The organism is Catenulispora pinistramenti, from assembly GCF_018274385.1.
Taxonomy (GTDB): Bacteria; Actinomycetota; Actinomycetes; order Streptomycetales; family Catenulisporaceae; genus Catenulispora; species Catenulispora pinistramenti.
In genome coordinates this window covers 1-56,675 of the sequence record NZ_JAAFYZ010000027.1, presented here as the reverse complement: position 1 = coordinate 56,675, position 56,675 = coordinate 1, and the positions used below count along the sequence as shown (strand labels likewise).

Annotated in this window: 50 protein-coding genes; 29 read left to right on the top strand and 21 right to left on the bottom strand. The window is 69.1% G+C overall.

Annotation, left to right across the window (positions count from 1 at the left end; translation table 11 throughout):
• Positions 1-183 precede the first annotated feature (183 nt).
• Positions 184-3,018 carry an ATP-binding cassette domain-containing protein gene (locus KGQ19_RS11000; protein WP_212009002.1) on the top strand — a complete coding sequence of 945 codons (2,835 nt, stop codon included), beginning with the start codon at positions 184-186 and terminating at the stop codon, positions 3,016-3,018.
• Positions 3,019-3,156: 138 nt separating this feature from the next.
• On the opposite strand, the gene KGQ19_RS10995 is transcribed toward KGQ19_RS11000, so the two are convergent.
• Positions 3,157-3,645, bottom strand: a complete 489-nt coding sequence (locus KGQ19_RS10995; RefSeq protein ID WP_212009001.1) for an ATP-binding protein — start codon at positions 3,643-3,645, stop codon at positions 3,157-3,159.
• 122 nt (positions 3,646-3,767) lie between these two features.
• Between KGQ19_RS10995 and KGQ19_RS10990 the strand changes: the two genes are divergently transcribed.
• Positions 3,768-4,265 (top strand): nuclear transport factor 2 family protein, encoded by a 498-nt coding sequence (locus tag KGQ19_RS10990; protein ID WP_212009000.1) that lies wholly within the window; start codon positions 3,768-3,770, stop codon positions 4,263-4,265.
• Positions 4,266-4,336: 71 nt separating this feature from the next.
• Here KGQ19_RS10990 and KGQ19_RS10985 read toward each other — a convergent pair whose 3' ends face one another.
• Positions 4,337-5,407 (bottom strand): DUF475 domain-containing protein, encoded by a 1,071-nt coding sequence (locus tag KGQ19_RS10985; RefSeq protein WP_212008999.1) that lies wholly within the window; start codon positions 5,405-5,407, stop codon positions 4,337-4,339.
• Between the two features lie 530 nt (positions 5,408-5,937).
• On the opposite strand from KGQ19_RS10985, the gene KGQ19_RS10980 reads away from it, so the two are divergent.
• The 5 genes from KGQ19_RS10980 (at position 5,938) to KGQ19_RS10960 (ending at position 11,474) form a co-directional block, all read left to right on the top strand.
• Positions 5,938-6,798, top strand: coding sequence for a carbohydrate ABC transporter permease (locus tag KGQ19_RS10980; RefSeq protein WP_212008998.1), 861 nt, complete (start codon positions 5,938-5,940; stop codon positions 6,796-6,798).
• On the top strand, positions 6,795-7,625 hold the full coding sequence (locus tag KGQ19_RS49480; RefSeq protein ID WP_212008997.1) for a carbohydrate ABC transporter permease: 831 nt from the start codon (positions 6,795-6,797) through the stop codon (positions 7,623-7,625). Before KGQ19_RS10980 ends, KGQ19_RS49480 begins: the two co-directional genes overlap by 4 nt.
• 58 nt (positions 7,626-7,683) lie before the next feature.
• Positions 7,684-9,102 (top strand): ABC transporter substrate-binding protein, encoded by a 1,419-nt coding sequence (locus KGQ19_RS10970; protein WP_212008996.1) that lies wholly within the window; start codon positions 7,684-7,686, stop codon positions 9,100-9,102.
• 126 nt (positions 9,103-9,228) lie between these two features.
• Positions 9,229-10,368 (top strand): cytochrome c oxidase assembly protein, encoded by a 1,140-nt coding sequence (locus KGQ19_RS10965; protein WP_212008995.1) that lies wholly within the window; start codon positions 9,229-9,231, stop codon positions 10,366-10,368.
• Positions 10,369-10,526: 158 nt separating this feature from the next.
• Positions 10,527-11,474 carry an Ig-like domain repeat protein gene (locus tag KGQ19_RS10960; protein ID WP_212008994.1) on the top strand — a complete coding sequence of 316 codons (948 nt, stop codon included), beginning with the start codon at positions 10,527-10,529 and terminating at the stop codon, positions 11,472-11,474.
• 25 nt (positions 11,475-11,499) lie between these two features.
• Here the strand turns inward: KGQ19_RS10960 and KGQ19_RS10955 are convergent, their stop codons facing one another.
• Both KGQ19_RS10955 and KGQ19_RS10950 read right to left on the bottom strand, forming a co-directional pair.
• Positions 11,500-12,240 carry an MBL fold metallo-hydrolase gene (locus KGQ19_RS10955; protein WP_212008993.1) on the bottom strand — a complete coding sequence of 247 codons (741 nt, stop codon included), beginning with the start codon at positions 12,238-12,240 and terminating at the stop codon, positions 11,500-11,502.
• 15 nt (positions 12,241-12,255) lie between these two features.
• Positions 12,256-12,588 (bottom strand): YnfA family protein, encoded by a 333-nt coding sequence (locus KGQ19_RS10950; protein ID WP_212008992.1) that lies wholly within the window; start codon positions 12,586-12,588, stop codon positions 12,256-12,258.
• 293 nt (positions 12,589-12,881) lie between these two features.
• On the opposite strand from KGQ19_RS10950, the gene KGQ19_RS10945 reads away from it, so the two are divergent.
• Positions 12,882-14,606: a YibE/F family protein gene (locus tag KGQ19_RS10945; RefSeq protein ID WP_212008991.1), complete on the top strand. Its 1,725-nt coding sequence runs from the start codon at positions 12,882-12,884 to the stop codon at positions 14,604-14,606.
• A gap of 164 nt (positions 14,607-14,770) precedes the next feature.
• Here KGQ19_RS10945 and KGQ19_RS10940 read toward each other — a convergent pair whose 3' ends face one another.
• Positions 14,771-16,207, bottom strand: coding sequence for a GuaB1 family IMP dehydrogenase-related protein (locus tag KGQ19_RS10940; protein ID WP_368862087.1), 1,437 nt, complete (start codon positions 16,205-16,207; stop codon positions 14,771-14,773).
• 88 nt (positions 16,208-16,295) lie between these two features.
• Positions 16,296-16,619: a L,D-transpeptidase gene (locus tag KGQ19_RS10935; protein ID WP_212008989.1), complete on the bottom strand. Its 324-nt coding sequence runs from the start codon at positions 16,617-16,619 to the stop codon at positions 16,296-16,298.
• On the opposite strand from KGQ19_RS10935, the gene KGQ19_RS10930 reads away from it, so the two are divergent.
• The 3 genes from KGQ19_RS10930 to KGQ19_RS10920 all read left to right on the top strand — a co-directional run bounded on the left by KGQ19_RS10930 (position 16,606) and on the right by KGQ19_RS10920 (position 20,273).
• Entirely contained in the window at positions 16,606-17,136 is a 531-nt protein-coding gene (locus KGQ19_RS10930; RefSeq protein ID WP_212008988.1) for a hypothetical protein, read from the top strand. The genes KGQ19_RS10935 and KGQ19_RS10930 overlap by 14 nt on opposite strands.
• Before the next feature lie 143 nt (positions 17,137-17,279).
• On the top strand, positions 17,280-18,995 hold the full coding sequence (locus KGQ19_RS10925) for an FAD-dependent oxidoreductase (protein ID WP_212008987.1): 1,716 nt from the start codon (positions 17,280-17,282) through the stop codon (positions 18,993-18,995).
• A gap of 90 nt (positions 18,996-19,085) precedes the next feature.
• On the top strand, positions 19,086-20,273 hold the full coding sequence (locus KGQ19_RS10920; RefSeq protein WP_212008986.1) for a glycosyltransferase 87 family protein: 1,188 nt from the start codon (positions 19,086-19,088) through the stop codon (positions 20,271-20,273).
• Here the strand turns inward: KGQ19_RS10920 and KGQ19_RS10915 are convergent.
• A complete protein-coding gene (locus KGQ19_RS10915) occupies positions 20,195-20,857 on the bottom strand; it encodes an acyltransferase (RefSeq protein ID WP_212008985.1) in 663 nt (220 codons plus the stop codon). The two genes, KGQ19_RS10920 and KGQ19_RS10915, sit on opposite strands and share 79 nt — an antisense overlap.
• Positions 20,858-21,019: 162 nt before the next feature.
• Here KGQ19_RS10915 and KGQ19_RS10910 point away from each other — a divergent pair, with 162 nt between their 5' ends.
• Entirely contained in the window at positions 21,020-21,775 is a 756-nt protein-coding gene (locus KGQ19_RS10910) for an MgtC/SapB family protein (RefSeq protein ID WP_212008984.1), read from the top strand.
• 140 nt (positions 21,776-21,915) lie between these two features.
• On the opposite strand, the gene KGQ19_RS10905 is transcribed toward KGQ19_RS10910, so the two are convergent.
• A complete protein-coding gene (locus KGQ19_RS10905; protein WP_212008983.1) occupies positions 21,916-22,143 on the bottom strand; it encodes a hypothetical protein in 228 nt (75 codons plus the stop codon).
• Positions 22,144-22,532: 389 nt separating this feature from the next.
• On the opposite strand from KGQ19_RS10905, the gene KGQ19_RS10900 reads away from it, so the two are divergent.
• The gene (locus tag KGQ19_RS10900; RefSeq protein ID WP_368862085.1) at positions 22,533-23,312 is read left to right on the top strand and encodes an HAD-IIA family hydrolase; all 780 of its coding nucleotides are present in this window, start codon (positions 22,533-22,535) and stop codon (positions 23,310-23,312) included.
• Between the two features lie 120 nt (positions 23,313-23,432).
• On the top strand, positions 23,433-23,594 hold the full coding sequence (locus KGQ19_RS10895) for a hypothetical protein (protein WP_212008981.1): 162 nt from the start codon (positions 23,433-23,435) through the stop codon (positions 23,592-23,594).
• Between the two features lie 247 nt (positions 23,595-23,841).
• On the opposite strand, the gene KGQ19_RS10890 is transcribed toward KGQ19_RS10895, so the two are convergent.
• Together KGQ19_RS10890 and KGQ19_RS10885 are read right to left on the bottom strand one after the other, a co-directional pair.
• Complete coding sequence (locus KGQ19_RS10890; protein ID WP_212008980.1) at positions 23,842-25,899, bottom strand: acetoacetate--CoA ligase; 2,058 nt, start codon at positions 25,897-25,899, stop codon at positions 23,842-23,844.
• A 199-nt stretch (positions 25,900-26,098) separates the two neighbouring features.
• Entirely contained in the window at positions 26,099-26,506 is a 408-nt protein-coding gene (locus KGQ19_RS10885) for a winged helix-turn-helix transcriptional regulator (protein ID WP_212008979.1), read from the bottom strand.
• 186 nt (positions 26,507-26,692) lie between these two features.
• On the opposite strand from KGQ19_RS10885, the gene KGQ19_RS10880 reads away from it, so the two are divergent.
• A complete protein-coding gene (locus KGQ19_RS10880; RefSeq protein ID WP_212008978.1) occupies positions 26,693-27,262 on the top strand; it encodes an NADPH-dependent FMN reductase in 570 nt (189 codons plus the stop codon).
• 228 nt (positions 27,263-27,490) lie between these two features.
• Here KGQ19_RS10880 and KGQ19_RS10875 read toward each other — a convergent pair whose 3' ends face one another.
• The gene (locus tag KGQ19_RS10875; protein WP_212008977.1) at positions 27,491-28,648 is read right to left on the bottom strand and encodes a damage-control phosphatase ARMT1 family protein; all 1,158 of its coding nucleotides are present in this window, start codon (positions 28,646-28,648) and stop codon (positions 27,491-27,493) included.
• A 180-nt stretch (positions 28,649-28,828) separates the two neighbouring features.
• On the opposite strand from KGQ19_RS10875, the gene KGQ19_RS10870 reads away from it, so the two are divergent.
• The 4 genes from KGQ19_RS10870 to KGQ19_RS10855 are packed head-to-tail and all read left to right on the top strand — an operon-like array spanning position 28,829 to position 31,825.
• Complete coding sequence (locus KGQ19_RS10870; protein ID WP_212008976.1) at positions 28,829-29,140, top strand: hypothetical protein; 312 nt, start codon at positions 28,829-28,831, stop codon at positions 29,138-29,140.
• The gene (locus tag KGQ19_RS10865; protein ID WP_212008975.1) at positions 29,140-30,603 is read left to right on the top strand and encodes a hypothetical protein; all 1,464 of its coding nucleotides are present in this window, start codon (positions 29,140-29,142) and stop codon (positions 30,601-30,603) included. Before KGQ19_RS10870 ends, KGQ19_RS10865 begins: the two co-directional genes overlap by 1 nt.
• Positions 30,600-31,199: a hypothetical protein gene (locus tag KGQ19_RS10860; RefSeq protein ID WP_212008974.1), complete on the top strand. Its 600-nt coding sequence runs from the start codon at positions 30,600-30,602 to the stop codon at positions 31,197-31,199. The genes KGQ19_RS10865 and KGQ19_RS10860 overlap by 4 nt, the downstream gene beginning before the upstream one ends.
• The gene (locus KGQ19_RS10855; RefSeq protein ID WP_212008973.1) at positions 31,196-31,825 is read left to right on the top strand and encodes a hypothetical protein; all 630 of its coding nucleotides are present in this window, start codon (positions 31,196-31,198) and stop codon (positions 31,823-31,825) included. The genes KGQ19_RS10860 and KGQ19_RS10855 overlap by 4 nt, the downstream gene beginning before the upstream one ends.
• A 73-nt stretch (positions 31,826-31,898) precedes the next feature.
• Here KGQ19_RS10855 and KGQ19_RS10850 read toward each other — a convergent pair whose 3' ends face one another.
• The 3 genes from KGQ19_RS10850 to KGQ19_RS10840 all read right to left on the bottom strand — a co-directional run bounded on the left by KGQ19_RS10850 (position 31,899) and on the right by KGQ19_RS10840 (position 35,778).
• On the bottom strand, positions 31,899-33,056 hold the full coding sequence (locus tag KGQ19_RS10850; RefSeq protein WP_212008972.1) for an acyl-CoA dehydrogenase family protein: 1,158 nt from the start codon (positions 33,054-33,056) through the stop codon (positions 31,899-31,901).
• A 14-nt stretch (positions 33,057-33,070) separates the two neighbouring features.
• Entirely contained in the window at positions 33,071-34,627 is a 1,557-nt protein-coding gene (locus KGQ19_RS10845; RefSeq protein ID WP_212008971.1) for an acyl-CoA carboxylase subunit beta, read from the bottom strand.
• A 77-nt stretch (positions 34,628-34,704) separates the two neighbouring features.
• Positions 34,705-35,778: an LLM class F420-dependent oxidoreductase gene (locus KGQ19_RS10840; protein WP_212008970.1), complete on the bottom strand. Its 1,074-nt coding sequence runs from the start codon at positions 35,776-35,778 to the stop codon at positions 34,705-34,707.
• A gap of 93 nt (positions 35,779-35,871) precedes the next feature.
• On the opposite strand from KGQ19_RS10840, the gene KGQ19_RS10835 reads away from it, so the two are divergent.
• Positions 35,872-37,488, top strand: a complete 1,617-nt coding sequence (locus tag KGQ19_RS10835; RefSeq protein WP_212008969.1) for a Rieske 2Fe-2S domain-containing protein — start codon at positions 35,872-35,874, stop codon at positions 37,486-37,488.
• A 102-nt stretch (positions 37,489-37,590) separates the two neighbouring features.
• Positions 37,591-38,478 carry a TIGR03619 family F420-dependent LLM class oxidoreductase gene (locus KGQ19_RS10830; protein WP_212008968.1) on the top strand — a complete coding sequence of 296 codons (888 nt, stop codon included), beginning with the start codon at positions 37,591-37,593 and terminating at the stop codon, positions 38,476-38,478.
• Positions 38,479-38,575: 97 nt separating this feature from the next.
• Here KGQ19_RS10830 and KGQ19_RS10825 read toward each other — a convergent pair whose 3' ends face one another.
• Positions 38,576-39,535, bottom strand: a complete 960-nt coding sequence (locus KGQ19_RS10825) for an oxygenase MpaB family protein (protein WP_212008967.1) — start codon at positions 39,533-39,535, stop codon at positions 38,576-38,578.
• A gap of 26 nt (positions 39,536-39,561) precedes the next feature.
• Here KGQ19_RS10825 and KGQ19_RS10820 point away from each other — a divergent pair, with 26 nt between their 5' ends.
• Entirely contained in the window at positions 39,562-40,017 is a 456-nt protein-coding gene (locus tag KGQ19_RS10820) for a pyridoxamine 5'-phosphate oxidase family protein (RefSeq protein ID WP_212008966.1), read from the top strand.
• Between the two features lie 30 nt (positions 40,018-40,047).
• Here the strand turns inward: KGQ19_RS10820 and KGQ19_RS10815 are convergent, their stop codons facing one another.
• Positions 40,048-40,692: a DUF5336 domain-containing protein gene (locus tag KGQ19_RS10815; RefSeq protein WP_212008965.1), complete on the bottom strand. Its 645-nt coding sequence runs from the start codon at positions 40,690-40,692 to the stop codon at positions 40,048-40,050.
• A gap of 165 nt (positions 40,693-40,857) precedes the next feature.
• Here KGQ19_RS10815 and KGQ19_RS10810 point away from each other — a divergent pair, with 165 nt between their 5' ends.
• The 4 genes from KGQ19_RS10810 to KGQ19_RS10795 all read left to right on the top strand — a co-directional run bounded on the left by KGQ19_RS10810 (position 40,858) and on the right by KGQ19_RS10795 (position 45,971).
• Positions 40,858-42,057, top strand: a complete 1,200-nt coding sequence (locus tag KGQ19_RS10810; protein WP_212008964.1) for an acyl-CoA dehydrogenase family protein — start codon at positions 40,858-40,860, stop codon at positions 42,055-42,057.
• A 10-nt stretch (positions 42,058-42,067) separates the two neighbouring features.
• Complete coding sequence (locus KGQ19_RS10805; RefSeq protein ID WP_212008963.1) at positions 42,068-43,195, top strand: acyl-CoA dehydrogenase family protein; 1,128 nt, start codon at positions 42,068-42,070, stop codon at positions 43,193-43,195.
• A gap of 9 nt (positions 43,196-43,204) precedes the next feature.
• Positions 43,205-44,827 carry an acyl-CoA synthetase gene (locus KGQ19_RS10800; protein ID WP_212008962.1) on the top strand — a complete coding sequence of 541 codons (1,623 nt, stop codon included), beginning with the start codon at positions 43,205-43,207 and terminating at the stop codon, positions 44,825-44,827.
• Positions 44,828-44,990: 163 nt separating this feature from the next.
• Positions 44,991-45,971, top strand: a complete 981-nt coding sequence (locus KGQ19_RS10795) for an acyl-ACP desaturase (RefSeq protein WP_212008961.1) — start codon at positions 44,991-44,993, stop codon at positions 45,969-45,971.
• A gap of 210 nt (positions 45,972-46,181) precedes the next feature.
• Here KGQ19_RS10795 and KGQ19_RS10790 read toward each other — a convergent pair whose 3' ends face one another.
• The 5 genes from KGQ19_RS10790 to KGQ19_RS10770 all read right to left on the bottom strand — a co-directional run bounded on the left by KGQ19_RS10790 (position 46,182) and on the right by KGQ19_RS10770 (position 52,146).
• Positions 46,182-46,406, bottom strand: coding sequence for a translation initiation factor IF-2 N-terminal domain-containing protein (locus KGQ19_RS10790; RefSeq protein ID WP_212008960.1), 225 nt, complete (start codon positions 46,404-46,406; stop codon positions 46,182-46,184).
• 69 nt (positions 46,407-46,475) lie between these two features.
• On the bottom strand, positions 46,476-48,452 hold the full coding sequence (locus KGQ19_RS10785) for a hypothetical protein (RefSeq protein WP_212008959.1): 1,977 nt from the start codon (positions 48,450-48,452) through the stop codon (positions 46,476-46,478).
• Between the two features lie 558 nt (positions 48,453-49,010).
• Positions 49,011-49,904 carry a carbohydrate ABC transporter permease gene (locus tag KGQ19_RS10780; protein ID WP_212008958.1) on the bottom strand — a complete coding sequence of 298 codons (894 nt, stop codon included), beginning with the start codon at positions 49,902-49,904 and terminating at the stop codon, positions 49,011-49,013.
• The gene (locus KGQ19_RS10775; protein WP_212008957.1) at positions 49,901-50,839 is read right to left on the bottom strand and encodes a carbohydrate ABC transporter permease; all 939 of its coding nucleotides are present in this window, start codon (positions 50,837-50,839) and stop codon (positions 49,901-49,903) included. The genes KGQ19_RS10780 and KGQ19_RS10775 overlap by 4 nt, the downstream gene beginning before the upstream one ends.
• A gap of 23 nt (positions 50,840-50,862) precedes the next feature.
• Complete coding sequence (locus KGQ19_RS10770; RefSeq protein WP_212008956.1) at positions 50,863-52,146, bottom strand: extracellular solute-binding protein; 1,284 nt, start codon at positions 52,144-52,146, stop codon at positions 50,863-50,865.
• Positions 52,147-52,480: 334 nt separating this feature from the next.
• On the opposite strand from KGQ19_RS10770, the gene KGQ19_RS10765 reads away from it, so the two are divergent.
• From KGQ19_RS10765 to KGQ19_RS10755, 3 genes are all read left to right on the top strand, one after another.
• Entirely contained in the window at positions 52,481-53,092 is a 612-nt protein-coding gene (locus tag KGQ19_RS10765; protein ID WP_212008955.1) for an isochorismatase family protein, read from the top strand.
• Between the two features lie 9 nt (positions 53,093-53,101).
• Positions 53,102-54,010: a GlxA family transcriptional regulator gene (locus tag KGQ19_RS10760; RefSeq protein ID WP_368862086.1), complete on the top strand. Its 909-nt coding sequence runs from the start codon at positions 53,102-53,104 to the stop codon at positions 54,008-54,010.
• Positions 54,011-54,160: 150 nt separating this feature from the next.
• Positions 54,161-56,053 carry a phosphodiester glycosidase family protein gene (locus KGQ19_RS10755; RefSeq protein WP_212008953.1) on the top strand — a complete coding sequence of 631 codons (1,893 nt, stop codon included), beginning with the start codon at positions 54,161-54,163 and terminating at the stop codon, positions 56,051-56,053.
• Positions 56,054-56,675: the final 622 nt, after the last annotated feature.

Below are 56,675 nucleotides of genomic sequence, written 5' to 3'. Positions count from 1 at the left end.
CCCCTAACGGGGTTCATAGGTTTACCTCTCCTTGCTGTCCCGACTGTCCCGGAACGTCCTGCCCTGGGCCGCCGGCCTGACCCCGGCACAAGCCAGGGACCTGCGACATCGCCCATGTCACAGCCCCTTCACGGTTCCGGACCGGCGTTGCAGGCCGGGGGCCGGAGCCGAAATGATGGCCCCGTGTCCCAGCAACCGGAACAGGCCGCACCGCTGACCCTCCAGATCCTTCCCGACGGGAACGAGCGGGTCTTCGACGGAACCCGCCGGGTCGTCATCGGCCGCGACCCCAACCAGGCGGACGTGATCGTCGCCGAGGCCCGGGCGTCCCGGGTCCACGCCACGCTCTATATACAGGGTGGCGCCTGGGTCCTCGAGGACTCCTCCAGCCAGGGCACGTTCGTCCAGAACACCCGCCTGACGCAGCCGATGACGCTGCCGGGCCCGGTCGTGGTACGGCTCGGACACCCGGTGGACGGCCAGGAAGTGCGGCTGGTCCCCGGTGCGCAGCGGCCCAACCTGCCGCCGCCCGGATATCAGCAAGGCGGGCAGCGGCCTCCGCTGGCTGGACCCGGGCCCCAGGGCGGTCCGGCACCGCAGGCCGGTCCGGCACCGCAAGCAGTTCCGGCGCCGCAAGCCGGTCCCGTGCCGCAAGCCGGTCCCTCGCATCAGCAAGGACACCCGGGGCAGCCGTATCAGGGACAGCAGGGCCACCCCGGACCGCAGGGACAGCAGGGATCGCGGGGACAGCACACCCGGCCCATGCAGCCGGTCGTCGGCCCTCCAACCGGTGCGCCTATGGGCGCGGCCATGGGTGCCCCTATAGGTGCGCCGACGGGTGCTCCCGGCGCGGGCCCAGGAGGCGGCGCTCCTATAGGCGGGCCCGGAAACCCCCCGCGAGGGAACGTCCCTCCGCAGCAGCCATGGGCACAGCAGCCCGGCGCCGTCCAGCAGGCCGTTCCATATGTTCCCCAGCAGAGCCCCGCGCAGCAGCCGCAGCAGCCCCGCCTGGGTGAGTACACCGGCGTCTACCAGACCTCGAACACGCTGCGAATAGGCCGCGACGCGACCAACGACATCGTGCTGCACGACCTGCAGGCCTCCCGCTTCCACGCCGAGCTGGTGTTCCGCGGCGGCCGCTTCGAGATCGTGGACAAGGGCAGCCACAACGGCACCTACCTGGACGGCGTCCGCGTCAACAAGGCCGAGGTGCGCGAGGGCGCGATCATCGCGATCGCCCGGCACCTGCTCCGCTTCCACAACGGAGTTCTCCAGGAGTTCGTTGACACCGGCGGCATCACCTTCTCCGCGGCGAACCTCGGTGTGCTGGCCGGACCCAAGGTCCTGCTGGACAACGTGAGCTTCGCCCTGGAGGGCGGCGACTTCCTGGCGGTGCTCGGCCCGACCGGCGCCGGCAAGTCCACCCTGATGAAGGCCCTCACTGGAAACCGTCCGGCAGACCGCGGCGCGGTCTTCTATAACGGGCGCGACCTGTACGCGAACTACGCAGAGCTCCGTAACCGCGTCGGCTACGTCCCGCAGGACGACATCCTGCACCCGCAGCTGAAGGTCCGCGACGCCCTGCGCTACGCCGCACAGCTCCGCTTCCCGCCGGACGTCCCGGCCGCCGAACGCAACCACCGCGTCGAGGAGGTCATGGCCGAACTCGGTCTTGTCGAGCGCGCGGACCTGGCCGTGGAGAAGCTGTCCGGCGGCCAGCGCAAGCGCACCTCGGTCGCGATCGAGCTGCTGACCCGGCCCAGCCTGCTGATCCTGGACGAACCGACCTCAGGCCTGGACCCGGGCTATGAGAAGTCGGTGATGGACCTGCTGCGCAAGCTCGCCGACGGCGGCCGCACAGTCATCACCGTGACCCACAGCATCCAGAGCCTGGACCGCTGCGACCGCATCCTGTTCCTGGCGCCCGGCGGGCAGACCGCGTTCTTCGGCCCGCCGCCGGAGACCCTGCAGTTCTTCAGCAGGAGCACCTATGCGGAGGTCTTCCAGGACCTGGACCGCGCCGCGCCCGGCTTCGCACAGAACGCCTTCGCCGGCTCCCCGGCCGACCAGCAGTACGTCCAGGCTCCGCTCGGCGCGCAGCTGAACAAGGTCAACGGCCAGGCCAACGCGCAGCAGGCCGCGACACCGGCGGCGAACCCGCACTGGGGCCACCAGCTGAACACCCTGTTCAAGCGGTTCAGCTCGGTGGTGTGGGCCGACAAGCGCAACACCATGATGCTGTTCATGCAGGCGCCGATCCTGGGCCTGCTGATGCTCGCGGTACTGGGCTCCAACGACCTGTCCACGAACGACCCGGTCGCCGCCCGCAAGGCCGGCTCGGTGCTGCTGGCGCTGGTGCTCGGCGCGACCTACCTCGGCGCCTCCAACTCGATCCGCGAGATCGTGAAGGAGAGACCGATCCTCACCCGGGAAAGAGCGATCGGGCTGTCACCATCGGCCTATGTGCTGTCCAAGGTGATCCTGCTGGGCCTGTTGACCATCGCACAGGCCGCGGTCCTGGTGTTCCTCGGCATCGTCCGCCAGGGCGGACCCGGCAACGGCTCCGTAATATCCTCCGGCCAGTTGGAGCTGTTCGTCGATGTGGCCCTCGCCGGCCTGGCCGCGATGGCGCTGGGCCTGCTGATCTCGGCGTTCGTCTCGAACGGCGACAAGGCGCTGACCATCCTGCCGGTCATCCTGTTCGCCGAGTTCCTGTTCACCGGCTCCGCGTTCCCGGTCAACAAGACCCCGGGGCTGGCCCAGGCCAGCTACCTGGCCTCGGCCAAGTGGGGCTACTCGGCCGCCGCCTCCACGGCGAACGCCGACATCCTGCTGGGGACCGGCTGCAACGACACGTTGCCGCGCGGACCGCTTCCGGGTGCCAAGTGCGACTCGACGCAGGCACACAAGTCCAGCACCTGGTACGGCGACATGGCCGCCCTCGGCGCGCTGACCGTGGTGTGCATCGGCGGGGCGTGGGTGGCGATCCGGCCGGTGGGTCAGCCGAAACGGAAGTAGGGCAAGTAGGGCAAGGCCATAGCGCTATAGAGCGATGGAGCTATAAGGCTATAGAGCGCTGGTAGACAAAAGGTGCGCGTTCCGGTCTTCCGGGACGCGCACCATACGTCTCTCTGGCGATCGCTGAACGATCCTCCGCTATGCGGCTCCGACCGTAGCGCCCAACGCCCAATAGCGGACCGCGCGCAAAGGCAGCTCTACTCGCACAGTCTTCCCGCCGCCGTCCGGATCCGCCGGCACCTCGGTCCGCCCGCCGGCCTCCGCGGTCAGGTCGCGCACCAACTGCAGTCCCCAGCCGCCGCTGTCATCAGGGTGCGGGCTCAGCAGGGCCTTCGGCCGGTGCGGGTGGCGGTCGTGGACGGCCACCGTCAGACAGCCGTACTCCATCGCCAGCGTCACCTCCGCCTGGCGGCACAGCAACGCCGCGTGCTTGGCGGTGTTGGTGACCAGCTCGCTGATGATCACGACGGCCGAGTCCACCATCGGCTCGTCCAGATCCAGGCCCCAGTCGACGAAGACCTCGCGGGCCACCCGGCGCGCCGCCGAGGCGCCCTCGGATTTCGTGGGCACCGCGAAGGTGATCCGGTAGCCGCTCTTCGGCTTCCGCTCGACCCCGAGCACTTCCATCACCTCACACGTAGTGGCGCGCTACGTTCCGTTTCGGAACGGCTCCCCCGCCGTCGGTACAGTTGCCCTGCTGTCCGTGCCTTGGCAGTCATGCCCCATGCACGGCAGATTCACTCCTGCGAATGCACGTTCATTTGGAGGCACTCTTGAACAGCGAGCGCGCTGTGGCCGACCGGTTCGCTCTCGACGACCTGCTCACGGCTTATGCGGTGGCGATCGACACCGACCAGGTGACGGAGCTCACACGCCTGGCCACCGCGGACGCCGTCTTCGACTACCAGTCCAGCGGAGGTCCCCGCGGTTCTGTAGCGGACGCCCAGCAGTGGCTGGAGAAGTCCCTGCAGCTGGTTCCAGTACGGGCGCACCTCATAGTGAACCGCCGCTTCGACATCCACGGGGACACAGCCGTCGCCGAGGCGCACTTCTTCAACCCGATGTCGGTACGGATACCGGGCCAGAAGGGCGACATGTGGAACCCCGGCGGGGGCTACTACTCAGTGAACTTCCGGCGGACCGACAAGGGCTGGCGGATCTCAGAGCTCGTCATGCTCCAGACGTGGCGGGTCGCCGTCGCGGTGCACACGGCGGGAAAGGCGGGCGACGGGCACCACGCGTCCTGAGGGGGCCGGGTTCGCGGCGGGCGGCTCGACGTCGGGGACGGCGTCGGCACGCGCGCCGCGCGGCCGCTCCGTCAGTGCTTCAGCGCGCGGTGGTCGGCGCCCGCCTCGTTTTCCCCCCGCGCCCTCACCACCGAGTGGATGAACGCCGCGACGATCATGGACGTGCCGGCCAGCGAGGCCAACCAGTCCGGGACGTCGGGGCCGATCTCCACCAGCAGCAGGACGGCGAGTACGCCGATCGAGTAGTACGCGCCGTGTTCGAGGTAGACGTACCGGTCCAGCGCCTTCTTGCGGACCAGGAACACCGTGAGGCTGCGGACATAGGCGGCGCCGATGCCCAGGCCGATGGTGAACAGCGCGACGTCGACGGTGACCGAGAAGCCGCCCATGACGCTGTCGAAGGAGAAGGTCGCGTCCAGGACTTCCAGGTAGACGAACAGCATCAACGCCTGGCGGCCCTGGGGCGGCCGCGCGTCCGCGCTCTCCGCCAGCACCTCGCTGCGGTCCGCCGCGGCCTCGGACAGCCGTTTGATGGCGAAGTACGTCACCAGCCCGGTGACGCCGGCCACCGGGACGCCGACCGGATGATCGGTCGCGAACGTTCTGGCGGCGATCAGCAGGAACAGCACGACGCCGACCACCTGGAACGCCTCCAGCGCCAGCGGCTTGAACCGCTCGCCGAGCGCGGCCAGCCGCCGCTCGAAGAACGGCAGCCAGATCTGGTCGTGCCCGCTGAGGAAGAAGTCCATGAAGATCATCAGCAGGAACACGCCGCCGAACGCCGCGATCAGCGGCTGCACGCTGAGGATTTCGTGCGCGTAGCCGTTGGGGTCGTTGATGGACCGGCTCAGTACGTGCAGCGGATCCTGCTGGGTGACGGCGACCAGCACCAGCATCGGGATGACCAGCCGCATCCCGAACACCGCGATCAGCACGCCGACGGTGAGGAAGATCCGTTGCCAGCGCTCGTCGAATCTGCGCAGCACGGTCGCGTTCACCACGGCGTTGTCGAAGGACAGCGCCACCTCCAGCACGGCCAACATCGCCACGACGGTCGCCGATTCGACGCCGCCGAGCCATAAGGCGAGCGCCAGGCCCAGCAGCGTCGCGCCGTAGGCGACACCGAAGTCCCGTCCGCGCATGTCACGGCCCTTTCTGCCAAGCACGCAGCCGTCCGGGAACGCCGGAAGAGCCGACCGCGCCGTCGTGATCGGGCGCCGCGTGACGCGCACCCACCGTCTGTACTTAGGATGCCCTACTCAGACTTCTAATACACGACCGGGTTCCGGGAAATGGGCTCTTGCTCGGCTGCCGTGCTACCACTCGTCGAGGACCCGCACGCCAGCCTATCCGGAAGATCCCTAAACGGCCTCCGGCGATTTCTGAGCACGATGAGACGCCCCGCGAAGGGGTTCATCCGCGCCCTCCGGGGAACTTGTCGCCTGGGGTACTCCCCGTCGCCACCGTTCGTTCGACAGACGCCGCCACGCTGATCAGCGGAACGAGGCTCCGCGTGCTGTCAAGCAACGGGCTCTCGATTCAAGTACTTGATCAAAGGGGTGGGGTTTTGACCGCGTTGGACGGGGCGTCGCATGACGCTGACGCGACACTGGCGACAGCACGGGGCGGCGGCACAAGGCGTCGATCCGCTCTGCTGTCGCGCGATCACGGGTTGGCCTGGCTGTTCCTCCTGCCGTCGCTGGCGATATTCGCGATCTTCATTCTCTATCCACTCGTGCAGTCCTTCGTGCTGAGTACCCACGGCAGCGACATCTTCGGGAACTCCTCGCGCTTCGTCGGGCTCAAGCACTTCCGGGAGATGTTCTCGGACTCCGGGTTCTACAAGATCCTCGAGACCACGGCCATGTTCACGGTGATGACCGTGATCCCCGGGGTCCTGGGCGCGCTGGCGTTGGTACTGCTGATGGAGTCGCGGATCCGGGGGATCCGGATCTTCCGCAGCGCGTTCGCCCTGCCCTTCGCGTTCTCCGCGGCCAGCGCCTCGGTCATCTTCGCGGTGATCTACAACCCGGCGGTCGGCATCGCCAACGGGATGCTCGCGCACTTCGGGAGCAAACCGGTGGGCTGGCTGACCGACCCCAAGTGGGTGTTGCTGTCGGTGGTGGTCGTGCAGGTGTGGATGACGCTCGGCTACAACGTGCTCGTCCTGTCGGCCGGGGTGGCGGCTATCCCCGGCGACATCATCGAGGCCGCGCGGCTGGACGGGGCGACCGGTTGGCGGCTGCACCGTTCGGTGATGGTGCCGCTCCTGTCGCCGCAACTGTTCTTCCTGACAGTGGTGTCGACCATCAACTCGCTCCAGGCGTTCGCCTCCATCCGGATCCTCGCGCCCGAGGGCGGCCCCGGCGGCAAGGCCATGACGCTGGTGTACGCGATCTACAACAAGGGCTTCGAGAACGGGAACAGCGATCTCGGTACGGCCAGCGCCTACGCCATCGTCCTGCTGTTCATCGTGCTGGTACTCACCGCGATCCAGTTCGGGGTGCTGGAGCGGAAGGTGTTCTACCGGTGAGCGCGCTAGTGAAGGACCGCGTAGCGAAGGTCCTGGTCTATCTGGTCCTCATCATCGCCGCGCTCGCGGTGGTCTTCCCGGTCTACTACGCGCTGGCCGGCAGCATCATGCCGACCCGCGATCTGATCAAGGCGCCGCCGGCGCTGGTCCCCTCCGGGATCCACCCCGGGAACTTCGCGGACGTGTTCCACGCGATCCCATTGGGCCGCCAGTATCTGAACAGCGTGGTCGTCGCCGGGATCATCACGGCGGCCCAGGTTCTGACTTCCCTGCTGGCCGCCTACGCGTTCGTCTTCCTGCCGATGAAGTGGCGCAAGGCCGTGTTCGGGCTCTTCCTGGCGACGCTGATGATCCCCTGGGAGGCGATCATCATCCCGAACTACAAGACGATCTCGAACGCGCACCTGGCGAACACCTACTTCGCGTTGGTGCTGCCGTTCCTGGCCTCCGCGTTCGGCACCTTCATGCTGCGGCAGTCGTTCCTGCAGTTCCCGATGGAGCTGCGGGACGCGGCCAAGATCGACGGCTCGGGACACCTGCGGTTCCTGTGGCGGATCGTGGTGCCGGTGTCGCGGCCGACCATCGCCGCGATCGCCGTGTACTCGTTCCTGTCCGCCTGGAACCAGTACTTCTGGCCGCTGCTGGTGACCGACGATCCCAAGATGCAGACGCTGCAACTGGGGATGTCGCAGCTGAACAACTCCGAGTCCGCCGACCCGCGGCTGATCCTGGCCGGCGTCGCCTGCTCGGTGCTGCCCACGCTGCTGCTGGTGGTGTTCGGGCAGAAGTTCATCGTCAAGGGCCTGACCAGCGGGGCCGTCAAGTAGGCACGCCAAGCACCATCCACTTCCACCTCCACATCCACGTTCACAGGGGAGAAACTCAATGAGGAGAACACTCCGCGCGCGCTCGCTGCGCGTGGCGGCCGGACTGCTGGCTGCCGGAGTCGCTATGTCGGCCTGCAGTTCCTCGTCGTCCAAGGGCGGTTCGTCGTCCGGCGGCGTCCCCGGCGCCGACGCCCTGACAAATGCCAAGGGCGTGGTGAACCTGACCTTCTGGCACAGCATGCAGGGCACCAACCAGACGGCGGTCACCGCGATCGTCAACGCCTTCAACGCCAAGTACCAGGGCAAGATCCACGTCACGGACAGCTTCCAGGGCAGCTACGACGACGCGATCGCCAAGTACAAGACGGCCGTCTCCAGCCACTCCACGCCGTCGATCATGCAGATCTACGACGTCGGCACCCGGTTCATGGTGGACTCCAAGCAGACCGTGCCGATCGCGGACCTCGCCGCCAAGGACGGCTACTCGCTGTCCGACCTGCAACCGAACATCTCCAACTACTTCACCGTCGGCGGCAAGCTGCAGTCGATGCCGTTCAACTCCTCGGCGCCGCTGCTGTACATCAACGCCGAGGCGTTCAAGAAGGCCGGGCTGGACCCGACGAACCCCCCGAAGACCCTGGCGGACCTGGCCGACGACGCCAAGAAGCTGACGGTCAAGGACTCCAGCGGCAAGACCACGCAGTACGGTTTCGGAGCCGCCGACTACGGCTGGTTCGTCGAACAGCTCGCCGCCGAGTCCGGCGCGCTGTACTGCGACAACGGCAACGGCCGCACCGCCGCGGCGACCAAACTGAACATCACCTCGGGCGCGGCGCTCACCTACACCAACTGGTGGTCCGACCTGGTCAAGGGCGGCTACGCGCTGAACACCGGCCGGCCGACCCCGGACGCCCAGGCGGCGTTCAAGGCCGGCAAGGTCGCGATGAACCTGGAGTCCACCGGCGTGCTCGGCGGCTACGTCGACGCCGGTGCCAAGTCCGCCTCGCCGTTCACCGTGGCCACCGCGCCGTTCCCGAAGATCTCGGCGTCCGACAGCGGCGGCCCGGTGGTCGGCGGCGCCTCGCTGTGGATCGACCGGGTCGGACACTCCGACGCCGAGGTCCGCGCGTCCTGGGAGTTCGCCAAGTTCGCGGCCTCGGCGCAGCAGCAGGCCGGCTGGCATGAGGCGACCGGCTACTTCCCGGTCAGCATCTCGGCATTGCAGGACCCGACAGACGTCGCCTACCGCAAGGCACACCCGCAGTTCCAGACCGCGATCGACGAGTTGCAGGCCACCCAGCCGACGCCGGCCACCGCCGGCTGCCTGCTCGGCGTGATGCCGCAGGCCCGGGCCGATCTGGAACAGGCGATGCTGAACGTGGCGACCACCAGCACCTCCGCCGACTCCGCGCTGTCCGACGCCTCGTCGAAGATCTCCAAGCTGATCAGCGACTACAACTCGGCGGTCAGCGGCTAACCTCCGCCCCGCCCGCGAACCGCCGGAAGCGCAGTCATAAAATGGCTGCGCTTCCCGTCCTTTTCGGGGCGGATCCACCACGCACGACGACTTGAGCAGGGGCCGGTACCCATGGTGACGCGAGCCTTGACGGCGGTTCCACTGCCCGCTCCACTGACCGGGGCCCGGCTGGGCTCGGCGTGGCGGGTGAACCCGACCGTCGGGGTGATACTGCTCGCTCTGGCGGTGCTCTATGTGAGCGGCACGCTGGTGGTGCGGCGGCGCGGCGAGCGCTGGCCGGTGTACCGCACGATCGTCTTCCTGATCGGTCTGGCGGTGTTCGCCTGGACGACGATGTCCTTCCTGGGCGTCTACCAGCAGGTGATGTTCTGGCCGCGCGCGGTGCAGATCATCACGCTGCTCATGGTGGCGCCGCTCTTCCTGGCGCTCGGGACGCCGGTGCGGCTGATGATCGAGGGCGGCCCGCGCTGGCTGGCCGCGGCGGTGCAGTGGGCGCTGGCGACGCGGGTCGCGGCCCTGCTGACCTTCCCGGCCGTGGTGTCGATCGTGTTCCTGGTGACGCCGTTCACCGTCTACTTCTCGCCGATCTACGAGGACACCCTGCGCTCGCGCGGCGCGGCATGGGTGCTGAGCTTCGTGTTGTCCGGGCTCGGGTTCTTCTATTACTGGACCCGGTTGCGCCTGGACCCGGTGCCGAAGGAGTACCCACACCTGGTGTCGGTGTGGATCACGTTCGCGGAGGCCATCGCGGACGGGGCGCTGGGCCTGACGCTGATGTTCGGCCACCACCTGATCGCCGGGGACTGGTACACCGCGCTGAACAAGCCGTGGGGGCCGACGCCCAAACAGGACCAGGTGTGGGGCGGCGGGGCGCTGTGGCTCATCGGGGACCTGGCCGGCGTGCCGTTCCTCGGGGCGTTGTGGCGGCGGATGTTCGACGAGGACCGGGACAAGGCCGCCCAGGTGGACGCGGAGCTGGACGCCATGGAGGCGTCCGGGGAGATCGTCTACGGCACGGCTTCGAGTGCTGCCGGTGCTGCGGGTGCTGTCGGTGCTACGAGCACTGCCGACGCTGTCGGTTCTGCCGCCGCCGTCGAGGGTGACGAGTCGGTTGCCGTAGACGCGTCTACGCCGGTGTCTATTTCTCATACTTCTGCGGCCACGGTCGGCGCGGGCGGCTCCGGCGAAGCGGCGAAGCGGACCCGCCCCTGGTGGGAGACCGATCCGGTGCTCGGGCGACGGTACGGATTCATCGAGGACGAGTGACCGGCCGGGGCCGACGTCACCCGTTCAGCCTCGTACGATCACCGCAGGTTGATCTCAGTATGATGACGGATGTCCCTTTTGTGGATGTCCGGGAGAGTTGTTCTCACCACCGGTAACCGCGCCGATGGTCACCGATCACCTCGATCTGGAGGACAACCATGTTTCGCACGACTCAGATGACACCCCGCACCCGCCGCTGCTCGGGGGCGGTGGTCGCGGCCGCGGCCGCCGCGCTGGTGCTGGCGCCGGGGGCGGCGTTCGCCGCCGGGCAGCCCGCGGGACCGGGGACCGGGCACACCGCCGGTGCCGGTCATGCCGCGAGTCACAAGGGTGGGCACGCGACCGGGCACTCCAACACTGGCCACTCCGGCGCTGGCCACTCCAGCACTGGGCACTCCACCACCGGGCACTCCGGCGCCAGCCACTCCGGCACCGCCGGGAGCACGGCCGCCGGGCACACCGGCTCTGGCCGCTCGACTTCTCACACCGCCGGGCACACCGGTAGCAGCCATTCAGGTTCGGCCGGGCACGCAGGCGCCAGCCACTCGGGCACGGCCGGGCACACGTCTTCCGGGCGCGCCGGCACCGGCCGCTCGACTTCCCACACCACCGGTTCTCACACCACCGGGCACGGCAGCGCCGGTCGCTCCGGCGCGACCGGTCACACTCGAACCGGCCACTCGACCGGCACCGGTCGGGCTGCGGCGCATGGTGGTGCCGACACTGGCACCGCGGCCGGCTCGGCATCCAGCGCGAGCGCGCCGAGCCCGTCCAGCGACGACCCGCAGAATTCCAGCCCGAAGACCTCCTCCCCGGATCAGACCTCGACGGCCACCAAGCTGACCGCGTCGAACGCCGAGGACGGGGCCGTGATCATGACCGCCCGGGTGTCGATGGCACACCGCGCGCCCGGCGCCTCCGCGCCGACCGGCACCGTGGTGTTCTCCGTCGACGGCGCCTCGTCCGAGCCGATCCCGCTGTCCGGCGGCCGGGCCATGGTGAAGGCCGAGTTGGGTCCGGGCGAGCACACCGCCTCCGCGGCCTACAGTGGCGATTCCGAGCACGCTCCGAGCGATTCCGGTCCGGTGAGCGTGACGGCGGAATGAGCGGGAGGTACGCCAACCGGCTCGTCTACGCCTCGAAGGACAGCCCGCCGGTGGCGACGAGGGTAGGGCCGTCGTACTCCCGAGCCGCCGCGTCGAGGTACCGCCCCGGCTCCGAACCCGCCCACAGATGCGTCAGCACCAACCTGCCCACACCCGCTTCCACAGCCTGCCGGGCCGCCTGCCAGGCGGTCGACAGATAGGGGGCGTCGTCGGCGGCCATCACCTCCGGATACGTGGCCTCGGCGACGAGCGCGTCCGCGCCCCGCGCCAACTCGACTAGCGCGGGGTCCGGACCGCCGTCCCCGGTGTAGACGACGGAACGGCCGCCGGCCGTGGCCCGGACCGCCGCGTTGGGCACCCAGTGCGGCAGCAGGGCGGTCCTCAGGTCGAACGGCCCGACTGAGAAGTCCGCCCCCGGCTCGAAGTCGTGCCGCTGCAACGCCGCGTCGAGCATGCCCGGCCGGTCCAGCGCCAACACGGCGTCCAAGGCGCGGTGCGGCGCGTAGACCGGCAGTGGGTCGGGGTCCGCCCCGCCCAGGGCCCGGGCTCGAAGCAGAGGATTGAGATCAACGCAGTGATCCGGATGTCCGTGCGTGATGTAGACGGCGTCCAACCGCTCCGCGGGCATCAGGTCCAGCAGCCGCGGCAGGACCGCGTACCCCGCGTCGACCAGAAGGGAGAACCCCTCGTGTTGTAGGAGGAACCCGCTACACGCCTCAGTGTTCGTCGGCCACGCCCCGCTGCCGCCCAGTACCGTCACCCGCATGCGTCGATGATGCCCTCACTTGCGCGGCGCGTACATGATGACCCCCATGCCCACCAGGCAGATCGCCGCGCCCATGAGGTCGAAGCGGTCCGGCCGGTACCCGTCGGCCACCCAGGCCCACAGTAAGGAGCCCGCCACGAAGACACCGCCGTAGGCGGCCAGCACCCGACCGAAGTCGCTGGAGGGTTGCAACGTCGCGACGAACCCGTACAGCGCCAGACTCACCGCCCCGCACGCCGTCCAGCCCCAGCCGCGATGCTCCCGCACGCCCTGCCAGATCAGCCACGCCCCACCGATCTCCAGAACCGCAGCAACCACGAACAGTGCGATGGACCGTACGACCGTCACTGCACCCGACCTCTCGGCTCCAGCGCTCCCGGGTGGGACCGCGACCGCGCGCCAGCTTAAGGCGTCACGCGCCACGACGCCTGCTCGTACCATTTGATATCAACACAAACTTTGATGACTCAGACCGATTCCAGGTGCGGCCCGACCAACATCGACAGCGGTCAAAAATCCGCAAAGATGTTCACTCCACAGCGTCCCTCTAACCTTCAGCCGCTATGGTGTGGCGGCAGCCCGGACCCACCACCAGCGGGCCCCGGAGCGCCGTCCCCGCACCACCGACCCACGGAGAGCCGATGGCCGTGACCAGCCGACGATCGAGGTCCGCACAGGACGACGGCGGCGGGAGCGGGTCCGGTCGCGGACACTCCCACGGGCACTCCCACGGCCACGGGCCGGCGACCCCGGCCTCGGCCCGGCTGCGGACCCTGATCACCGCGTTGCTGCTGCCGGTGGCCGCCGCGGCGGTGGCCGGGCTGGTGCTGCTGTGGCCGGCGGCGGCGAAGAACCCGATCCCGCCGCAGGTGTGGGTGAACGGCACGGTGACGGCGTCGAAGCTGGTCCAGGCCGGGTCGATCGACGGCAGCACGCCACCGGCCGGCGGCACCACGTCGCCGACCGGGCAGGACACCACCGAGAACCAGCTGACGATCCAGATCACCAGCGGCCCGCCCAAGGGCGCGACCGCGTCCGTGACCGTGGGGGTGGACCCCACCACGCCCAAGTACTCGGTCGGCGACGGCCTGGTCCTCACCTACGACAAGAACCAGCCGGCGGACGGCCAGTACAACATCAAGGACTTCCAGCGCGGCCCGCCGCTGATGAGCCTGGCGATCGCGTTCGCGCTGTTCGTCCTGGTGGTCGGCCGCTGGCGCGGGGCCGGAGCGATCCTGGCGCTGGCCGTGTCGTTCACGGTGCTGGTCAAGTTCACGCTGCCGGCGATCGTCGGCGGCGAGAACTCGATCGAGGTGGCGGCGGTCACCGCCGGCGTCATCCTGTTCGCCGCGCTGTATGCGACGCACGGGGTGTCCGTACGAACATCCGTGGCCGTATTGGGCACGGCGGTCAGCCTGGTGCTGATCGGCGCGCTCGGCGAGATCGGCACCAAACTGGCCCACCTGTCAGGGCTCGGTGACGACAACGCCGCGACCGTCGCGGGCTACTTCCACAAAGTCGACATCCAAGGCCTCCTGCTGGCCGGCATCATCATCGGCGCGTTAGGAGTGCTGAACGACGTCACCGCCACGCAGGTGTCCTCGGTCTGGGAGCTGAAGGCCGCCGACCCCTCGCTGGGCGCCACCGACCTGTTCCGCGCCGGGATGCGCATCGGCCGGGACCACATCGGCTCGACCGTCAACACCCTGGTCCTGGCCTATGCCGGTGGCAGCCTGCCGCTGTTCGTCCTGCTGACCACGTCCAGCCAGGGCTGGACCGGCGCGGCCGGGGCCGAGGTGGTGGCCGAGGACATCGTCCGCACCCTGGTCGGCTCGATCGGTCTGGCCGCGGCGGTGCCGGTGACCACGGCACTGGCGGCGTACTTCGCCGCGAGCGAGGGTGGCGCCGAGGCAGGCTCGGAACGCTCACGCCTGTCCTCCACGGACCTGCGCGAGCGCCGGGGCCGCCGCGGCGTCATCGACGATCTCAAGGACGACGACGTTCTCACCGACAGCACGACGACCATCACGCGGCCGAGCCGCCCCGGCGGTGGTGCCGCGGGCCGCCCCGCGCCGGTCCCGCGGATGCCGGAGAGCCGACGGAGCGGTGAGTGGAACGTGGACGGCACGCGGGTCGGGAACGGCAGCGGTCCGCACCGGATGCCGCGGCCTGCGCCTTTCCCCGCACCGGCACCCGCGCCGCAGCCGCAGCCGCAAACACAGCCACAGCCACAAGCGCAGCCGCAGCCTGTGGCAGATCCTTATGGTCAGAACCCTTATGGGAGTGACCCATACGGCAGCGATCCATACGGCAGCGATCCATACGGCGACCAACAGCAGAGCCCGCCGCCGTACTACGGGCGATGACGAACCGCAGATGACAGCCACAGCTGACAGCGAAGAGGCGCGTATGGGAGCCCATACGCGCCTCACGCTTTAGACCGCGCGCCAAGCAGCTATGCGGACAAGCCCAGCAACGCTCTTCGCATCAACCGCCGCAGCCTCGCTACGCGCCTGACCGCTATAGAGCGCTACCAGCTGCTGTGCAGCGGCTTCCCTTCCGCGAACCCGGCAGCGCTCTGCACGCCCACCACGGCCCGCTCGTGGAACTGCTCCAAGTCCTTCGCCCCGGCGTAGGTCGCCGAGCTGCGCACTCCGGCCGTGATGGCGTCGATGAGGTCCTCGACGCCCGGGCGGTTGCGGTCCAGGTACATCCGGGAGCTGGAGATGCCCTCCTCGAACAGGGCCTTGCGGGCACGATCGAACGCGGAGTCGTCGGCGGTGCGCAGCCGCACCGCGCGCGCGGAGGCCATGCCGAAGTTCTCCTTGTAGAGCCTTCCGTCGCCGTCGCGGACGGCGTCGCCCGGGGACTCGTAGGTGCCGGCGAACCAGGAGCCGATCATCACGTTCGACGCGCCGGCGGCCAGGGCCAGGGCCACGTCGCGGGGGTGGCGGACGCCGCCGTCGGCCCAGACGTGCTTGCCGAGGCGGCGGGCCTCGGCGGCGCATTCGTAGACGGCCGAGAACTGCGGGCGGCCGACGCCGGTCATCATGCGGGTGGTGCACATGGCGCCGGGGCCGACGCCGACCTTGACGATGTCCGCGCCGGCCTCGATCAGGTCGCGGGTGCCTTCCGGGGACACCACGTTGCCGGCCACCAGTGGCACGCCCGGGTTGAGGGCGCGGACCGCGGCCAGGGCCTCGAACATCTTCTCCTGGTGGCCGTGCGCGGTGTCGATGACCAGCACGTCGGCGCCCGCTGAGAGCAGTTCCTTGGCCCGGGCCGCGACGTCGCCGTTGATGCCGATCGCGGCGGCGACGCGGAGCCGGCCCTGGTCGTCGAGCGCCGGCTTGTACAGCGCCGAGCGCAGGGCGCCCTTGCGGGTCCACAGGCCCTTGAGGCGGCCGTCGGAGTCCACGACGGGGGCCAGCCGGTGCTTGCCGTCCAGGGCGTCGAAGGCCGCCTGGGGGGTGGTGCCGTCCGGGATGGTCAGCAGGTCGCGGGACATGATGTCGCCGACGTTGGTGAACCGGTCCGTGCCGGCGCAGTCGGCCTCGGTGACGATCCCGACCGGGCGCCCGTCGGTGGAGACCACGACCAGCGCCCCGTGGGCCCGCTTGGGCAGCAGCGCCAGCGCCTCGCCGACGGTGCTGGTCGGCGCGAGCGTGACCGGGGTGTCGTAGACCGGGCTGCGGTCCTTGACCCAGCCGATCACCTCGGAGACCACGTCGAGCGGGATGTCCTGGGGGATGACCGCGAGCCCGCCGCGGCGGGCGATGGTCTCGGCCATCCGGCGGCCGGCGACGGCGGTCATGTTGGCCACGACCAGCGGGATCGTGGTCCCGGTGGCGTCGGAGGAACTGAGGTCCACGGCCAGTCGGGAACCGACTCGGGAACGCGCGGGGACCATGAAGACGTCGTCATACGTCAGGTCGTACGGCGGGGAGTAATCGTTGAGGAAACGCACGTAGTAAGACTGTATCAAAACGGTCACGGGCGCCTCTCCACGTGGTGACCGGAGTCACTGGGAGGCGCCCGCGCGCGGTTCCAACCGGTCAGTACACCACGACGGTGTCCCCGACCCGGGTGTCCGCGAACAGCCGGGCGACGGCGGCCCGGTCGCGGACGTTCACGCAGCCGTGCGAGCGGTGCGCGTAGCCGTAGGTCGCGAAGTCGATCGAGAAGTGCACCGCCTCACCGCCGCTGAAGAACATCGCGTCCGGCATCGACGTGTGGTAGATCGTGGAGATGCAGTGCTCCATCTTCATGTAGATGTCGAACTTGCCCTTGCGCGTCGGGTTGTTCTCGTCGCCGAAGCGCACGTCCATGCCGTACTGCGGCTTGCCGTCGACCATCCACAGCAGCGTGTCCGTGCTCATGTCGATGCAGACCACGCGGCCGGTCATACACCGCGGGTCCAGCGCGCCGGGCTTGTTGCTGCCCAGCGGTACGCCGGCCAGCCAGCCGGTGCCGCTGTCGTGCTGGGCCGGGGGCTTGGGCTTGGTGACCGGCGCCGAGGGCTTCGTGGTCGGGGGTGTCGACGGCTTCGACGTGGACGACGGAGCGCTCGGCGAAGAGCTGGACCGCGGGTCCGAGGACGTCGAGGTAGAAGTAGAGCCAGAAGTAGAAGTAGAAGTAGAAGAACTGCTCGCCGAAGCGGGCAACGAACTGCTGGTCCCCGCCGACGTCGGAGTCGGTGTCGGTGTCGGTGCGCTCGACGAAGAAGTCGTCGAAGACGTGCCGACCCCGGCAGCCGCCTGCTGCACGTTGCCTGTAGTAGAGCTCTTGCTCCCGCCCGAACCCGTCGAGCACCCTGTCATGCCGATCGCCACCGCGCCCGCCACAGCGAGCAACGCGCCGGCCCTTCCCACCCCTGATGTCCCCATGCCTTTATAGACGCTCGCGACCACGCCGACGTTGCACGCCAATCGACGTGAACGCCGACTTGTTATCGAAGCCGACACCGCCGCCGACACCGCCGCCGACACGGCCGCGCCAACTACTAGATTGCCTGTCGAATAGCGGCTACTCTACGCGCCATGGGAGCTGCGGCGGACTACGACGTGCTGGTCATCGGCTCGGGCTTCGGCGGTTCGGTGACCGCGCTGCGGCTCACCGAGAAGGGCTACAAGGTCGGCGTGCTGGAGGCCGGACGCCGGTTCGCCGACGGCGACTTCCCGAAGACCTCGTGGCGCCTGCGCTCCTTCCTGTGGGCCCCGAAGCTGGGCTGCAAGGGCATCCAACGCATCCACCGGCTCAAGGACGTCGTCGTGCTGGCCGGAGCGGGGGTAGGCGGCGGCTCGCTGGTCTACGCGAACACCCTCTACGAGCCGCTGGACCCGTTCTACAACGACCCGCACTGGCGCGACGTCGCCGACTGGCGCGGGGAACTGGCGCCGTTCTACGACCAGGCCAAGCGGATGCTGGGTGTGGTGCAGAACCCGACGATGACGCCGGCGGACGTGCAGATGAAGGCGGTCGCCGAGGAGATGGGCGTCGGCGACACGTTCCACCTGACCCCGGTCGGGGTGTTCTTCGGCGGCTCCGACGCACAGCCGGGCACCAAGGTCTCAGATCCCTTCTTCGGCGGCGCGGGACCGGACCGCAATCCGTGTTTGCAGTGCGGCGCGTGTATGACCGGCTGCCGGCACAACGCCAAGAACACGCTCGTGAAGAACTACCTGTATCTGGCCGAGAAGCTGGGTGCCGAGGTGCATCCGCTGACCACGGTCGAGGGCGTCACTCCGCTGCCCGACGGCGGCGGGTACACCGTGACCGTGACCTCGACCGGCAAATGGTTCGGCAAAGGCCGCCGCACGCTGACCGCCGAGCACGTGGTCTTCAGCGCCGGTGCCCTGGGAACCCAGCGCCTGCTGCACAAGCTGGCCGCCGACGGTTCGCTGCCGTCGCTGTCGCCGCGCCTGGGCGAACTGACCCGCACCAACTCCGAATCGCTGCTCGGCGCGATGGCCAAGAAGCCACGGCAGTACGACTTCACGGAAGGGGTGGCCATCACCTCCTCCTTCCACCCCGACGACCACACGCACATCGAGCCGGTGCGCTACGGCCGGGGCAGCGGCGCCATGGGGTTGCTGAAGACCGGCCTGACCGACGGCCAGGGCCGCACCCCGCGCTGGATCAAGCTGCTCGGCATCGGCGTCAAGCACCCCTCCTGGGTCCCGCGCATGCTGCCCAGCCGCCGGTTCGCGGAGAGGTCGATCATCCTGCTGGTGATGCAGGCTCTCGACAACTCGCTCACCGTCTCGCGCAAGCGGGGCGTCTTCCGCAAGCACAAGCTCACCACCCGCCAGGGCCACGGCCAGCCGAACCCGACCTGGATCCCGGCCGGCAACGAGGCGGTGACCCGCACCGCGCACCGCATCAACGGCATTCCCGGCGGCACCGTCGGCGACCTGTTCAACATCCCGATGACCGCGCACATCATCGGCGGCTGCGTCATCGGCCGGGACCGCGACCACGGAGTAGTGGACCCGTACCACCGCGTGTTCGGGCACCCGGGCCTGTACGTCGCGGACGGATCGACCGTGTCGGCGAACCTCGGCGTGAACCCCTCGCTGACGATCACGGCGATGGCCGAGCGCGCCGCGGCGTTCTGGCCGAACAAGGGAGAGAAGGACACGCGGCCCGCGCTCGGGGAGCCCTATAAGCGGATTCCTTACGTACGGCCGAAGCAGCCGGCGGTCCCGGAGGCCGCCCCGGGAGCGCTGCGGCTGCCGATCGTCGAGATCCGGTAGCGGCGCGTGCCTCGACGGCGGGCCCGGAACCATCTGGCGGCCGCCGCTGCGGCGCCGAGGTGATCCCGCCGATCCCGTAAGGTCTCCTGCGTGGCGCGCCTCCCTGACCGACGAAGACTCACGCTCCTGCTCGGCGTCTTCGCCGGCGTCGCCCTGGCCGCCTACCTCGTGATCCGCGCGCTGGCCCACCCGACGATGATCGACATGGTCGTCTACCGGGCCGAAGGCAGCGCGGTCCTGCACGGCCAAGACCTCTATAACACCGTCCACATCGGCACCGCCGGGGGCAATCCGCTGCCCGCGACGTACCCGCCCTTCGCGGCGATGCTCTTCGCGGCCATCAGCTGGATCCCGGTCGGCGTGCTGAAGGTCCTGGTGACCGCCGCCAACGTCGTGTTGCTGGGCACGGTCGTGCACCTGGCGGCGAAGCTCATCGGCGGCTGGCTGGACCGGCCGACGTTCGCCGAGCGGTGGGCGCTGATCGCCGCCATCGCCGGTCTGGCGCTGTGGTTCGAGCCGGTGTGGACCACGCTGCGCTACGGCCAGATCAACCTCGCCCTGTGCGCCCTGATCCTCTTCGATCTGACCCGGCCGCCGACCGGCAGATGGCCGCGCGGCCTGGGGATCGGCCTGGCCACCGGTATCAAACTCACGCCGGGCGTCTTCATCCTGTGGTTCCTGCTTGCCGGGCGGCGGCGCGAGACGGTCGTGTCGGCCGCGAGCGCGCTCGGGACCATGGCCGTCGGGTTCGCGGTGCTCCCCCACGCCTCGGTGAAGTTCTGGCTGCACGAGATGTGGGACACCAGCAAGGTCGGCAAGACCTACATCACCGACAACCAGTCGCTGTCCGGGATGATCGCGCGGGTCACGCACATCGACGATCCCAAGGCGCTGTGGGCGGTCGCGGCGGTCATCGTGCTCGCCGCGGGTTTGTGGGCGGCGGTACGGAACTCCAGGCGCGGCGACGACGCGCTCGGCGCGCTCGCGTGCGCGGTCACCGGCCTGCTGATCTCGCCGATCAGCTGGTCCCACCACTGGGTGTGGGCCGTTCCGGTGGCGATGCTGCTGGCGGTGCGGGCGCCGAAGCTCGCGGTGGCGTGGAGCGCCGTGTTCCTGTCGTTCCTGATCTGGGCGGTCCCGCACAAGACGGTCGGCCCCTCCCCCGATCTGAACCCGCTGCAGATGCTGCTCAGTTCGCTCTATCCGTTGGCCGGGCTGGCGTTCCTGCTCTGGGCCTGGAGGGAGTCGACGCGGGCCCAGCCGGTCTCGGCCGCGTAGCGGCGCAGCATCTTGGCCGGGACGCCGCCGACCACACAGTGGTCCGGGAACTCGCCGCGGACCACGCTGCCGGCCGCCACGACCACGTTGCGGCCCAGGACCGTGCCCGGCAGGATCACCGCGTTCGTGCCGATCCAACAGCCCGGGCCGATACGCACCGGGGCCTCGCTGGGCCACTGCTTGCCGATCGGGACGTCGGGGTCGTCGTAGCCGTGGTTCTGGTCGGTGATGTAGACGTTGGGGCCGGTGTAGACGTCGTCGCCGATGTCGATGGACCGGTGGCCGACCACGTGGCTGCCCCGGCCCAGCACCACACCGGAGCCGATCCGCACCAGGGTGTCCGGGCCGAGGTCCAGGCCCGGGACGAAGCCGGCGGAGATGGTGACGTTGGCGCCTATGAGCACGTGCGCACCGACGGATATGTAGCGTTCCCCGAAAACCGTGCCGGGCGGGAAGGCCATCGTGGACCCCTCGCCGAAAGCGGCGAACCGGCGGGCGGTCACCGAACCCGCGTGCACCTTCCCGGCCCTGGCCAGCCAGCCCCACAGGCCGGCGGCCAGCCGGTTGCCCAGCGCTGACACCATGGCGGCTACGGTACCCCCTGACCGTGATCTTCCGGACGCCGTCCGCGTAGGATAACTGTTCGATCACGGCCCGTGGGTGTTCAGGCTTCGGGTACCGGCACCGGCCCCGATACCTCTATGGTTCCGTTGGATCGCAGAGGACATCAGGGGAGGACGATAGAGATGCATGGGGTGGGATCCGTCCTGCTGGCGGCCATACCCTCGGCCGACAACATCCACGTCCCGACTCACTGGGACGCCGTCGGCCGTATCGCCCTGGCCTGGGCCCTGACCTTCGCCCTCGGCTTCGAGCGGCAGGTCCGCGGGGCGATGGCCGGGGACCGGACCTTCTCCCTGCTGGGGGCGGCCACCGCGCTGATCGGCGTGCTGGCCGGCAACGGCGCGAGCACGATCCTGGCCGGTGCGGTCACCGGCATCGGCTTCATCGGCGGCGGACTGTGCTTCCGGCAGACCGTCGAGGAACACGAGGTGCTGCACGGCATCACCACCGCGGCGAGCATCTTCGCCTGCTCGGCGATCGGCGCGGCCTGCGGCCTGGGACTGGTCAAGGAGTCGATCGCGGCGACCGCGGCCACGCTGCTCACCCTGGAGCTGCGCCACATCCCGCTGCTGCGCACGCTCGACGCGCGCCGCTGGCAGGGGCTGGTGCACCACGACGAGCACGTGCACTCGCACTTCTTCAAGCACTCGGCGCGGATCCCGCACCAGGGCGGCGGCAGCCCGGCCGAGATGATGGTGGCGACGCCGGACACCGCGGACACCGACGCCGTGGTGCTGGTCAACCCGATCATCGCCGCGCGGCAGGCGGCCGCCGCCACGGCGGCGACGGTGGCCCCGGACGTGCCAGACGCACCGGTCATGACCGATGCGGTGCCGGCCGATGGCGCTATGTCCGCGGCACCGGCCGGGAAGCAGTGAGGGCCTGAGGGCCCGACACAGGGTTCTGAGAAGGCTGAGCCGAGAGGCCGGAACGGGGCCGGACGACCTGAGTCGTCCGGCCCCGTCATCCGTACCGCGAAACAGTTATCCGGGGAGTGAACCTCAGAGGCGATGAACCTTTAGAGGTTGACGCACAGGACCGGGCCGAGCAGGTCGATCTCGCACCAAGGCCACCAGTGCGGGTAGTGGGCCGTTATCGGGGCGCTCATCGGCACGGTGGCCGTGTGCGTGACGACGGCGGCCGGCGCGGTGGTGGCGGACGCCGACGTGGCCGCGACGGCCCCGGCGCCGACCAGCAGCGCGGTGGCGCTCGCGGTCGCGGTGAGCTTGAAGATACGAGACTTCATGGTCGTACTCCTCCTCCTACGGCCCGCGATGCGCGGGACCCTCCAGTAGGTTCCGCAAGATCGTTCCGGGGCGCGAACGCTTCTGCGCTGTTCGGTTGATCACGTCCGCGCGCCGACCCTTCCGGAGGGCGTTCCCCCGAGCCCGCGCACATAGCCCTTGACCTGGGGCTTTGGACAATATCCTGATCACCCGTGTTACCCTCTACCTCGCCGGTGCGTAGAAGATGTCCCCGGGCCTCAAATAACGCCGTCGCGGAATACCGTTCGGCTGGAGCTGCGGCGAGCTTTCCGCCGCGAGGCGACACGCGCACCGGCGCTAAACCTTTTCACTTCTGGAATGATGGTCACCACCATCGCAGTGTTCCCTTCCATTCCAGGAGCAGATCGCAGTGCATGACCGCAAGCCTGTCGAGTGCTGGATGACCGATATGGACGGCGTCCTGATCCGCGAGGGGCACCTGATCCCCGGCGCGGACGAGTTCATCCGCCGGCTGCGGAGCAAGGACCGGCCGTTCCTGGTCCTCACCAACAACTCGATCTACACCCCGCACGACCTGTCGGCCCGCCTGACCAACCTGGGCATCCCGCTGCCCGAGGAGCACATCTGGACCTCGGCGCTGGCCACCGCGCAGTTCCTGGACGACCAGCGGCCGGGCGGGACCGCTTACGTCATAGGCGAAGCCGGGCTGACGACGGCTTTGTACGACGTCGGATACACCCTGTCCGAGGCGGACCCGGACTACGTGGTCCTGGGCGAGACCCGGGCCTACAGCATCGACGCCATCACCCGCGCCATCCGCCTGGTGACCAACGGCGCCCGCTTCATCGCCACCAACCCCGACGCCACCGGCCCGACACCGGAGGGCCCGCAGCCGGCCTGCGGCGCGGTTGCGGCGCTCATCACAAAGGCGACCGGTGTGGAGCCCTACTTCGTGGGTAAGCCGAACCCACTGATGATGCGCGAGGGTCTGAACAAGATCCAGGCGCACTCGGAAGTGACCGCGATGATCGGTGACCGGATGGACACCGACGTGCTGTGCGGCATCGAGGCGGGGCTGGAGACCTTCCTGGTGCTGTCCGGCGTGACCCAGGCCGACGAGATCGACCGGTTCCCGTTCCGGCCCTCCCGGATCGTGAAGTCGATCGCCGACCTGGTCGACGTGGTCTGAGTCAGAGCAAGGGTCGGAACGGTGCACACCTTCGTTCCCGCCGCGCGTCGGCCGGAAGACAGTGGTTTGACAATGTATGAGAACAGCAGGGGCGGCGTCGGCAGGGCGTCCGCCGGGTCCATGAGCGGTACACCCGTCTTCGACGCCTTGGTCGTCGAGTTCCGGGCCAACTTCAGATCGGTGCCCGGGGAGCCGTGGTCGCCGCCGCGGGCACCGCGGTTCGCCGAGTTGTCGGTGACCTCCGACCGGTTCGGGTTGCCGGCGGGGCCGAGCGGGCTTTAGCAGGCTTTAGCGGGCTAGCGAGCTTTAGCGGGCTAGCGGGCTTAAGCGGGCTAGCGGGCTTAAGCGAGCTTTAGCGGGCGAGGCTACCGCCTTTAGCGAGCGGGGAACGGTGTCACCGAGCGCGGTGTCATCAGTAACTGCCCGAGCTACCCCGCCGCGGCGATGATGACGAGCCATGGGAGCAGTCCGACTATCGACACGGGCACAGCATGGCCCGGCGCCGCCGCCGGGCCATCCGCTCAGCTACTCAGTCCCCTGTGTTGCGCTTGCTCGAGTACTCGATGAACCAGTCGATCAGCGCCGGATCGTCGACCGTCCCGAGGTTCACCGCCTTGGCCGGGTCTGCCCCGGTCAGCAGCCGCTTCACCGGGATCTCCAGGCGCTTGCCGGTGCGGGTGTGCGGGACGCCGGGGATCTCGATCAGCTCGTCGGGGACGTGGCGGGGCGTGAGCTCGGCGCGGATCGCCGCCGCCACGCGGGCCTTGAGGGCGTCGTCCAGAACCGCGTCCGGGGCCAGGTGGACGAACAGCGGCATCCAGTAACCGCCGTCGGGGAGTTCGACGCCGATCACCAGTGATTCGCGGATCTCCGGCAGCTTCTCCACGACCTCGTAGATGTCCGCCGAGCCCATCCGGACGCCCTGCTTGTTCAGCGTCGAGTCCGACCGGCCGTGGATGACGACGCCGCCGCGTTCGGTGACGGTGCACCAGTCGCCGTGCCGCCAGACGCCGGGGTACACGTCGAAGTAGGCGTCGTGGTACTTGTGGCCGTCGGGGTCGTTCCAGAACTTCACCGGCATCGAGGGGGTCGGCGCGGTCAGGACCAGTTCGCCGACCTCGCCGATGTGCGGCTTGCCCTCGGTGTCCCAGGACTCCACGGCGCAGCCGAGGGCGCGGCACTGGATCTCGCCGGAGTAGACCGGCAGCAGCGGGTTGCCGGCGACGAAGGCGGTACAGACGTCGGTGCCGCCGGACAGCGAGTTCAGCCAGATGTCGGAGCCGACGGCGTCGTAGACCCAGCGGAAGCCGGTCGGGGGCAGCGGGGATCCGGTGGAGCCGATCGCGCGCAGGGCCGACAGGTCCAGGTCGCGGCCCGGGTACAGATCCGCCTTCTGCGACGCCATCAGGTAGCCGGCGCTGGTACCGAGCATCGTGGTGCGGGTCTTCTCGGCGAGCCGCCACAGGCCGGTGATGTCCGGGAAGGCCGGGCTGCCGTCGTAGAGGACGGCGGTCGCGCCGTGCAGCAGCGAGCCCAGGACGATGTTCCACATCATCCAGCTCGTGGAGGAGTACCAGAAGAAGCGGTCGCCCTCCTCTACGCCCATGTGGAAGGCGATCGCCTTGTAGTGCTCCAGGAGGATGCCGCCGTGGCCCTGGACGATGCCCTTCGGCAGGCCGGTGGTGCCGGAGGAGTAGAGGATCCACAGCGGGTGGTCGAAGGCGACGGGTTCGAACTCCAGCTCAGGCTCCAGCTCAGGCTCCGGCGCTTGCGCACTCGCCGCCGACGGACCGGCCACGGCCTCGTCCCAGCGGATGCTCTCCGCGCATCCCGGGCCCTCCGGGAACTGGTAGTCCACCCAGACGGTGTGCTCGACCGACGGCAGGGCGTCGCGCGCGTCCATGCACTCGGCGCGGCGGTCGATGCGCTTGCCGCCATAGCGGTAGCCGTCGACGCCGACGAACACCTTCGGCTCGATCTGCGCGAACCGGTCCAGGACGCCCTGCGCGCCGAAGTCCGGGCCGCAGCCGGACCACACGGCGCCGACCGAGGCGGTGGCCAGCTGCGCGACGATCGCGTGCGGGGTGTTGGGCAGGAAGGCCGCGACGGTGTCGCCGGGGCCGACGCCCCAGGCGCGGAACGTGGCGGCCAGACCGGCCACCTGGCGGCGCAGCTCGGCCCAGGAGACCTCGACCGGCTCGGCGCCCTCCTCGATGAAGAGCAGGGCCGGGCGGTCGTCGGAGGCGGCGCGGAAGACGTGCTCGGCGAAGTTCAGGGTGGCGCCGGGGAACCATTGGGCGCCGGGCATGTGGGCGTCGGGGAGGACGGCTGTGTAGGGGGTCGCTGCCTTGACGTCGAAGTACCGCCAGAGGGTCTCCCAGAACTCCGCGGGATGCTCGACCGACCACTGCCAGGCGTCGGCGTAGGCCGGGAACGGGCCGACGCCCTGCTTGGGGAGCCAGTCCAGGTAGCGCTGCAGGGGCGAACGCAGGCGCAGCGCCTCGGTCGGCGTCCAGAGCAGTTCCCCGAACGCGGCGGGCTGGTTCGCGGCGGACTGGTCTGCTGCGGGCTGGTCGGCTGCGGACATCGTCGTCCCCCAACTTCGCGGTGGCTGCGCGCTACCGGCTTGTGGCCGTGATCACGCCTGACAGCGTCAGATTAGCCGCAGTGGAGGGCGGCCCGTCAGTGGCCGCGGGCAGTGTCCCGCGTCACCCTGCGCGGGTGTTCCCGATCGCCCTGCTCAGGGGTCGCGGATCGCGCTGCGCGGGCGTTCCCGATCGCCCCGCTCAGCGGCCCTCGCCGGGCTGCAGGAAGGACTCCTGGCACCCGACACCCTCGGGCAGCGGCGGCAGCTCGATCCACTTCTCGGCCCAGTCGGCCAGCTGCTGGAACGCCGGTTCCAGCTCCGCGCCCTTCTGGGTGAGGTGGTACTCGACGCGCACCGGCGTGTCGGGGATGACGACGCGCTCGACGATGCCGACCTGTTCGAACTCCTTCAGGCGTTCGGAGAGCAGGCGGTCGGACAGCTTGGGGACCGAGCAGGCGATGTCGGTGTAGCGGGTGGAGCCGGCGAGCATCGCCCGCAGGATCACCCCGGACCAGCGCCGCCCGATGATCTCCACCGCGGTGTGGAAGCGCGGGCAGAAGGAACTCAGGTGCTGCTCCTCCTGCTGCGTCGCGATGTTCTCTGCCATGACCCAAGCTTACCTTCCGTAGGCGACTTGACAACCGTAAGAGCCTCCCCTACCTTCATCCTTACGAAAGGTAACCCGCTCACACAGTGTTACCAGCTTGGCATCGAGCACCACCCGTGAGGCGGCCCCACAAACCGCCTCACCGCACGTCAGAACCCCAGAACCCCAGAACCCGGGAGCTCAGAAGTGACCACCAAGATCCTCGCCTTCTCCGGCGCCCTGCGTAAGGCGTCCACCAACTCCGCCCTGGTGCGCGCCGCCAAGCAGCTGGCGCCCGAGGGCGTCGAGATCGAGATCTACGACGGCATCGGCAACCTGCCGTTCTTCGACCAGGACCTGGAAGGCGACGTCCCGGCCCCGGTGGCCGAGCTGCGCGCGAAGATCGCCGCCGCCGACGGCGTCCTGATCGCCAGCCCGGAGTACAACTACTCGATCCCCGGCGTCCTGAAGAACGCCCTGGACTGGGCCTCCCGCCCCTACGGCGAGTCGGTCCTGACCGGCAAGCCGGTCGCCGTAATGGGCGCCTCCGGCAGCGGCTTCGGCACCGTCCGCGCCCAGAACCACCTGCGCGACGTCTTCCACTGGCTGGACGCCAAGGTCGTCACCAAGCCCGAGGTGCACGTGGGCAACAACTGGGAGCGCTTCGACGGCGAGGGCAACCTGGTCGACGAGACCTCGCGGAACCTGGTCGCGGGCTTGATCGCGGCGCTGGTGGTGCTGATCGAGGAGACGCAGAAGGCCAAGGCGAACGCCTGAGGCCGGTGAAGCCGAGGCTACTCAGGCTGAGGTTTTGAGGTGGGCCCTGCCGCGGGTGCGGTGGGGCCTTGTTTTTTTGGCTACGGGGCCGCAGTCGGGGGCGCGGTCTTAGCCGGACCGCGGTGCACACCGTTGCTTCACGGCGCTCAGCCCCAGCAGCCCCAGCGGCATCAGCGCGCCGAGCGCGCCGCAGATCGCCAGCGTGATCCGGAACGCCGCAAAGAGCCTCTAGCGGCGCACCTGGATCAACGCGTACTCGCCGCTGGTCCGCCACGCGGTGCCGGTGGCGTCGAGCCGGGCGACGGTTGGCGGGGTGAGGCCGACGGCGACGTCGGACTTCAGGGTGCGCAGGGTCGCCACGGGAGACGGGAAGTACGCGGTCAGCTCCGCGAACTGCGTGGTGGGCGGCCAGGCGCGGTCGCCGACGAGGCGGCGGTGGTTCAGGTCGCCTTTGAGGATGGTGAGGGTCGCGGGGGCCAGGTCGGCGGCGAGGTCGGCGGGCAGGTGGCGGAAGGAGAGGGGCGCGCACCAGAACGCGTGGGTGCGGAGGCTGATGGTGCCATCGGCCAGCGCGGCCCAGAGGCGCTGGCCGGTCTTGGCGGCGGTGCCGGGGGCGCGGGTGATGCGGCGGAGGACGTCGAGGACGTCGGCGCCGGTCGCGTCGGAGACGTAGTACGGCTGGGGCTTGAGGTGCATCACGACGCGGGCGGCGGCGCCGGTGGCGAGCAGGTGGTCGACGAGGATCAGGTCGGCGAGGAGTTCACGGCCGGAGTTGTCGGTGACCAGGTGCACGACCGGGTCTTCGGCGGTGTCCAGGAGCGACCAGATCAGCCCGCTGTCGTCGGCGACGAGGTCGGTCGCGGGACCCTCCGCCGCGGCGGTGATGCGGAACCCGAGGTCGGCGCGGTTGCCCCACAGCGCCGCCAGCAACAGCGCACGCCGCTGCTCCGCGAGGCCCAGTCCCGCCACGTCATCAAGCGCGGCCAGCTCCGTCTCGACAGCCTGCGTGTCCAACTCAGCCCGCTTCGCCGGCCCGAACAGATCGATCCCCCGCCACGCCCCGGGCCGGAAGTACCCAACCGCCTCCAGCAGCCGCCGATAGAAGAACGACTCCGCCCACAAGAACGGCGCACTCAGCCACGACCCGCCGTACCACCCGCGATCCCACTCCTCCCAGAGCGCGTAGTCGTGGGCATCGACCGGCAGCCGCTGAATCGTGCCGGAGAGCGTCTCCTTCAGGAGCGCATCCAGGTTCCCCCGGGCCTCGGCCGGATACGGGAACGCCTCCTGGATCTGCTTGATCAGCACCGGATGCCGCTTGTTCCACACGCCCCAGGCGAAGGAGTCGGGCTGGTCGGAAACGATCGCGTCGGCAACATTCGTCACCTGGTCACCCTACGCGGGCAGTGGGCGACCGCCCGGCGCCCGGCGTGAGAAACCCACTTGTGTCAGCACTTCCACAAGGCTCTGACGAGCAGTGATTACGCTGTGCACTCGTTAGTGTGATGTTTGTTGACATACGAATGCTGATTCACGAAGCTAGGTCAGTCACACAGGGGGAAATCCATGACAGATCTCATCGTCGACTTCGACGCGCTCACCGCGATGCAGAGCAGTCTGACGTTCGTCAGCAACGAGTTCCAAAGCCTCGGCGGCGACGTCAACACCATCGACCACGCCCAGGGCTGGGGTAGTGAGAAGATCCGGTCCGGTATGGACACGTTCCAGCACAACTGGCGCGACCACCGCGCGAAGCTGGAGTCGGCCATCACGGCACTGCTCCAGATGGTCACTCAGACCACCCAGGCCTTCCAAGATGTCGATCACCAACTCGCCCAGGCGATGACCGACGCCCAGACCGAGCAGGTGAGGACCTGATGGCCCGCCCCGCGGACTGGACGCCGCTGAGGGACTCCGACCCGGCACCCGGCGACACCGACTCGATCCGCGACCAGGTCACCAAGCTCACCCGGGTCGCCGACAGCATCCTGGACCAGGTCGCGGCCTTGCGCCGAATAACCTCGGCCGGCGCGGACGGGGAACTGCGCGGACAGTTCGTCGGCACGATCGGCTCCAAGGCCGGCGACCTCGCCGTACAGCTCGGCAAGGCGGAGGGCCGCTACCGCACGGCCTCCAGCGAATTGAGGCAGTGGCTGAACGCGCTGGAGCCGGCGCAGGGCAGAACACTGACGCTTCTCACGAGCGCGAAGCAGGCCTGGGACGCCATGACGGCCAAAGGCATCGCCGATCCCGACGCACCACCGCCCCCCTCATTCACGCCGCATCCGCCGCCCAGCGCACCAAAACCATCGGCCCCACCGGCAATAGCGGACGAGCTGCTGGACCCGTGGAAAGACCCCGCAGTCACCCAAGCCCACGCGGCCTTGCTCGCAGCACGGCACGAGGCGGCACAGATCGCGGCAGACCTCGACGCCGAGGCTGCCAGGCATGAGAAGAACATCAAGGCCGCGAGCCAGCACGACGGGCTGAAGGACAGCCGCTGGGACCGCCTGAAAGCCGCGACCCACAGCGGGTTCGGACGGCTGCTCAGCGATTGCTGCAACGGCTTGGGCTGGATAGCCACCGGCTTGGCGATCGCGGCGTTGTTCTTCCCCGGCGTCGATCTCCTGGTGATCGGGGCCTTCGCCGTCACGGCGCTGAGCGCGGTAGGGCACGGTGTGCTGGCGAGCACCGGGGCGGGGTCGCTGTTCGACGTCGGGATGGACACGGTCGGTCTACTCTCCTTCGGCGTCGGGACAGCAGTCGGCAAGAGCACTGAGGCCGCGGTCGGCGGGCTCAAGGCAACGTTGTCGGGCGGGGAGGCCGTCGCGGGCGGTGCGAAGGGGGCAGCGACCGCAGCGAAGGATGGCAAAGCCGTGACAACACTCGCGGGCTTGACGAAGCCGGAGGACATCGCTGACGTAGCGAAGCAGTCATCCACATTGGACAGCCTCAACGAACCCGTGGCGGATGAGATAGCACAGTCCACCAAAAACGTCAGCAGGGAACTCATCAACGAAAATTTCCGCTTCAAGGACGCCGGCTTCCTTCGGCCAACCCTTGATTCCATCTGGCAAGGCGGTCACAAAGCGGCCGCCATGCGGGCTTGGACCAAGGAGGTGACCCTGGCACTCGGTGACGACCCCGACGTGGCCTCCGGGGTCGCGAAGGTGACCCGGCAACTGAACACTGCTCAGGCCGCGTACTTGGTCGCCACCGGCGCGGATGCCACAGACAAGATCTATGGATCGACCTACCCATATCTAGGCGTCAAGCAGGGTACGACCTACAACAGAATCACCCGCTCACCCTTCACTTACATTCAGGGCAGTTCCTGGTGAGCACGCCCTTAGCCGAAGTCCCGAACTCGTACGCGATCGTTCTGCCGCCGGGCTGGATCCGCGTATCGCTGACAGGGACCACGACGACGGCGGTGAAAGATCTCGCGGATCGCATATTTCAGCGCATACCGCGAGACGAAGCGCTGGACGCCCGTCGGAATATCGAGACGCAACTCACCGGCATGATCCAGAAGGCGAAGTCAGGGAACGGACTCGACCTTTATGTTCCGGTCGAGCAGATGCATGGCCGCACCATCGCGGCATCGTTCATCGTCGGCGGAGTCATGTTGCCGGATGAGATCGACGGCCTGGAGTCGCTCGCGCTGCTGGGAGACTTGGCCAGAGATGGAAAGCCGGTCGAGGTCGACGGCGAACTGGGAGTGCGGGCCGAGCGGACGGAGGAGGCCGACGCGGCATACAAGGTGGATGTCGCCAGTCGACGCGTCGACTACGCGTTCCCGGTCCCCGGTGATGGTCGTAGATGGCTGGTCGTGACCTTCTCAACACCCGGCGCCGGCCGAGCCGACGACCAGGTGGCAGACGCCCTGGTCCAGCTGTTCGACGCGATGATGACGACTTTCAGGTGGCGGCGATGAAAAAGCATGATGTCAGGCAGTCGGCGAAGCTCGACTTCCGTGAAGATCTCAACTTCATCCTCATGCCAAAAGTCATCCCGTCCGCTAATTGGGCGACACTTCAAGACTGGATCGTCGACGCGATCCGTCTCTCCTACTACAACGGTCGCGGCAAGTTCGACGACTCGAGGCCGTCGAACGAATGGTTCCGGCGCAGTTACCGACTCATCGAAGCCACCTGGAATGCCCTGAACTCACCCGGCGCCCACTATCAGTTCCTACTCTTCCCCAACCTCGAAATCCCACCGGTCTACCTACGAGTAGACGCCTACCTCGGCGACGTGCCGTGGAAAAAGGCGATGAAGATATACACCCACGCCGCCCCCGATGAAGTGGTCGTCGATAGCCCGCGCGTGGAGCCCTTCGACTACCCCGGCGCCGAAACGGCGGCACGCATCGTGCATTTCATCGAGGTGGATCCCTCGGACCACACGCTGGCCACCAGGTACAGCTATCCCATCCGCAAAGACGGCATGGACATCCTCGTCCGCGCCTTCATCCCGAACCTCGCCTATGTCCAAGACGGCGTGCCGGTCCTCGAGGAATTCGTCCGCGGCATCGTCCTCAGCTTCCGCGACAAGGCCTGAAGCAGGCGCCTACGACGCCAGAGGCGGCCACGCGGGCCGCCTCTGGACATCCGTTGCGCTCAGCGCACCGCCCTCACGCCTCGGGCAGTCCCATATCCCGAGCGATCAGCATCCGCTGCACCTCGGAAGTCCCCTCGCCGATCTCCAGGATCTTCGAGTCGCGCCACATGCGCGCCACGGGGAACTCGTTCATGAAGCCGTAGCCGCCGTGGATCTGGGTGGCTTCGCGGGCGTTGGTGACGGCTGCTTCTGAGCAGTAGAGCTTGGCCATGGCGGCTTCGGCTTTGAAGGGTTCGCCGGTGAGCATGCGGCTGGCCGCGTCGTAGTAGGCGAGGCGGGAGGTGTGGGCGCGCAGGCGCATGTCCGCCAGTTTGAATTGGATCGCTTGGTTGGCGCCGATCGGGTGGCCGAAGGCTTGGCGTTCGTGGGCGTACTTCACTGATTCGTCGACGCAGCCTTGGGATAGGCCTGTGGACAGGGCTGCGATGGCGATGCGGCCTTCGTCCAGGGTGCGGAGGAAGTTGGCGTAGCCGCGGCCGCGTTCGCCGAGGAGGTTCGCGGCGGGGACGCGGACGTCCGCGAAGGAGAGTTCGCGGGTGTCGGAGGCGTTCCAGCCGACCTTGCTGTACTTCGGGGCCACGGTCAGGCCTGGGGTACCGGACGGGACGATGATGCTGCTGATCTCCTTGCGGCCGTCCGCTTTGTTGCCTGTGACGGCGGTGACGGTGATCAGGCCTGTGATGTCCGTGCCCGAGTTGGTGATGAAGCACTTCGTGCCGTTGATCACCCACTCGTCGCCGTCCAGGACGGCGGTGGTGCGGGTGCCGCCGGCGTCGCTGCCGCCGCCGGGTTCGGTGAGGCCGAAGGCGCCGAGCATTTCGCCGCCGCAGAGCTTGGGGAGCCACTGCTGCTTCTGCTCCTCGGTGCCGAAGCGGTACACGGGCATCGCGCCGAGGGACACGCCGGCTTCGAGGGTGATGGCGACCGAGCTGTCGACGCGCGCCAGTTCCTCCAGGGCCAGGCACAGGGCGAAGTAGTCGCCGCCCATGCCGCCGTACTCCTCGGGGAAGGGGAGGCCGAACAGGCCCATGCGGCCCATTTGGGCCACGATCTCGTAGGGGAACTCTTCGCGCTCGTAGAAGGCGCCGATTTTGGGGGCGACGACGTCGTGGGCGAACTCCTCGACGGTGGCGCGCAGGGCTTCGTACTCTTCACTCAGACGGTGATCCATGGGAGTTCCTCCGCTCAGACGGGGGTGACGCCGTGACGGCGGCGGGAGAAGAAGCGGTCCTTGCCCTCGGCCGCGCGGTAGCGGGCGATCAGACTGGTCCGCAGGTCGGACGGGTCGACGATGTCGTCGACGACCAGTTCGCTGGCCAGGCGCACGAAGTCGATGTCGGTCTCGTACTCGGCGCGCTTGTCGGCGACGAAGGCCTCGCGCTGGGCCGGGTCCTCGATGGCCGCGATCTTGTTCGCGTAGACGGCGTTCACCGCCGCCTCGGCGCCCATCACCGCGATCTTGGCGGTGGGGAGCGCGATGGTGGCGTCCGGTTCGAAGCCGGGGCCGGCCATGGCGTACAGGCCGGCGCCGTAGGCCTTGCGGACCACGACGCAGATCTTCGGCACCGTGGCCTCGGAGACCGCGGTGATCATCTTCGCCCCGTGCCGGATGATGCCCTGCTTCTCGACCGCCGTACCGACCATGAAACCGGGGACGTCCGACAGGAACAGCAGCGGCACGTTGAAGGCGTCGCAGAGCTGGATGAAGCGGGTGGCCTTGTCGGCGGAGTCGACGAAGAGCACGCCGCCCTTGAACATCGGGTTGTTGGCGATGATGCCGACCGGCTTGCCGTCCAGGCGGGCGAAGCCGGCGGTGAGCTCGCGGGCCCACAAGGCGTGGATCTCGAAGAAGGAGTCGGTGTCGACCAGGCCCTTGACGAACCGCCGCATGTCGAACGCCTGGCGCTCGCTCTCCGGGACCAGGGCCGCCAGGTCGATGTTCGCCGGGGAGTCCGCGGGCTCGGCGACCGGCGCGTCCTGCTGCCAGTTCGAAGGCAGGTAGGACAGGTAGCGCTTGACGGTGTCCAGCGCGTCCTGCTCGGTCTTCACCAGGAAGTGCCCGACGCCGGACTCGGCGCAGTGCACCCGCGCGCCGCCCATCTCCTCCAGCGTGGTCTTCTCGCCGGTGACCATCTCGACCATCCGGTCGCTGCCCAGGTACATCGAGGCGTTGCCCTCGACCATCACCACGACGTCGCAGAACGCCGGGATGTACGCCCCGCCGGCCGCCGAGGGCCCGAACAGCGCACAGACCTGCGGGATCGAGCCGGAGGCCCGGACCTGGGTGTGGAAGATCTTGCCCGCGCCGCGCCGGCCCGGGAACAGGTCCACCTGGTCGGTGATGCGGGCGCCGGCGGAGTCCACCAGATAGACCATCGGCACGCCGGTGCGGTAGGCGGTCTCGATGATCCGGATGATCTTCTCGACGGTCCGCGCGCCCCAGGACCCGGCCTTCACGGTCGAGTCGTTGGCCATCAAACACACCGGGCGGCCGGCGATCCGGGCGGTGCCGGTGACCACGCCGTCGGCGGGCAGGTCGGCGGCCATGGCGTTGGCGAACCGGCCGTCCTCGACGAACGACCCCGCGTCGACCAGCAGCGCGACCCGCTCGCGGGCGAACAGCTTGCCCTTCTTCTCGTTCGCCGCGTGGTACTTCTCCGCCCCGCCGCGCAGGATCTCCGCGGTCAGCTCGGGCAGGTCGTGGTGCGGAAGGGTGTGCGGTGGCACGCCTGATTCCGTCATATGGGGCAACTCCTTTGTTGCGGATATTCGCGTGTACGCGAGGACACGCTCGCAACAAAGAGTCTGCCAGCGCGCGCCTACTTCGCTAGTGCCCGGATGGTGTGCTCGATCACACCCGGTGCGTGGTTCTCCGGCAGCATCACGATCTCGTCCACCCCGGCCTGCCGGTAGTCCTCGAACGCCGAGCAGACCTGGTTCAGGTCCCCGATGGCCGCGATGGAGCGCAGCACGTCCTCGGGCATGGCGGCCAGCAGCGAGCGCTCGTGGGCCCCGCCGCGGGCCAGGTCGACCAGCTCACCGTGGCCGGCCTCGGCGAACATCCGGCCGAAGCCGTCGGCGTCCAGGTAGGGCAGCAGCGAGCGCCGGATCCAGTCCAGGGCCTGCTGGTCGGGGTCGACCACGGTGGGCAGGAACACGGCCAACCGGGGTACGGAGCGGTGCAGCCGGTCGGCGGTCAGGGCTAACCGGGCCTTGATCCGCGCGGCGTGCTCGACGGTGGCCAGCGGTACGGCCACCCGGTCGGCCCGCCCGACGGCGACCTCGCTGGCCTCCAGCCCGAAGGCGAGCACGGTGAGCGAGGCCTCGGAGGGCTCCAGCCGCGCGCGGAAGCCGCGGGAGCGGACCGAGACGCCCTGGAAGCTGATCGGCTCGTTGCGGGTCAGCGGGCCGAGCACGGTCAGGGTCTCGGCCAGCGCGGTGGCCGGATCGGTGCGCGGCCGGCCGTGCCAGTCCACGACCACCAGGCCGGTCGAGGCGGTCAGGGCCAGGCCGATGTCGCGTCCGGTGAGGGTTGCCACGCTGGCGGCCCCGCGAGCCGCCGTGACCGGGTCCCTGACGAGCGCCGGGAGCGGGCCGAGAGTGAGCGCGGCGCGGTTCCTCGGCTCGGGGGTCGCGCGGCGGATCTCGTCGGCGGTGGCCGGGCCCGCGCCCGGCGGCCGCCCCGCCTCGGCGTCCGCGCACGCCCCCGGCAGGTCGCCGGCGGCCGCGGCGACCGCCACGGCCAGCGCGAACGCGTCGTGGCCGGTCGACTCCCCCAGCCAGATCTCCCGATAGCCGAGCTCGTCGGCGAGGACGGCCAGCCGTACGGTCAGCGCCGCGTCGCTGTCCGTCCGGTTGCCGAGCAGAACCCCGTCCACGATCACTTGACTCACTGCCCCCTGGCTCGCCCTCGGAGGCGTCCGCCTATGATCCGCCCCGGGTGCAGAGTACCGTTCGGGGGTCTCGCGGTGCGATACGTTGGATCGATGCGCATCACGTCGATTGGTCATGCCGGGATGCTGGTGGAGACTGCCGCCGGCCGGATCGTCTGTGACCCGTGGTTCACCCCGGCGTACTTCGCGTCGTGGTTCCCCTTCCCGGACAACTCCGCCTTCGGGGCGCAGGCCGACCCGGCGGGGATCCGAGACGCCGAGTACTTGTTCGTCTCGCACCTGCACCACGACCACTACGACCCGCGCTGGCTCGCCGCGAACATGTCCAAGGACACCACGGTCCTGCTGCCCGACTACCAGGTCCCGGACCTGCGGGACGAGTTGGAGAAGCTGGGCTTCCGGAACTTCGTGCAGACCCGCAACCGCGAGGTCACCGAGCTCCCGGGCGGCCTGCGGATCCTCATCGACGCGCTGATCACCCCGACCGACGGCCCGCTCGGCGACAGCGGCATCGCGATCGACGACGGCGAGGTGCGGATCTTCAACCAGAACGACGCCCGGCCGGTCGAGGACGGCCCGGTCGCGGCCTTCGGTCCCTACGACGCGCACTTCCTGCAGTACTCCGGCGCCATCTGGTACCCGATGGTCTACGACTTCCCGGAGCGGATGAAGGCCACTGTCGGCCGCCGCAAGCGCGAGAACGGCATGGCCCGCGCGCTGCGCTACGTCGACCAGTACGACGCCAAGCAGGTGTTCCCGTTCGCCGGCCCGCCCTGCTTCCTGGACGAGCGCGACGGCCTGTTCGCCATCAACGACTTCGACGACGACCCGGCGAACGTCTTCCCGAGCCAGCTGGCGTTCCTGGAGTTCATGCGCGAACAGGGCCACGACAACGGCCACCTGTTCATCCCCGGCACGACCGTGGTGCTCGGCCCGGACGGCAAGTGCGAGATCGAGCAGGTCCCGCAGGCGCAGATCGATGAGATCTACGGCGACCGCCGCACCTACCTGACCAACTACCAGAAGCGCGCGCAGCCGCAGATCGAGGCGATGCACGCGGGCCTGCCGCAGGACAAGTCGGACCTGGTCGGCCAGCTCAAGGAGTGGATCGAGCCGCTGCTGGCCTGGGCCGACTACACCTGCGCCGGGCTGAACGGCCGGATCCTGCTGGAGACCGCCGACCCGGCCACCGGCGAGGTGGACGACCAGATCGTCTTCGACTTCCTGACACGTACCGTCGGAGAGTGGGACGGCGAGGCGGAGTGCCGCTACAAGTTCCGCACCGACCGGCCGCTGATCGAGGAGCTGGTGCGGAACCGGACCCCGGACTGGGTGAACGAGCTGTTCCTGTCCTGCCGGTTCCAGGCCTCGCGCAAGGGCCCTTACAACGAGTACATCTACACGTTCTTCAAGTCGCTGTCCGAAGAGCACATGACGTATGTCGAGGGCTATTACGCCGAGTCCAGCGACGTCACCGACCTGGCCAAGGCCGAGGGCTACGCGGTGCAGCGGCACTGCCCGCACCTGAAGGCCGACCTGACCCGGTTCGGGACGGTCGCGGACGGCGTACTGACCTGCTCGATGCACGGCTGGCAGTTCGACCTGGCCTCCGGCCGCTGCCTGACCAGCGACGACCGCAAACTGGTGGCCCGGCCGCTGACCGCCGAGGACGGCGAGCTGCCTGAGGTTCCGGCGGAAGCCAAGGTCTGAGCGCGCTGTCCGAATCCGGCCGGACGGGAACAGAGGCCGTCGGCGCGGTAGTTTGCATATCTGGTCCGGAGCGGACCGGAGGCGAGCGGAAGGAACAGGCCCGTGCGGCTGGGGGTCAACGTCCCGAATTTCGGTCCGGCCACGTCGGTGGCGGTCCTGGAACGCTGGGCGCACGTCGCCGAGGGCCTGGGCTTCGACCTGCTGATGATGTCCGACCACGTGCTGGTCACCGAGGACGTGGGCCGCGTCTACCCCGGCCCGTTCCACGACCCGTTCACCACGCTGGCCTGGCTGGCCGGGCGCACCGAGAACATCCGGCTGGGCACCACGGTGCTGATCATGCCCTACCGGCAGCCGGCCCTGACCGCGCAGATGGCGGCCAGCCTGCACCGGCTCTCCGGCGGCCGGTTCGTGCTCGGCGTCGGGGTCGGCTGGGCCCAGCAGGAGTTCAAGGCGCTGGGCGTGCCGTTCAAGCGCCGTGGGACGCTGACCGACGAGCACCTGGACGAGATGCACCAGATCTGGGGCGGCGGCGTCGAGGGCGTGGCGCCCGCGCTGGCCCCGGATGAGCTGCCCGGACCGCCGGTGTGGATCGGCGGCAACAGCGACGCGGGCATCCGGCGGGCCGTGGTGGCCGGGCAGGGCTGGCACCCGCTGGGCTTCACCATGGACTGGATCCAGGACGCGGTCGGCCGGCTGAAGGCCTTCGCCGACGAGGCCGGTCGCGCGGTCCCGACGCTGGCGCCGCGGATCAGGCTGCGGCTGACGGCCGAGCCGGTCACCGATCCGGAGCGCCAGGCCGGTATCGGCACCCTGGAGCAGGTGCTCGACGACCTGGACCGGCTGCGGGCGCTGGGCTCGGAGGTCGTGGTGCTGGATCCGTACCACGGGAACCCGGCGGAGTTGGAGCGGCCGGAGAAGGCCTGGCGGGAGTTGGCCGTCGTGGCGGACGCCTGGAAGGCGTTCTCCGCGGAGCCGCCCACAGCGTGACGGGCTGAAGGCGGCGCCGCGTCTTTCCGTGAAGCGGGCGACCGCGCGACCGCGCGACCGCGATCAGGCGGGAAGGCTGGAAAATCAGCCGGGAAAGCTAGAAGTTGGACGCCTCAGCGTGCACCCGCCAGTCGCTGTGCGGCGCGGGTGGCGTGCGCCCCATCCGGGCGTAGGCCATGCCGACGATCTCCGAGGGCTGCATCGCCCAGCGCAGAGTGCGCCCCGCGGCCTGCGCCAGCGGCCGGTCGAGCAGCAGCCGGACGGCGTCGGAGCGGCCCAGGCGCAGCGGATCCCGGGCCCAGCCCGGCAGCAGCGCGGCGGCGCCGTTCATCACGACCCGGACCGCCGCGCGCTCGCGCGGATTGGTACCGAAGTTCCGGATGAAGTGGATCCCCTCGATCGCCGCCTCGGTGGCCTGGAGTTCGGGCTGCATGTCCCGCAGGTACTGCGCGACCTCGGACGCCGACTCCGGCACGTCCCGGGCTCCGAGCAGCCGCGCCGGGACCGCCACCTCGCGGAAGTAGCGGTCGCGTTCCGAGGCGGTCAGCGGCGGGGCGCCGAAGCGTTCGTAGCCGGCCAGGAAGCAGCGGACTTCCGCGACGTGCACCCAGGTCAGCAGGTGCGGGTCGCCGGCGCTGTAGGGGCGGCCGTCGGGGGCCGTGCCGTGGATGTGCGGGTGGACCCGGTCGCGCACATACGCCACCGCCGCCTCGGCGACCTGCCGGGACCCGTACGTCGTCGTGACCACGTAGGCGGCCGTCCGATTGAGCCGGGTGAGCGGGTCGGTCCGGAAGTCGGAGTGCTGGTCGACCCCGGCCATCGCCAGCGGGTGCAACGACTGGAGCATCAGGGAGGCGAAGCCGCCCATCAGCATGCCCGGGGAGTCCGAGTGCACCCGCCAGGTCACCGAATCCGGGCCGAACAGCCCCGGATCGCCGGGCGGGTCGGCGTAACGCTCCCGCAGGCGTAGGCCCTCGGTGCCGTGGACGCTGACGTTCACCTCGTGCCGGACGTACGCCTTCAGCCCGCGGGCCGGGGCGGAGAGCCTTGCCGTCATCAATCGAAACCTGTTCTACTTTCCGCATGAGTCAGCGGGACCGCATCCGGATGTCCGATGATGAGATCGAAACCTTTTTCGGCGCGGGGCGCAAGCTCCAGATCGCCTCGGCCAACGCCGACGGTACGCCGCACCTGGTCACCATGTACTACGCCCTGCTGGACGGCGATCTGGCGTTCTGGACGTACGGCAAGTCCCAGAAGGCGGTGAACCTGCGGCGCGATCCGCGGATCACCTGCCTGCTCGAGGACGGGATCGCCTACGACGAACTGCGCGGGGTCACGGTCTACGGCGAGGTGGACCTGATCGACGACTACGACCAGGTCGTGGCCTTCGGCATGGCGCTGACCGCGCGCTACCCCGAGGTCTTCGGCGCGGACGCCGAGGCGATGCGGCCGTTCGTCGAACAGCAGGCGCGCAAGCGGGCGGTGGTGCGGGTGCGCGCCAAGCGGACGGCTTCGTGGGACCACTCGAAGATGTGAGCGGTCGGCGGTCCGCGGGCGGCGGCGTGCTCAGCGGCGCGCGGCGATCACGCCCGCGTCGAACAGGTACGCCAGCCACGCGAGGATGAACTGCACGGCGCCGAACACCAGGAACAGCGTCTGCAGGTCACCGGCCCCGGACGAGCTGATCGCCGAGAGCACCAGGGTGACGAAGACGGCCGTGGTGATCATCGCGGGCAGCACGCCGGGAGCGCGCTCGCCGGGCAGGAATCCGCGCACTGCGACCAGACCCGCCAGGAAGAACATGGTCGGGGCCAGGGCGTAGATCGCGACGGCCGCCTTGTAGAGGTTGGCGGAGTCGCCGTCCCCGGCGCTCACGTAGCCGAGGAACAGGTTGATCACGCCGAGGGCCGCGACGCAGAGGTAGAGCATCTTGCCGAGCGGGACGGTGACGGCGGCGCGCGGCGGGGGCTGGTGGGGGTGCGGCGGGTGCGCATGGTCCCCGCCTGATGGCGAACCTTGATAACCGGGCGCCAGCTGGTGCGGGGGCTGCGGCGCGGCCTGGTTCGGGGGCTGCGGCGCGGCCTGGTGCGAGGGCTGCGGCGCCGGCTGAGGCAGGGGGCTCGCAGGCTGATTCGGCCCCTCCGGCACCGGGGATTGCGACGGCCCAGGGTGCGGCACCGAATCCCCGTTCGCTCCGGTCGGCGTGCTCATCAGCGCTCCGTTCCCCAGGCGGCGGAGCCGCCCGGCCGTCCCCAGCCGACCAGCACCGGCCCTTGATCGCCCGCCCCGCACGCCGTTCGGGCGACCCGCGCGCCGAATCTGATGATCCATCAGAAACCCTTGCCATCGCACATGGAACACGTTCTAATTCACCTCATGCGGATCGCGTACACCGAGGTGCAGGCGCAGCTGCGTGACACTCTCCGCGCCTACTTCACCGAGCTGGTCACCCCCGAGGTCGCCGAGGAGATGTCCACCGGCGAGTTCGGCGGGCCGCGCTGCCGGGAGGCGGTGCGGCAGATGGGCCGGGACGGCTGGTTGGGCGTCGGCTGGCCGAAGGAGTACGGCGGACAGGGCTTCACGCCGGTCGAGCAGTTCGTGTTCTACGACGAGGCGCAGCGGGCCGGGGCGCCGGTGCCGTTCCTCACCATCAACGCGGTGGGCCCGGCCATCATGCGCTTCGGCAGCGACCGGCAGAAGGCCGATCTGCTGCCGCGGATCCTGGCCGGGGAGTGCATGTTCGCCATCGGCTATTCCGAGCCGGACGCCGGGACCGACCTGGCCAGTCTGAAGACCCGCGCGGTGCTGGAGCCGGACGGCGGGCACTACGTGGTCAACGGCCAGAAGATCTTCACCTCGCTGTCCGATCACGCCGACTACGTCTGGCTGGCCTGCCGCACCGACCCCGAGGCTCCGGCCCGCACCGGCAAAAAGCACAAGGGGATCTCGATCCTGCTGGTGCCGACCTCGGACCCGGGCTTCACCTACACGCCGATCCACACCATCGGCGAGGCCTCGACCTACGCCACCTACTACACCGACCTGCGCGTGCCGGCCGAGAACATCGTCGGCGAGCCCGGCGAGGGCTGGCGCGTGATCACCACGCAGCTGAACTACGAGCGGGTGGCGCTGTGCTCGTCGGGGTCGCTGGAGCGGCCGTTCACCGAGGTCGTCGAGTGGGCCCGGCAGACCAAGCTGGCCGACGGCTCGCGGGTGATCGACCGGGAGTGGGTCCGCGTGCACCTGGCCCGGATCCAGGCCAAGCTGTCCGCGCTGCGGCTGTTCAACTGGAAGGTGGCCGCGGCGGACCAGGTCGGCAAGCTGAACCCGGCCGACGCCTCGGCGACCAAGGTCTGGGGCACCGAGCTGTACTGCGAGGCCTACGGCCTGATGCTGGAAGTGCTGGGCGCGGCCGGGTCCTTGAAGAAGGAGTCCCCCGGCGCCCTGCTCGCCGGGCGGGTCGAGCGCGCCTACCGCGGGGTGCTGATCCTCACCTTCGGCGGCGGCACCAACGAGATCCAGCGCGACCTGATCGCCCTGTTCGGGCTCAACATGCCCCGCGTCCCCCGCCACTAGGAGCCCGCCCATGGATTTCGACCTGACCGAGGAACAGCGGGCCCTGATCGACCTGGTCGACCAGATCCTCGCCGACCACTGCGGCCACGAGCGGCTGACCGGGCTGGAGAAGGAAGCACGCGGAAGCGGGATCGGGTCCGTACACGACGCCTCGGTGTGGCGGGCACTGGCCGATGCCGGAGCCGTCAGCGCGCTGCTGCCGGAGTCCGCCGACGGCGGCGACCTGGGCGTTCTGGGGCTGGTGCTGCTGGCCGAGGCCGCCGGGAAGCGGACCGCGTACCTGCCGGTGGTCGCGGCGGTCGCGCTCGGCGCGCTGCCGTTGGCCCGGTTCGGCGGGCACACCGATCTGCTGGCCGCGGTCGCCGCCGGGGAGCAGTTGGTCACGGCGGCGCTGGAGGAACCCGGCGAGCCCACGACGCTGACCACCACTGCGCGCAGCTCTGGGGACGGCTACGTAATAGACGGCGCGAAGAGCATGGTCCCGTACGGCGACCTCGCCGACAGCGTTCTGATCCCGGCGGAGTTGGACGGCGAACCGGCTGTGTTCGTAGTGCCGCGCTCCTCTATGGAGGTGACACCGCTATTGGTCACGGGGCGCCAGCCCTATGCGGATCTGGAGCTGGAAGCGGTGTCCGTCCCCGGGACGGCTTTGCTCGCGCGCGGCGCCGAAGCCGTGGACTGGATCCGCGATCTCGGCACCCTCGCTCTGGCGGCCGAAGCCTCCGGCATCTGCACAGAGGCGGTCGCCATAACCGCGCGCTACACCAGTACCCGTAAGCAGTTCGGCGAGCCGATCGCCTCTCTCCAGGCCGTGAGCCAGCGTGCCGCCGACGCCTACATCAGTGCCGAGGTACTACGGCTGACCATGTTGCACGCGGCCTGGCTAATGGACGACGCGGCGCGCGGCGGCGAGACGGCGCCCTCTGCAGAGATATCCGCGGACATCGCTATAGCGAAGTTCCACGCAGGGGACGCGGGATCCCGCGTACTGCACGCCGCGCAGCACCTCCACGGCGGGATCGGTGTGGACACCGACTACCCGCTGCACCGCTACTTCGTCCGGGGCAAGCAGGTCGAGCAGACCCTCGGCACCGCCACCCGGCAGCTCCTCCGCATAGGCGCACATCTCGCAGAGTAAGGACTCCCCATGCAGTTCAACCTCGCGGACCTGTTCGAGAGCGTCGTCGACAAGATCCCCGAGAAGGAGGCTCTGGTCGTCCCCGGCGTGAAGCGATGGACGTACGGGGAGCTGGACCGCGAGGCGAACCGGCTGGCGCACTTCCTGCTGGCGCGGGGGATCGGGGTGCGGGACCACGTCGGGATGCACATGTACAACGGGTCGGAGTACGTGGTCGCCGTTCTGGCGTGCCTGAAGATCCGCGCGGTGCCGATCAACATCAACTATCGCTATGTGGCCGACGAACTCCGTTACCTCTATAAGGACGCGGATCTGGTCGCGGTAATACTCGACACGGAGTTCGGCGAGCGGGTCCGCGAGATAGCCGACGACGCACCGAAGCTCAAGACGATCGTCTCCGTCGGCGGCGCTATAGCGGAGCTGCCCTCAGTGACCTTTGAGGCTGCGGTCCAGGGGCAATCCGAGGAGCGCGACGGGCTACTCCCCCACGGCGACCGCTCCGCAGACGACCTCTACATCATCTACACCGGCGGGACCACGGGGATGCCCAAGGGCGTCATGTGGCGTCATGAGGACATCTTCTATGCGGGGATGGCAGGCGGGCGCCCTTATGGCGAGCCGATGAAGGACCCCTCTGAGGTCCCGGACGGCATCGACCCCGCTGCCGGTCAGATCGCGACCTTCCCTATAGCGCCGCTGATGCACGGCGCCGCGCAGTTGGCGACGTTCATCAGCTTCAACATGGGCCAGAAGGTGGTGCTGAACCGGAAGTTCGACGCGCACGAGGTGCTGCGCACGGTCGAGTCGGAGAAGGCGAACGTCATCTCGATGGTCGGCGACGCCATGGGCCGGCCGCTGGCCGAGGCACTGGCCGGGCCGCTGGCCGGGACCGACGTCAGCAGCCTGTTCGTGTTGAGCTCGGCCGGCGCGATCCTGTCCGAGACCGTGCGCGAACAGTTGCAGTCGCAGCTGCCGAACGTGCTGATCCGCGACAACTTCGGGTCCACGGAGAGCGGGTTCAACGGCGATGCGGCGCCCGGCACCGGGCCGGCCGGCGGGATGCGCTTCACGGTCAACGAGCGGACGACGGTCTTCCTGGACGAGGAGCACTGCGCGGCCACGCCCGGGGACGGCCGGGTCGGGCACGTCGCGCAGCACGGCAACGTGCCGCTGGGGTACTACAACGACCCGGTGAAGACCGCCGAGACGTTCTTCGAGCACGACGGGCGGCGGTGGGTGCTGCTCGGGGACCTGGGGACGCTGGAGGCGGACGGTTCCGTCTCGGTCCTCGGACGCGGCTCGCAGTGCATCAACACCGGCGGCGAGAAGGTGTTCCCCGAGGAGGTCGAGGCGGTGCTCAAGGCGCACCCCGGGGTGTTCGACGCGATCGTGGCCGGCGCCCCGGACGAGCGCTTCGGCAACCGGGTGGCGGCCGTCATCCAGCCGCGTTCGACCGGCGACGACGCCCCCACCGACGGTGAGCTGGAGGAGTTCTGCCGGGCCAGATTGTCCGGGTACAAGGTGCCCCGGCTGGTGGTGCGGGTGTCGCATATCCGCCGCTCGCCGAGCGGCAAGCCGGACTACCCTTGGGCGAAGCGGCTGGTCACCGAAGCGGCCCACGCCGAGCGGTGAGGCGCGGGCACAATCTCAGTTGACAGTCGGGCGGACCGCTCCACTGGACCTTTGCCGACCCGGTGACTTACGCTAACGTAACCTACGTACCCGTAAGTTTCGGAACCGTAGGTCCGTCCCCCAAGGCCGCTTCCCCAGGCCACAGCGTGTAGGAGCCGACCCCATGACCGTCACCGACCTGCCCCGGCAGGGCACCCGCCCGACGCCCCGCATGCCCGAGACGGCCCTGCTCACCGAGCTTGAGCAGGTCGTGGAGACGAACCTGAACCGGCACCTGGACTGCGCCAAGGAGTGGTTCCCGCACGAGTACGTGCCGTGGAGCGAGGGCGAGACCTTCGACGGCGTGCTGGGCGGCAAGCCCTGGACCCCGGACCAGTCCCGGATCCCGGAGATCGCCCGGACCAGCCTGGTCCTGAACCTGATGACCGAGGACAACCTGCCGAGCTACCACCGCGCGATCGCGGTCCAGTTCGGCCAGGACGGCGCCTGGGGCACCTGGGTCCACCGCTGGACCGCCGAGGAGGGCCGGCACGGCATCGCCATCCGCGACTACCTGCTCACCACCCGCGCCGTCGACCCGGTGGCGCTGGAGCGCGAGCGCATGATGCACATGTCCAACGGCTACAGCCAGCCGGACAGCTACGACGCCCTGCACTCGATCGCCTACGTGAGCTTCCAGGAACTGGCGACCCGCATCGCCCACCGCAACACCGGCAAGGTGTCCGGCGACCCGGACTGCGAGCGCCTCCTCGCCCGAGTGGCCCAGGACGAGAACCTGCACATGCTCTTCTACCGCAACCTCCTGAACGCGTCCTTCGAGCTGGACCCGGACCAGGCCATGCGCGCGGTGGCGAACGTGGTCCAGCAGTTCCAGATGCCGGGCTCGGGCCTGACGGACTTCGGCCGCAAATCGGTGATGATCGCCAAGGCCGGCATCTACGACCTGCGCATCCACCACGACGAGGTCGTGATGCCGATCCTGCGCCAGACCCGCGCCCTGGAGCGCGACGACCTCGGCCCGGAGGGCGAGATCGCGCGGGAGGAGCTGGCGCAGTTCCTGGACGGGCTCGACGGCGCCGCGACGCGCTTCTGCGAGAAGCGGGCCGCACTGCTGGCCAAGCAGGCGGCTCGGCGGAACAAGTAGCGCGCGCCGCTACCAGCCAAGCAGGCCACTCGGCAGGACAAGCAGGGCACGCCGCTACCGGCTCGGGCTGGTCGGGGCCGGCAGCGCAGAGTGTCGAGCAGCGCTTCTCTGCTGCTCGACACTGCCGGGGCCCTCGATCACGCCAGAACACCTCATCATGTGCGCCGTGGAAGCGACGCATGGCGTGGATGGCGCGCGGGCACCGCCTCGTCAGGAGTCCTCTGCACCCGGCAGGTCGCTCGAAGCGTTCGACGCGTCGTCCGGCTGAGAGTCCGACGGCACTCTTCCGTACTTGGCGTAGAGCTCGCTCAGCTCCGTCTCGTTGACCGGCGAGGCGAAACTGCGCACGGGACAGCCCATCGCCTCCAGATCCTCCTCGACCTGCCTGTTCTGTAGGCCGAGTTCGCGTGCGACCTCATACAACCGCTTCACCATTGCGCTACTCCTTCGATGGCTTCGATGACTTCGATGGCTTCGATGGCTCGGGCCTACGGCGTCGATTCCTCAAGGGCCCGTCCACCCCTTCGGCGTCCACAAGTCCCAAGCGTCCGGGAGCGGTGCGGGCAGTCCGTTCGCCGCGAACGAATCTCGGGCGAGGTCCTCCAGGTCCATGTAGCCGGTTTTCGGAAGCGGCTGGTAGTGGCCGGAGAAATTGTCGAGTTCAGAGATCTGGCCTGTGCTGTCCACTTTGAAGGTGCCCGCCATGATGACCGGCTTACCGCCCGCGAGGCTCGTGTGGCCGGCAGTTCGGTTAGCCTTCCACATGTCGTCGTTGTTCATCGCCCGGACAGTGCCGCCCGGTAGCACCACATAGTGGTAGTCGCCGGGCTTGAGCTTGTCGCCCGGCTTGACGAACGGGGCATTCGGGGGAAGGGGGCCCTGGGGCCCGTTGTCCACCCCCGGACGGCCCGGATTCCAGACGTACGGGCTGCACGGTTGATCGGCGTCGGCAGCTGCCAGGCGGAGGCCCTGCTGGCCTGAGTGGCCGATCAGCACCGAGGCCGGGCGCGCGCCGCTGGCTCTACCGGTGTCGCTGGTATCGCAGGGATCTTTCTGCTTCGCGTCGTCGGCGGCTTCCTGGCCCTGGTTCCGGACCAGCTGAGCGACGTTGACCAGGGCGGTGGCGAAGACGGTGTACTGGTCGCTGAAATTGACCGAGTAGTTGACGGCGCGGCCGCCCTCGGCCCGGGACTCGGCCTGGGCCTGCTGCTTCTTGGCCGCGTCCGCCGCCGCGAACGCCCCGGCGGCCTCGGGATCGCTGCACGACATCGCGGTCGTCCCGCTGAGCGGCAGCGGACTGGAAGCGGTGCAGCCGCCGGCCGGCCGGCCTTCGATGGCGACGGTCGCGGTCAGCACCGCGGTGATGGTGCCGCCCTGGACCGACCCGGAGGACGTGCTGACGGCGTCGCCGACGTTGACGTTCACCTGGCACCCGGCGGCACTGCAGTTGACGGAGTCGCCCTGCTTGCTGAGCTGTAGATCGGTGTTGACCGAACCGGTGGAGAGCTGCTGGGTCTGGTTCTGCAGGTTCTGATAGGTGTTCGCCACTTCGCCGGGCTGCTCCGGCAGGACCCGCACACCGACGGTTCCCGACGACTCGGCGTGGTGGAATGCGGCGTCCTCGACGGTGCCGGACGATGCCGGGCCAAGAGCATTCGGCGTGGAAGCGGGCGGACTCGGCGACTGAGCGCTCCCGTCGGCTCCGGAGTCCGGCACTATCCGCACGAACCGGTTGGGCTCGGCCTTGGTGACGGCTATCAGGCCGATCGGCGTCTTCGCCTCCAGCACCGCCATCCCGTCGAGCTGGGCGTCGACCACCTGCGGGCTGGGAGCCGCGTTCAACGCGGACAGCAGTTGCCCGGCCAGCTTGGCCGGCGGGACGAAGCTCGACGTCACGGGGCCGAACACGTCCTGTGCGGGCTGTCCGGTCAGCCACTTCCCCTTCCAGGCCGCGGCCTCCGCGGGATCGACGCCGGGCAGGCCCGAGTCCGGCGGCTTGAGGAAGAGCTTGCCGTCCACCCCGAGCACCGAATAGGTCTGACCGTCCTGCGACAGGGTGCCGGTCAGCTCGCCGTGACTGGTGACGTGCACATCGGCCTGGCCGTCGCCATCGACAGTGCCCTGATAATGAACCTCGGGCGCGCCGGCCAGCGCCAGCACAGCGCTGCCGAAGGGGAGCTCATGGCCGATGTTCGGATCCGTGATGCCTTCGGCCGGCCGAGGTGCGGACCTGTTGCTCGAGCCCCACCCCCCGGCCACTCCGGCCACCAGGGCCAGGACCAGGATCAGACAGGCGGAGATCAGAGCCCGACGACGTCGATCAGACGGTGGCGGCGCGCCCTGGGGGTGATTGGCGTACGGCGGCTGACCGAAACCCGGTGCCGTCGGTCCGGCCGGCCGCCGGGGCACGGTCGGGAGCCAGAGCGTGCGCGATTGGTCCGACTCCCCGGGTGGTCGCTGATGGAAAGCGTCCACGGTCATCCACCTCTCGGTAAAGCCGGCATCCTCGCCGTGCGGTGAGGGGAAGAGCCCGAACCGCCGCGAAGCAGAACAGGATGCCGATGTCGTCTGCCTACGCGGGCGACCTTAGAGGTGAGTCGTCAGGACCGGTCCTGAGCCGGGGGGCCACGGTCCGGCCAGGCTGTCGCACTGAATCAGTATCTTGATGAAGAAGCCGCGGCTGCCGGGCCCTGCGAAAAAAAGTAAAGCAGAACCCTAAAGCTCCCCGCCGGATCTGCCGATACAAATATTAAGCGGCCCCCGGCCCCGGCGTAGCCCGCGTTCCTGCCCTCCGCGAGCGCGCCGTCGCCGGTCGCTGCCTCCTGGTAGCAGGTTTCCGGCAGGTTGCCCCCCGGCCTGTCGGGAGCCGGTTCCGCTCCGTGATGATCTGCGGATTTCAGCACCCGCAGATCATCGCGGCGTGGGGCGGTGTTTCGGGCCGTGCGCTGAGGAGCCCGCCGACGCGGCTCAGGAATGCGTCAGCGGGCTCTGTCAGGCCAGTAGCCCTTATCGGGGCGACCCCTTATCGGGCGCGTCGTGCTACTTGATCGAGCCTGCTGTCAGGCCGTCGACGACCTTGCGCTCGATCAGGCCGAACAGCACGATCACCGGGATGGTCGCGATGACCGTACTGGCGAACAAGTGGCCGTAGTCCACCGTGTACTGGCCGATGTAGTTGTCCACCGCCACTGACAGTGGTGCCTTGTCCGGACTGGTGGTCAGGGTCAGGGCGACGATGAACTCGTTCCAGGCCGCGATGAAGGTGAAGATCAGCGCGGTCACGATGCCCGGCATCGCCAGCGGGATGGTGACGCGGCGGAAGGCGCCGAAGCGGGTCGCCCCGTCGATCATCGCCGCCTGTTCCAGTTCGACCGGGATGGCCGAGAAGTACGCCGACAGGATCCAGACCGCGAAGGCCAGGTTGAAGCCGGCGTCCACGATGATCAGGGCCCAGACCGAGTTGATCATGTTCAGGTCGCGCATCTCGCCGTAGATGCCGACCACCATGGCGGTGGGCTGGAACATCTGCGTGACCAGGACCAGGAACAGGAACGCCTTGCGGCCTCGGAAGCGCTTGCGGGCCGTGTAGTAGGCCGCCGGCAGGGCCACCAGCAGCACCAGGAAGGTCGCGCCGAAGGCGACTTCCAAGGTGATGCGCATGTTGGTGCCGAAGCTGGAGTCGCCGGAGAACACCGAGGTGAAGTTCGACCACTGGAAGTGCTTCGGGATGATCGTCGGGTCGGAGTCCTCCTTCACCGGCCGCAGCGCGGTGAGGAGCATCTCCAGGTAGGGGGTGATGAAGATCAGCGCGATCAGGTACGCGCCGCCGACCATCAGGATCTTCCTGACGCTCGGCAGGCCGCGCGGCGGCTTCGGGGGGTTGGGAACCCGATCCTGGCGCGAGGTCTGGGAGGAGGTCGTGACCGCGGTCATGCGTCGGCCTCACTGTTCCACTTGCTCACCTTGAGGAAGGCGAAGACGATCACGATGATCAGCGCGAAGTTGACCATCGACAGGGCCGCGGACTCGCCGATGTTCTGGCCCTTGAGGATCCACATGAAGACCGTGGTGGTCGCGGTGTCGTAGCCCGGCCCGCCCTTGGTCATCTCCCAGATGATGGGGAAGCTGTTGAACACGTTCATCACGTTGATGACCGTGGCCACCAGCAGCGCCGGGCGCAGCAGCGGCAGCGTCACCGAGAAGTAGGTGCGGGCCTTGCTCGCGCCGTCCACCTTGGCCGCCTCGTACACCTCGGCCGGGACGGTCTGCAGGCCGGCGATCACCGTGTAGCTGGTGAACGGGATCGACACGAAGATGGCGACCGCCATCTCCCACATGAACCCGGAGCCGGAGTGCCCGAGCCAGTCCGCGGTGGTGCTGTTGCGGTCCACCAGGCCCAGGTCGTTCAGGATGATGTTGATGAACCCGTAGCCCGGGTACAGCATCCACTTGAAGATGATCGCGGTCATCATCACCGAGGCGGCCCACGGGGCGATCAGCGCCCAGCGCGCGATGGTGCGGCCCGGGAACTTCTGGTTGAACAGCTGCGCGACGCCCAGCGAGATCACCACCGTGCAGGTGACGACCACGACCACCCAGATGCCGGTGCGCTCCAGCACACCGGACAGGTCCTGCTCCTTGAACAGCTTGTTGTAGTTGTCCGTCCCGTTGGACCCCAGGTTCACGCCGTAGCGGGACCAGTGGGTGGTCGAGGACTGGACCATCTTCACCACCGGCCACAGCACGGCGAAGGCGATCAGCGCGATCGCCGGGCCGATCCAGGCCAGCGGGGCCAGGCCGGACAGAACCGACCTGGCGCGGGCGGGGCGGGGCCGGCCGAGCCGGCCCCGCTCAGAGCGCGTCGTCATAGCTACCGGTATCCCGTGGGACCTTAGTTGCTGGCCGTCGCGACGGCCTGGATCTGGTCCAGGACGCCCTTCGGGTCCGAGGTCACGGCCTTGCCGACGATGTCCTTGACCTTCTGCGAGGCCGGGTCCCAGTTCGGGTCCGAGCTCGGGTACCAGGCGGCCGTGGGCAGCGCGTCGATGAAGGGCTTCAGGGCCGGGTTGGACGCCGACAGGTCGGCGGCCGCGTCCTGGGTGGCCGGCAGCAGGTCGTAGAGGTTGTCGAACTTCTCCTGGTACTGCTTCTGCAGCGCGAAGTCCAGGAACTCGCCGATCGCGGTCTTGTGGTCCGGGTGGCTGTTGAAGGCCTCGATGAAGTCCGCGACGCCCAGCGGGGTGCTCAGCGTGCCGGTCTTGCCGGGGATCGGCGAGGACTTGAAGTTGCTGCCGATGGTGCCCTCCTTGAGGATCGGCAGCAGCGCCGGGGAGCCGTTGATCATCCCGATGTTGCCGGCCGCGAAGTCCTTCCACAGGTCCGTGCGGTCCTTGGTGCCCGGGTCCGGCTCGGTCAGGCCCGGCTTGACCAGGTTGTTGGTCAGCCACTGGAAGGTCTCGATGTTCTGCGGGGAGTTGATGTCCCACTTGCCCGAGGCGTCCTTGTAGCCGCCGCCGTTGCCCAGCGTCCACAGGTAGGTCTCGGCCTGCGCCTCCTCCGAGCCCAGGGGCAGCCCGAAGCCGGTCTTGCCGAGCGCCTTGATCTTCGCCGCGTCGGTGGCGATGTCGGCCCAGGTCTGGGGGGCCGTGGTGATGCCGGCCTGCTGGAAGAGCTGGGTGTTGTAGAAGAAGGCGCGGGTGGAGGTGGTGAACGGGATGCCGTACTGGGCCTGCTGGCCGTCCTGTCCCTTGGTCTGGCCGAGCTGGGCCACGTGCGGGATCAGGTTGCTCAGGGTCTGCGGGGAGACGATGTCCGAGGCCTTGTACAGCAGGCCCTGGGCCGCGACGTCGGCGTAGCCGCCGCCCTCGAACAGGTCCGGGGCGTCGTTGTTCTGCAGCGCCGTGGTCAGCTTGGTGGCCAGGTTGTCCCAGGTCGCCTCCTGCAGCTGGACCTTGACGTTCGGGTACTTGGCCTCGAAGGCGGTGATGATGTCGCCCCAGTAGTTCTTGCTGTCGTCAGCGGTGCCGCTGCCGTAGTTCGGGGCGAGCAGGGTGATGGTCACCGGCTTGGAGGAGTCCGAGGACGACGAGCCCCCCGAGGACTTGCTGGAGGAGCACGCCGAAAGGACGAGGGACGCGGCCAGACCGGTCGCGGCGAGGGTGGCGAGACGCTTCACCTGGGTTCCACCTTTGTCGGAGGGTGAGGGTTGGGGACAGCGGGTCGTGACGCTGGGACACGCTAATCAGGTTTCGGTCAGCGGTATAGACCAGATGGTCGTCAGGTATAGACCAGTTATCGAACCGTCATCTCGGAATCAGGACAGAACCGGATCAATCCGGGCGTAATCAAGGGGTTGAAAGCGTCTTCAGAATGAACCACTGTTGAGCCGCAGATGTTGGCCGGCGTGCGGACCGGCCGGCCGGCGACTTCCACCGCGATGACCGGATCGTTCCGCATCCGGGCCGGAACCGGCCTGCCGCCGACCACGGTCCGGCGACGATGCTCAGGACATGACACAGCGCGCTCTCATCGTCATCGACGTCCAGGAGTCCTTCCGCTCCCGGCCCCTCTGGCGACTGATCGACAACCCCGATATCGCCGACGACGTCAACCGCCTGGTGGACCACGCCCGCGACCGCGACGACCTGGTGGTCTGGGTCCTGCACCAGGAACCGGGCACCGGCGGCGCCTTCGACCCCGAGTCCGGCCACGTCCGCTACCTGGACGGCCTGCGCGCCCCGGCGGCCGGCGAGCCGCAGCTGCGCAAGACCTCGCACAACGCCTTCACCACCACCAACCTGCAGCAACTGCTCACCGAACACGGCATCGGCGAGCTGGCGATCTGCGGCATCCGCACCGAGCAGTGCTGCGAGACCACCGCGCGCCTGGGCTCCGACCTGGGCTACCAGGTGACCTTCGTGATCGACGCGACCGCCACCAACCCGATCGCGCACCCGGACGCGCCGGACGGCCTGACCCCGGAGCAGATCGCCGCCGACCCCCGCACGCTGCCGGCCTCGGCGGTCGTGGAGCGCACGGTCTTCGCGCTCAGCGGGCGCTTCGCGACCGTGGCGACCGTGGACCAGGTGGTCGGTTCGGGCGTTCCGGCGGCGATCGTCTAGGCTGACCGGATTGTGAAGGTCGTCTTCCTGCTCATCCCGCGGCTGCACCTGCTGGACCTGTCCGGTCCGGCCCAGGTGTTCTCCACCGCTGATGATCACGGGTATCCGTACACGCTGCGGTACGTCGCCGAGCAGGAAGACATCGTCACCGCGCAGGGCGTCCGGCTGCGCGCCGAGACCGAGTGGCCCGGCGCCGGACCGGCCGACCTCGTCCTGGTCCCGGGCTGGCGCTCCCCCATGCTCAAGGGCGGCCCGCGCCCGGGCCGGGAGCTGCTGGGCCGGCTGGTCGCGCACCACGCCGCCGGGGGCACCGTGGCCAGCGTCTGCTCCGGCGCCGACGTGCTCGGGCAGGCCGGACTGCTGGACGGCCGGCGCTGCACCACCCATCACGACCTCCAGGACGAACTGGCCGTGCGCTATCCGAAGGCCCGGGTCGAGCGCGACGTGGTCTACGTCGCCGACGACCGGGTGATCACCTCGGCGGGCATCGCCAGCGGCATCGACCTGGCGCTGCACCTGGTCGCCGAACAGCACGGCCCGGCCGCCGCCGCCCGCGTCGCCCGGGACATGGTGGTCTACGCGCGCCGCTCCGGCGAGGAGTCGCAAGACAGCGCGATGCTCCGGCACCGCTGGCATCTGCGCGACGCCGTGCACCGCGCGCAGGACCGGATCGACGCGGACTACGCCGAGCCGCTGCGGCTCGCGGAACTGGCGCGGGCCGGCGGCGTCAGCGAGCGGACGCTGACCCGGCAGTTCGTGGAGAGCACCGGTATGACCCCATTGCGTTACCAGCAGACCCTGCGCCTGGAACGGGCCCAGCACCTGATCGGCCACGGCGCGACGGTCGAGGCCGCGGCGCACGCGGTGGGCTTCGCCGACGCCCGCATGCTGCGCCGGCTCCGTTCGCGCGTGATGTAGCACACGTCACTTTCATCCCCTTGCTCCGCAACCGCCCCACCCCCCTTGGACGTCTGAGAACCGCAGGGGAAAACAGGCAAGCTGGCGGTACCCATCAATGAATGGCCATACTCTGAGGCTGGATCGGGGACCGGACTGAGAGGATCGTGGATGACACCGGCACCGACGGGAAGGACCGGCGACGGCTATCCGGGACGCGGGGTACCTCCGCGGCCGGACCGGCCGCAGGGACCGCCCCGCGGCCGTGAGGTACCGCGTCCCAGGCCCCCTCAGGACCCCCGTCAGGGGCCCGCCGTAGAGCCACGGACGCCGTGGGACGACTACTCCGCGCCGCAGGCCCCGCAGTACCCGCAGGGCCGCGACCCCCGCGCCCAGCAGCAGCGGGACCCCCGCCACCCGAGCCATCAGCCGAATCCGGGTTACCAGCAGCCTGAGTACCCCCAGCCCGACTATCAGCAGCCCGACTATCAGCAGCCCGGCCGGCAGCAGCAGCAGCCGGGCTACCAGGCCGGGCACGCGCAGCAGGCGCCGAGCTACCAGCAGAGTCCGAGCTTCCAGCCGCACCCGGGTCAGCAGCAGAATCCCAGTTATCAGCAGAACCCGAGTTACCAGCGGCTGGACGGCGCGGCCCAGGACATGCGGGCGCTGGACGAGACCCACGTCCCGCGCGGCACCCGTCGCCGGGTACCTCAAAACCCTGAGGATCTGCGCCCGGCCCCGGTGCCGGGCCAGCGGGCGCGGGGCGGCGAGTACGGCGGCGGCCCCGGCGACACCGAGTACTCGTCGAGCTTCCAGGACAGTCGCAGCGACGGCTACGGCGAGGACGAGAGCCCCGAGGGCGACGCCGTCGAAGCCGAGGAGCCCGGCCGGTCCCGCCGCCGCGCGAAGGCCCGCCGCCGGGACCGGCTCACCCCGGCCCAGCGCCGGCGCCGCAAGATCATCCGGCGTGGCGTCGCCGGCGTGCTGGCCGTGCTCGTCTTCCTGACCAGCTACTCGCTCTACGGCGCGCTGAGCGCCCCGGGCAACATGAGCAACCAGGCCCGGATCGCCGAGTGGGCCCGCGGGCACGACATGGGCTGGGCCGTCACCTGGCTGGAGAACCAGCAGTACCAGAGCAACAAGCCGAAGACCGGCGGCGGCCTGTCCCCCTCGCAGCTGGCCGACCTCGCACCGCCGTCGGCGACGCCGACCCTGGCCCAGGGCCAGCACGACCTGCCGCCGATGAAGCCGTTCGTGCCGAACCCGGCGCCGGGCGAGGGCGTCTGGCAGCCCACGGTCGTGGTGAACGGCGTGCCGGTGATCCAGACCGCGAAGCTGCGCTCGGACCCCCAGCACCTGGAGTACCTGTCGGCGGTGGCGTACATGGACCAGAAGCACGCCAGCTTCATCCTGCACCCCGGCTCCCAGCAGCCCGGCACCGCCGGCTACAACCAGACCGACCACCTGGCCGGCGACCAGTTCAAGAACCTGATCGCCACCTGGAACGGGGCCTTCCTCCTCAGCCCGAACGACGCGCACGGCGGCTTCTACCTCAACGGCAAGACCTACGGCACGCTGGTCCCGGGCCAGGCCTCGGAGGTGTTCTACAAGGACGGCACGGTCAACATCGGGTCCTGGAACTCCGGTGCCGGCTTCCAGCTGGACCCGAACGTGGTCGGCGTCCGGCAGAACCTCCAGCTACTGGTGGACAACGGCCAGGTCAACCCGAGCGTGGACAGCGAGGACAAGAAGCTGTGGGGCGTGACGGTCAAGAACGCCTACTACGTCTGGCGTTCCGGGATCGGCATAACGGCCGACGGCAACCTGGTCTACGCGATCGGCCCGGCGCTGTCCGTCCGGACCCTGGCCGAACTGCTCCAGCGGGCCGGCGCGGTGCGCGGCATGGAACTGGACATCAACCAGGAGTGGGTGTCCTACATGACCTACGACAGCAGCAAGGGCCAGAACCCGCCGGCCTCGACGAAGCTGTTGGACTTCGCCCGGACCGCCCAGCGTTATTACTCGACTGATGAACGCGACTTCGTAGCCGTATACAGTCGCTAGTGCCGTGGCGGGCAGCGTTGCCCTGCTTCTTGTGGCTGCGATGGTCGGTGCGGCCTTGGCGGCCTTGGCGGCCTCGGCTGCGAGGGGGGCGGGGTTCCGGGTGCCGGGTGCGGCAAGTCTTGACTGGGTGGTTCGGGGTTCGGGTCTTCTTGCGGAGGCTGGAGTTTGTGGGCTGGGTTGCGGTTGGGGTGTGGGTTTTAAATGCTTTTTACGGCCTTCGGTCATGGTTGTGCCGGTTCGGGGTTCGTGGTGGTAGGTGTGTTTGTCGGCTGCCGGTTTCCGCGTTCACAACCCCGCCCCACCTCAGGCCTCTTCAACTCCAGCAAGTCCGGGCAAGGGCACAGGCCAGATCAAGAACAAGATCAACAGCACAGTCAAGAACAAGATCAAGAACTGTGATGAAGAGCCGGGCCTCCGGCGGGCCTCGGCAACCTCAGGGAAACTAGCGCGGTTCCCTAGGGTGGCCGGGTGAGTCTCAGCGGCTGCGGTCCCTGAGGTGGTGCGGTCCGTTCCCCTCGGTCGCGTCGTCAGCCCGGGGGGTACAGCACCGGTGTCCGGGGGTAAAGTCCGCGCGCTTGCGGTCATGCGTGTGAGCTGCGGTTTGTGATAGCGCGAACTTGAC

What these genes read in the sequence shown, in the direction of transcription:
- KGQ19_RS10990 (WP_212009000.1), top strand. Translation starts at nt 3,768, where the DNA reads ATGCACGTTCATTTGGAGGCACTCTTGAACAGCGAGCGCGCTGTGGCC.
- KGQ19_RS10865 (WP_212008975.1), top strand. Translation starts at nt 29,140, where the DNA reads ATGGCCCGCCCCGCGGACTGGACGCCGCTGAGGGACTCCGACCCGGCA.
- KGQ19_RS10895 (WP_212008981.1), top strand. Translation starts at nt 23,433, where the DNA reads ATGAGCGGTACACCCGTCTTCGACGCCTTGGTCGTCGAGTTCCGGGCC.
- KGQ19_RS10835 (WP_212008969.1), top strand. Translation starts at nt 35,872, where the DNA reads ATGCGCATCACGTCGATTGGTCATGCCGGGATGCTGGTGGAGACTGCC.
- KGQ19_RS10795 (WP_212008961.1), top strand. Translation starts at nt 44,991, where the DNA reads ATGACCGTCACCGACCTGCCCCGGCAGGGCACCCGCCCGACGCCCCGC.
- KGQ19_RS10960 (WP_212008994.1), top strand. Translation starts at nt 10,527, where the DNA reads ATGTTTCGCACGACTCAGATGACACCCCGCACCCGCCGCTGCTCGGGG.
- KGQ19_RS10885 (WP_212008979.1), bottom strand. Translation starts at nt 26,506, where the DNA reads ATGGCAGAGAACATCGCGACGCAGCAGGAGGAGCAGCACCTGAGTTCC.
- KGQ19_RS10985 (WP_212008999.1), bottom strand. Translation starts at nt 5,407, where the DNA reads ATGCGCGGACGGGACTTCGGTGTCGCCTACGGCGCGACGCTGCTGGGC.
- KGQ19_RS10805 (WP_212008963.1), top strand. Translation starts at nt 42,068, where the DNA reads ATGGATTTCGACCTGACCGAGGAACAGCGGGCCCTGATCGACCTGGTC.
- KGQ19_RS10800 (WP_212008962.1), top strand. Translation starts at nt 43,205, where the DNA reads ATGCAGTTCAACCTCGCGGACCTGTTCGAGAGCGTCGTCGACAAGATC.
- KGQ19_RS10995 (WP_212009001.1), bottom strand. Translation starts at nt 3,645, where the DNA reads ATGGAAGTGCTCGGGGTCGAGCGGAAGCCGAAGAGCGGCTACCGGATC.
- KGQ19_RS10790 (WP_212008960.1), bottom strand. Translation starts at nt 46,406, where the DNA reads ATGGTGAAGCGGTTGTATGAGGTCGCACGCGAACTCGGCCTACAGAAC.
- KGQ19_RS10955 (WP_212008993.1), bottom strand. Translation starts at nt 12,240, where the DNA reads ATGCGGGTGACGGTACTGGGCGGCAGCGGGGCGTGGCCGACGAACACT.
- KGQ19_RS10850 (WP_212008972.1), bottom strand. Translation starts at nt 33,056, where the DNA reads ATGGATCACCGTCTGAGTGAAGAGTACGAAGCCCTGCGCGCCACCGTC.
- KGQ19_RS10890 (WP_212008980.1), bottom strand. Translation starts at nt 25,899, where the DNA reads ATGTCCGCAGCCGACCAGCCCGCAGCAGACCAGTCCGCCGCGAACCAG.
- KGQ19_RS10765 (WP_212008955.1), top strand. Translation starts at nt 52,481, where the DNA reads ATGACACAGCGCGCTCTCATCGTCATCGACGTCCAGGAGTCCTTCCGC.
- KGQ19_RS10935 (WP_212008989.1), bottom strand. Translation starts at nt 16,619, where the DNA reads ATGAGCACGGACACGCTGCTGTGGATGGTCGACGGCAAGCCGCAGTAC.
- KGQ19_RS10775 (WP_212008957.1), bottom strand. Translation starts at nt 50,839, where the DNA reads ATGACGACGCGCTCTGAGCGGGGCCGGCTCGGCCGGCCCCGCCCCGCC.
- KGQ19_RS10780 (WP_212008958.1), bottom strand. Translation starts at nt 49,904, where the DNA reads ATGACCGCGGTCACGACCTCCTCCCAGACCTCGCGCCAGGATCGGGTT.
- KGQ19_RS10925 (WP_212008987.1), top strand. Translation starts at nt 17,280, where the DNA reads ATGGGAGCTGCGGCGGACTACGACGTGCTGGTCATCGGCTCGGGCTTC.
- KGQ19_RS10815 (WP_212008965.1), bottom strand. Translation starts at nt 40,692, where the DNA reads ATGAGCACGCCGACCGGAGCGAACGGGGATTCGGTGCCGCACCCTGGG.
- KGQ19_RS10905 (WP_212008983.1), bottom strand. Translation starts at nt 22,143, where the DNA reads ATGAAGTCTCGTATCTTCAAGCTCACCGCGACCGCGAGCGCCACCGCG.
- KGQ19_RS10970 (WP_212008996.1), top strand. Translation starts at nt 7,684, where the DNA reads ATGAGGAGAACACTCCGCGCGCGCTCGCTGCGCGTGGCGGCCGGACTG.
- KGQ19_RS10910 (WP_212008984.1), top strand. Translation starts at nt 21,020, where the DNA reads ATGCATGGGGTGGGATCCGTCCTGCTGGCGGCCATACCCTCGGCCGAC.
- KGQ19_RS10915 (WP_212008985.1), bottom strand. Translation starts at nt 20,857, where the DNA reads ATGGTGTCAGCGCTGGGCAACCGGCTGGCCGCCGGCCTGTGGGGCTGG.
- KGQ19_RS10820 (WP_212008966.1), top strand. Translation starts at nt 39,562, where the DNA reads ATGAGTCAGCGGGACCGCATCCGGATGTCCGATGATGAGATCGAAACC.
- KGQ19_RS10825 (WP_212008967.1), bottom strand. Translation starts at nt 39,535, where the DNA reads ATGACGGCAAGGCTCTCCGCCCCGGCCCGCGGGCTGAAGGCGTACGTC.
- KGQ19_RS10810 (WP_212008964.1), top strand. Translation starts at nt 40,858, where the DNA reads ATGCGGATCGCGTACACCGAGGTGCAGGCGCAGCTGCGTGACACTCTC.
- KGQ19_RS10755 (WP_212008953.1), top strand. Translation starts at nt 54,161, where the DNA reads ATGACACCGGCACCGACGGGAAGGACCGGCGACGGCTATCCGGGACGC.
- KGQ19_RS10845 (WP_212008971.1), bottom strand. Translation starts at nt 34,627, where the DNA reads ATGACGGAATCAGGCGTGCCACCGCACACCCTTCCGCACCACGACCTG.
- KGQ19_RS10945 (WP_212008991.1), top strand. Translation starts at nt 12,882, where the DNA reads ATGGCCGTGACCAGCCGACGATCGAGGTCCGCACAGGACGACGGCGGC.
- KGQ19_RS10785 (WP_212008959.1), bottom strand. Translation starts at nt 48,452, where the DNA reads ATGACCGTGGACGCTTTCCATCAGCGACCACCCGGGGAGTCGGACCAA.
- KGQ19_RS10855 (WP_212008973.1), top strand. Translation starts at nt 31,196, where the DNA reads ATGAAAAAGCATGATGTCAGGCAGTCGGCGAAGCTCGACTTCCGTGAA.
- KGQ19_RS10870 (WP_212008976.1), top strand. Translation starts at nt 28,829, where the DNA reads ATGACAGATCTCATCGTCGACTTCGACGCGCTCACCGCGATGCAGAGC.